This window comes from Streptococcus sp. HMSC066E07 (assembly GCF_001814695.1).
In the GTDB taxonomy this organism is placed as follows: domain Bacteria; phylum Bacillota; class Bacilli; order Lactobacillales; family Streptococcaceae; genus Streptococcus; species Streptococcus hominis.
The window spans coordinates 29,993-87,663 of the sequence record NZ_KV817463.1 but is presented as its reverse complement, the minus strand read 5'-3'; the positions used below and the strand labels follow the sequence as shown (position 1 = coordinate 87,663).

52 protein-coding genes, 1 other RNA gene, 1 pseudogene and 1 CRISPR repeat array (1 of these 55 cut by a window edge) are annotated in these 57,671 nt (G+C 39.7%); of the genes and pseudogenes, 10 read left to right on the top strand and 44 right to left on the bottom strand.

Going from position 1 to position 57,671, the window contains the following annotated elements:
• On the top strand, positions 1-215 hold the 3' end of the coding sequence (locus tag HMPREF2984_RS07445; protein ID WP_070670935.1) for a YigZ family protein. Its footprint begins 421 nt before the window's first position; 215 of the gene's 636 nt are visible here — the last part of the coding sequence; its start codon lies beyond the left edge, outside the window; its stop codon occupies positions 213-215.
• A 99-nt stretch (positions 216-314) separates the two neighbouring features.
• Entirely contained in the window at positions 315-1,244 is a 930-nt protein-coding gene (gene cysK, locus HMPREF2984_RS07440) for a cysteine synthase A (RefSeq protein WP_070670933.1), read from the top strand.
• Between the two features lie 291 nt (positions 1,245-1,535).
• Here cysK and HMPREF2984_RS07435 read toward each other — a convergent pair whose 3' ends face one another.
• The 7 genes from HMPREF2984_RS07435 to HMPREF2984_RS07405 all read right to left on the bottom strand — a co-directional run bounded on the left by HMPREF2984_RS07435 (position 1,536) and on the right by HMPREF2984_RS07405 (position 8,998).
• The gene (locus HMPREF2984_RS07435; protein WP_070670931.1) at positions 1,536-2,057 is read right to left on the bottom strand and encodes a hypothetical protein; all 522 of its coding nucleotides are present in this window, start codon (positions 2,055-2,057) and stop codon (positions 1,536-1,538) included.
• A gap of 214 nt (positions 2,058-2,271) precedes the next feature.
• Positions 2,272-4,920, bottom strand: a complete 2,649-nt coding sequence (locus HMPREF2984_RS07430) for a valine--tRNA ligase (protein ID WP_070670929.1) — start codon at positions 4,918-4,920, stop codon at positions 2,272-2,274.
• Positions 4,921-4,941: 21 nt separating this feature from the next.
• Complete coding sequence (locus tag HMPREF2984_RS07425; protein WP_070670927.1) at positions 4,942-6,240, bottom strand: ABC transporter permease; 1,299 nt, start codon at positions 6,238-6,240, stop codon at positions 4,942-4,944.
• Positions 6,237-6,797: a GNAT family N-acetyltransferase gene (locus HMPREF2984_RS07420; protein ID WP_180363944.1), complete on the bottom strand. Its 561-nt coding sequence runs from the start codon at positions 6,795-6,797 to the stop codon at positions 6,237-6,239. The genes HMPREF2984_RS07425 and HMPREF2984_RS07420 overlap by 4 nt, the downstream gene beginning before the upstream one ends.
• Positions 6,798-7,135: 338 nt before the next feature.
• Positions 7,136-7,390, bottom strand: a complete 255-nt coding sequence (locus tag HMPREF2984_RS07415; protein ID WP_022525301.1) for a DUF1912 family protein — start codon at positions 7,388-7,390, stop codon at positions 7,136-7,138.
• Between the two features lie 10 nt (positions 7,391-7,400).
• A complete protein-coding gene (locus HMPREF2984_RS07410) occupies positions 7,401-8,765 on the bottom strand; it encodes a DUF438 domain-containing protein (RefSeq protein WP_070670925.1) in 1,365 nt (454 codons plus the stop codon).
• On the bottom strand, positions 8,765-8,998 hold the full coding sequence (locus tag HMPREF2984_RS07405) for a DUF1858 domain-containing protein (protein WP_003025778.1): 234 nt from the start codon (positions 8,996-8,998) through the stop codon (positions 8,765-8,767). The genes HMPREF2984_RS07410 and HMPREF2984_RS07405 overlap by 1 nt, the downstream gene beginning before the upstream one ends.
• A 309-nt stretch (positions 8,999-9,307) precedes the next feature.
• Between HMPREF2984_RS07405 and HMPREF2984_RS07400 the strand changes: the two genes are divergently transcribed.
• On the top strand, positions 9,308-10,240 hold the full coding sequence (locus tag HMPREF2984_RS07400; protein ID WP_070670923.1) for a nitronate monooxygenase: 933 nt from the start codon (positions 9,308-9,310) through the stop codon (positions 10,238-10,240).
• A 290-nt stretch (positions 10,241-10,530) separates the two neighbouring features.
• Here HMPREF2984_RS07400 and HMPREF2984_RS09495 read toward each other — a convergent pair.
• Positions 10,531-11,014: pseudogene (locus tag HMPREF2984_RS09495) on the bottom strand (cytidine deaminase).
• A gap of 1 nt (position 11,015) precedes the next feature.
• On the bottom strand, positions 11,016-12,374 hold the full coding sequence (gene rlmD / locus HMPREF2984_RS07395) for a 23S rRNA (uracil(1939)-C(5))-methyltransferase RlmD (RefSeq protein ID WP_070670921.1): 1,359 nt from the start codon (positions 12,372-12,374) through the stop codon (positions 11,016-11,018).
• A gap of 37 nt (positions 12,375-12,411) precedes the next feature.
• On the opposite strand from rlmD, the gene recX reads away from it, so the two are divergent.
• The 3 genes from recX (at position 12,412) to HMPREF2984_RS07380 (ending at position 14,245) form a co-directional block, all read left to right on the top strand.
• The gene (gene recX / locus HMPREF2984_RS07390; protein WP_070670919.1) at positions 12,412-13,188 is read left to right on the top strand and encodes a recombination regulator RecX; all 777 of its coding nucleotides are present in this window, start codon (positions 12,412-12,414) and stop codon (positions 13,186-13,188) included.
• Between the two features lie 86 nt (positions 13,189-13,274).
• Positions 13,275-13,808: a nucleoside tri-diphosphate phosphatase gene (locus tag HMPREF2984_RS07385; protein ID WP_003028401.1), complete on the top strand. Its 534-nt coding sequence runs from the start codon at positions 13,275-13,277 to the stop codon at positions 13,806-13,808.
• Between the two features lie 119 nt (positions 13,809-13,927).
• Positions 13,928-14,245 (top strand): DUF960 domain-containing protein, encoded by a 318-nt coding sequence (locus HMPREF2984_RS07380; protein WP_003043378.1) that lies wholly within the window; start codon positions 13,928-13,930, stop codon positions 14,243-14,245.
• Between the two features lie 128 nt (positions 14,246-14,373).
• Here HMPREF2984_RS07380 and HMPREF2984_RS07375 read toward each other — a convergent pair whose 3' ends face one another.
• The 13 genes from HMPREF2984_RS07375 to HMPREF2984_RS07315 form a co-directional block, all read right to left on the bottom strand.
• Positions 14,374-14,745 (bottom strand): S1 RNA-binding domain-containing protein, encoded by a 372-nt coding sequence (locus HMPREF2984_RS07375; RefSeq protein WP_003028404.1) that lies wholly within the window; start codon positions 14,743-14,745, stop codon positions 14,374-14,376.
• Between the two features lies 1 nt (position 14,746).
• A complete protein-coding gene (locus HMPREF2984_RS07370; protein ID WP_070670917.1) occupies positions 14,747-16,147 on the bottom strand; it encodes a bifunctional Cof-type HAD-IIB family hydrolase/peptidylprolyl isomerase in 1,401 nt (466 codons plus the stop codon).
• 39 nt (positions 16,148-16,186) lie between these two features.
• Entirely contained in the window at positions 16,187-16,819 is a 633-nt protein-coding gene (locus tag HMPREF2984_RS07365) for a response regulator transcription factor (protein WP_003028406.1), read from the bottom strand.
• 1 nt (position 16,820) lies between these two features.
• Positions 16,821-17,816, bottom strand: coding sequence for an envelope stress sensor histidine kinase LiaS (locus HMPREF2984_RS07360; RefSeq protein WP_070670915.1), 996 nt, complete (start codon positions 17,814-17,816; stop codon positions 16,821-16,823).
• Positions 17,813-18,511, bottom strand: a complete 699-nt coding sequence (gene liaF, locus HMPREF2984_RS07355; RefSeq protein WP_003028409.1) for a cell wall-active antibiotics response protein LiaF — start codon at positions 18,509-18,511, stop codon at positions 17,813-17,815. Before liaF ends, HMPREF2984_RS07360 begins: the two co-directional genes overlap by 4 nt.
• 260 nt (positions 18,512-18,771) lie before the next feature.
• Positions 18,772-20,646: a Stk1 family PASTA domain-containing Ser/Thr kinase gene (gene pknB, locus HMPREF2984_RS07350; protein ID WP_049533517.1), complete on the bottom strand. Its 1,875-nt coding sequence runs from the start codon at positions 20,644-20,646 to the stop codon at positions 18,772-18,774.
• Positions 20,643-21,383, bottom strand: a complete 741-nt coding sequence (locus HMPREF2984_RS07345) for a Stp1/IreP family PP2C-type Ser/Thr phosphatase (RefSeq protein WP_049533518.1) — start codon at positions 21,381-21,383, stop codon at positions 20,643-20,645. The genes pknB and HMPREF2984_RS07345 overlap by 4 nt, the downstream gene beginning before the upstream one ends.
• 17 nt (positions 21,384-21,400) lie before the next feature.
• Positions 21,401-22,714: a 16S rRNA (cytosine(967)-C(5))-methyltransferase RsmB gene (gene rsmB, locus HMPREF2984_RS07340; RefSeq protein ID WP_070670913.1), complete on the bottom strand. Its 1,314-nt coding sequence runs from the start codon at positions 22,712-22,714 to the stop codon at positions 21,401-21,403.
• Positions 22,704-23,639 carry a methionyl-tRNA formyltransferase gene (gene fmt, locus HMPREF2984_RS07335; protein WP_003043285.1) on the bottom strand — a complete coding sequence of 312 codons (936 nt, stop codon included), beginning with the start codon at positions 23,637-23,639 and terminating at the stop codon, positions 22,704-22,706. The genes rsmB and fmt overlap by 11 nt, the downstream gene beginning before the upstream one ends.
• A gap of 74 nt (positions 23,640-23,713) precedes the next feature.
• Positions 23,714-26,095, bottom strand: coding sequence for a primosomal protein N' (locus tag HMPREF2984_RS07330; protein WP_049533521.1), 2,382 nt, complete (start codon positions 26,093-26,095; stop codon positions 23,714-23,716).
• Between the two features lie 58 nt (positions 26,096-26,153).
• Positions 26,154-26,468 carry a DNA-directed RNA polymerase subunit omega gene (gene rpoZ / locus HMPREF2984_RS07325; protein ID WP_003031464.1) on the bottom strand — a complete coding sequence of 105 codons (315 nt, stop codon included), beginning with the start codon at positions 26,466-26,468 and terminating at the stop codon, positions 26,154-26,156.
• Positions 26,469-26,493: 25 nt separating this feature from the next.
• Positions 26,494-27,120 (bottom strand): guanylate kinase, encoded by a 627-nt coding sequence (gene gmk / locus HMPREF2984_RS07320; protein WP_049516857.1) that lies wholly within the window; start codon positions 27,118-27,120, stop codon positions 26,494-26,496.
• A 164-nt stretch (positions 27,121-27,284) separates the two neighbouring features.
• Complete coding sequence (locus HMPREF2984_RS07315; protein WP_070670911.1) at positions 27,285-28,892, bottom strand: ribonuclease Y; 1,608 nt, start codon at positions 28,890-28,892, stop codon at positions 27,285-27,287.
• A gap of 216 nt (positions 28,893-29,108) precedes the next feature.
• Here HMPREF2984_RS07315 and HMPREF2984_RS07310 point away from each other — a divergent pair, with 216 nt between their 5' ends.
• The gene (locus HMPREF2984_RS07310) at positions 29,109-29,591 is read left to right on the top strand and encodes an S-ribosylhomocysteine lyase (protein WP_003043493.1); all 483 of its coding nucleotides are present in this window, start codon (positions 29,109-29,111) and stop codon (positions 29,589-29,591) included.
• A gap of 196 nt (positions 29,592-29,787) precedes the next feature.
• Here the strand turns inward: HMPREF2984_RS07310 and ahpF are convergent, their stop codons facing one another.
• The 7 genes from ahpF to HMPREF2984_RS07275 all read right to left on the bottom strand — a co-directional run bounded on the left by ahpF (position 29,788) and on the right by HMPREF2984_RS07275 (position 36,038).
• Entirely contained in the window at positions 29,788-31,320 is a 1,533-nt protein-coding gene (gene ahpF / locus HMPREF2984_RS07305) for an alkyl hydroperoxide reductase subunit F (protein WP_049533524.1), read from the bottom strand.
• Between the two features lie 11 nt (positions 31,321-31,331).
• Positions 31,332-31,898 (bottom strand): alkyl hydroperoxide reductase subunit C, encoded by a 567-nt coding sequence (gene ahpC, locus HMPREF2984_RS07300; protein WP_049533525.1) that lies wholly within the window; start codon positions 31,896-31,898, stop codon positions 31,332-31,334.
• Between the two features lie 104 nt (positions 31,899-32,002).
• Positions 32,003-33,499: a cell division site-positioning protein MapZ family protein gene (locus HMPREF2984_RS07295; RefSeq protein ID WP_070670909.1), complete on the bottom strand. Its 1,497-nt coding sequence runs from the start codon at positions 33,497-33,499 to the stop codon at positions 32,003-32,005.
• 12 nt (positions 33,500-33,511) lie between these two features.
• A complete protein-coding gene (locus HMPREF2984_RS07290) occupies positions 33,512-34,666 on the bottom strand; it encodes a THUMP domain-containing class I SAM-dependent RNA methyltransferase (protein WP_059221104.1) in 1,155 nt (384 codons plus the stop codon).
• A gap of 55 nt (positions 34,667-34,721) precedes the next feature.
• Positions 34,722-35,086, bottom strand: an RNA gene (gene rnpB, locus HMPREF2984_RS07285) — RNase P RNA component class B.
• Between the two features lie 13 nt (positions 35,087-35,099).
• The gene (gene gpsB, locus HMPREF2984_RS07280) at positions 35,100-35,441 is read right to left on the bottom strand and encodes a cell division regulator GpsB (protein WP_003036439.1); all 342 of its coding nucleotides are present in this window, start codon (positions 35,439-35,441) and stop codon (positions 35,100-35,102) included.
• 69 nt (positions 35,442-35,510) lie between these two features.
• Positions 35,511-36,038, bottom strand: a complete 528-nt coding sequence (locus HMPREF2984_RS07275) for an SLOG family protein (RefSeq protein ID WP_070670907.1) — start codon at positions 36,036-36,038, stop codon at positions 35,511-35,513.
• 69 nt (positions 36,039-36,107) lie between these two features.
• On the opposite strand from HMPREF2984_RS07275, the gene recU reads away from it, so the two are divergent.
• Positions 36,108-36,710: a Holliday junction resolvase RecU gene (recU, locus tag HMPREF2984_RS07270; protein WP_049533529.1), complete on the top strand. Its 603-nt coding sequence runs from the start codon at positions 36,108-36,110 to the stop codon at positions 36,708-36,710.
• Positions 36,703-38,883, top strand: coding sequence for a penicillin-binding protein PBP1A (gene pbp1a / locus HMPREF2984_RS07265; RefSeq protein ID WP_059221106.1), 2,181 nt, complete (start codon positions 36,703-36,705; stop codon positions 38,881-38,883). Before recU ends, pbp1a begins: the two co-directional genes overlap by 8 nt.
• Positions 38,884-39,079: 196 nt before the next feature.
• Here the strand turns inward: pbp1a and pepC are convergent, their stop codons facing one another.
• From pepC to HMPREF2984_RS07220, 9 genes are all read right to left on the bottom strand, one after another.
• A complete protein-coding gene (gene pepC, locus HMPREF2984_RS07260; protein ID WP_003028426.1) occupies positions 39,080-40,417 on the bottom strand; it encodes an aminopeptidase C in 1,338 nt (445 codons plus the stop codon).
• Between the two features lie 147 nt (positions 40,418-40,564).
• A complete protein-coding gene (gene nadE, locus HMPREF2984_RS07255; RefSeq protein WP_003043513.1) occupies positions 40,565-41,389 on the bottom strand; it encodes an ammonia-dependent NAD(+) synthetase in 825 nt (274 codons plus the stop codon).
• Positions 41,386-42,846 carry a nicotinate phosphoribosyltransferase gene (locus HMPREF2984_RS07250; RefSeq protein ID WP_070670905.1) on the bottom strand — a complete coding sequence of 487 codons (1,461 nt, stop codon included), beginning with the start codon at positions 42,844-42,846 and terminating at the stop codon, positions 41,386-41,388. Before HMPREF2984_RS07250 ends, nadE begins: the two co-directional genes overlap by 4 nt.
• A 214-nt stretch (positions 42,847-43,060) precedes the next feature.
• Positions 43,061-44,437: an amino acid permease gene (locus HMPREF2984_RS07245; protein WP_021001312.1), complete on the bottom strand. Its 1,377-nt coding sequence runs from the start codon at positions 44,435-44,437 to the stop codon at positions 43,061-43,063.
• Between the two features lie 396 nt (positions 44,438-44,833).
• Positions 44,834-45,745 carry a thioredoxin-disulfide reductase gene (trxB, locus tag HMPREF2984_RS07240; protein ID WP_059221112.1) on the bottom strand — a complete coding sequence of 304 codons (912 nt, stop codon included), beginning with the start codon at positions 45,743-45,745 and terminating at the stop codon, positions 44,834-44,836.
• Between the two features lie 63 nt (positions 45,746-45,808).
• The gene (locus tag HMPREF2984_RS07235; RefSeq protein WP_003028431.1) at positions 45,809-46,033 is read right to left on the bottom strand and encodes a DUF4059 family protein; all 225 of its coding nucleotides are present in this window, start codon (positions 46,031-46,033) and stop codon (positions 45,809-45,811) included.
• Between the two features lie 110 nt (positions 46,034-46,143).
• Positions 46,144-46,887: an amino acid ABC transporter ATP-binding protein gene (locus tag HMPREF2984_RS07230; RefSeq protein WP_049533534.1), complete on the bottom strand. Its 744-nt coding sequence runs from the start codon at positions 46,885-46,887 to the stop codon at positions 46,144-46,146.
• Positions 46,887-47,696 carry an amino acid ABC transporter permease gene (locus tag HMPREF2984_RS07225; RefSeq protein ID WP_059221113.1) on the bottom strand — a complete coding sequence of 270 codons (810 nt, stop codon included), beginning with the start codon at positions 47,694-47,696 and terminating at the stop codon, positions 46,887-46,889. Before HMPREF2984_RS07225 ends, HMPREF2984_RS07230 begins: the two co-directional genes overlap by 1 nt.
• Before the next feature lie 159 nt (positions 47,697-47,855).
• Complete coding sequence (locus tag HMPREF2984_RS07220) at positions 47,856-49,199, bottom strand: DEAD/DEAH box helicase (RefSeq protein WP_003028436.1); 1,344 nt, start codon at positions 49,197-49,199, stop codon at positions 47,856-47,858.
• Positions 49,200-49,356: 157 nt separating this feature from the next.
• Between HMPREF2984_RS07220 and pbp3 the strand changes: the two genes are divergently transcribed.
• The gene (gene pbp3 / locus HMPREF2984_RS07215) at positions 49,357-50,598 is read left to right on the top strand and encodes a D-alanyl-D-alanine carboxypeptidase PBP3 (RefSeq protein WP_070670903.1); all 1,242 of its coding nucleotides are present in this window, start codon (positions 49,357-49,359) and stop codon (positions 50,596-50,598) included.
• A gap of 453 nt (positions 50,599-51,051) precedes the next feature.
• Here pbp3 and sufU read toward each other — a convergent pair whose 3' ends face one another.
• The 6 genes from sufU to mecA all read right to left on the bottom strand — a co-directional run bounded on the left by sufU (position 51,052) and on the right by mecA (position 56,818).
• Positions 51,052-51,507 (bottom strand): Fe-S cluster assembly sulfur transfer protein SufU, encoded by a 456-nt coding sequence (gene sufU, locus HMPREF2984_RS07210; protein ID WP_003028438.1) that lies wholly within the window; start codon positions 51,505-51,507, stop codon positions 51,052-51,054.
• Positions 51,494-52,726, bottom strand: a complete 1,233-nt coding sequence (locus tag HMPREF2984_RS07205) for a cysteine desulfurase (RefSeq protein ID WP_059221119.1) — start codon at positions 52,724-52,726, stop codon at positions 51,494-51,496. Before HMPREF2984_RS07205 ends, sufU begins: the two co-directional genes overlap by 14 nt.
• Before the next feature lie 15 nt (positions 52,727-52,741).
• On the bottom strand, positions 52,742-54,004 hold the full coding sequence (gene sufD, locus HMPREF2984_RS07200; RefSeq protein WP_059221121.1) for a Fe-S cluster assembly protein SufD: 1,263 nt from the start codon (positions 54,002-54,004) through the stop codon (positions 52,742-52,744).
• Between the two features lie 39 nt (positions 54,005-54,043).
• Positions 54,044-54,814, bottom strand: coding sequence for a Fe-S cluster assembly ATPase SufC (sufC, locus tag HMPREF2984_RS07195; protein ID WP_037567398.1), 771 nt, complete (start codon positions 54,812-54,814; stop codon positions 54,044-54,046).
• Between the two features lie 91 nt (positions 54,815-54,905).
• On the bottom strand, positions 54,906-56,072 hold the full coding sequence (locus tag HMPREF2984_RS07190; protein WP_003028442.1) for a glycosyltransferase family 4 protein: 1,167 nt from the start codon (positions 56,070-56,072) through the stop codon (positions 54,906-54,908).
• Positions 56,063-56,818, bottom strand: coding sequence for an adaptor protein MecA (gene mecA / locus HMPREF2984_RS07185; protein ID WP_070670901.1), 756 nt, complete (start codon positions 56,816-56,818; stop codon positions 56,063-56,065). Before mecA ends, HMPREF2984_RS07190 begins: the two co-directional genes overlap by 10 nt.
• Positions 56,819-56,987: 169 nt before the next feature.
• A CRISPR array of direct repeats spans positions 56,988-57,671; the repeat unit is 32 nt; unit sequence GTTTCCGTCCCCTCTCGAGGTAATATAGGTTA.

Here is a 57,671-nt window from a genome sequence, read left to right as displayed (position 1 = left end):
CCTACAGTCAATATCAAGAATTGCCAAATTTTCTTAAAGCCAAACAGTTGCAAGAACAAGATACAGCTTTTACAGATCAAGTACAAACGACTATTTTCGTTGACAAAGACGATAAGGACAGCGTTATAGAAAGTTTGATTGAACTGTTCAATGGAAAAATTGACATTGTTGAGCAGGGATTGCGGAAAGTTGAAGTTCCCATTTCTTTATCCTAAATATTAAAAAAAGCTATCACCTTGATAGTTTTTTTATATTTTACAAAGACTTCTTTTCGTTTTATACTGATGGTATCAACAGAATTGAGGTATTATTTTATGGCAAAAATTTATCGTAACATTACAGAACTCATCGGAAATACTCCTATCGTGAAATTAAACAGACTTGTTCCAGAAGGCGCTGCTGATGTCTATGTCAAGCTAGAAGCTTTCAATCCGGGGTCGTCTGTCAAAGACCGCATTGCTCTCAGCATGATTGAGACCGCTGAGCAAGAGGGCTTGATTCAGCCGGGTGCAACCATTGTCGAAGCAACCAGCGGAAATACTGGAATCGGTTTGTCTTGGGTCGGTGCTGCTAAAGGTTATAAGGTCGTTATTGTTATGCCAGAAACCATGAGTGTGGAGCGCCGCAAAATTATCCAAGCTTATGGTGCCGAATTGGTGCTCACTCCCGGAAGTGAGGGAATGAAAGGTGCGATTGCCAAAGCTGAAGAAATCGCCAAAGAACGTAACGGATGGCTACCACTACAGTTCAACAATCCAGCTAATCCTGAAGTACACGAAAGAACAACAGGAGCAGAAATTATCTCTGCTTTCGGTGAAAAAGGATTGGACGCCTTTGTCGGAGGAGTTGGCACAGGCGGTACCATTTCTGGTGTTTCTCACGCTCTCAAAAAAGTCAATCCAGATATACAAGTTTATGCAATTGAAGCAGATGAGTCCGCTATCCTGTCCGGTGAAAATCCTGGACCACACAAGATTCAAGGAATTTCAGCTGGTTTTATCCCAGAAACACTGGACACTCAAGCTTATGACGGTATTGTCCGTGTTACCTCTGATCAAGCACTTGACCTTGGACGCCGTGTCGGTGGACAAGAAGGCTTTCTTGTAGGGATTTCTTCTGCCGCAGCTATCTATGCTGCACTTGAAGTCGCCAAAAAACTAGGAACAGGTAAAAAAGTTCTGGCTCTTGCTCCAGATAACGGCGAGCGCTACCTCTCAACCGCTCTCTATAATTTTGAGGTTTAGAAATCAAGGCATATACACAATACGAACTTTAAATTTGGATTTGCTAACAGTTTAAAAAGAACAGTTCTATTATTGAGCTGTTCTTTTTTGATGGGTGGGGATGGATTGTATGTTGGAAAATATCGGTAACTTTCTTATTTCAGGTACTCCACCTAAAATACATACACTAAGTAAGAACCTTTCTGACCTCGGATGTTGATGTATCAATTTAAGTTCATTATACCAAAAACAAACCCAATCGTATAGCTGAGTTTGGAAAATTTATAAAAAGAAACTTAATGGGAGAGATTTTTATAATGGCGGTCTGTAACCTAATTTTTTAACTAGTTTATCGTATTCTTGGGAATTTAATTGAGTTAATTTCCCTATTTGATTACGATACCAATGTCTCGTATTAGTATCAGTAAATAATATTGATACCATAGGACATTCACCAGAACCACTCCCATAAGTATTTATTGAATCTATTTTTTCCCCTGGTACTAAACATGAATAATAATTGATAAGATTATCATCCCAGTTTTTAATATCTTTAAAATGAAGATATTTCTTATTACTTAACGCTAAAACTACTACATTATATATAGGTAAATGAGAATTGTTATTAATAATTAAATCATATCTAATAAAACAATTTTTAGGTTGGTCATCTGAATTTGATACACTTGTTAACCAAGCTGCAATTTTTGAGGCTTGTTCAGCTTCCTTTTCTTTTTCTATTGATTTTAATTGAAGTCGTGCAACCCCAATAGAAAATAAACCACCTATAAATGCTCCTATGATTGTTGTCATTAAATTTGAAAAATTAATCACTTGCTAAAACTCCTTTATAAACTTTTGGTATCAATTCTCAATGTAACTGATTTTACAATTTAGATATATTTTCTCTCAAATAAATTGTCAGTTTAATTATATCATAGTACATACCTTACAGCTAAATATATATTCCTCTTATAAATTTACACTACATACTAATAACAAAAAACACGGTTTTTATACCGTGTTTTCTTGTATCTATCTAGTCTGACTAGCTCAACTTTCTCATCTCTTCAATCCGTGCTACAGTCGCATCATACTTAGCTTGGTAGTCGGCTTGTTTGTCGCGTTCTTTTTGGACGACTTCTGGTTTGGCGTTAGCGACGAATTTTTCGTTGCTGAGTTTCTTGGCAACTATATCTAATTCTTTTTGCCATTTAGCAAGTTCTTTGTCAAGACGTGCCAATTCTTCTTCAACGTTAAGAAGGTCAGCAAGTGGCAAGAAGATTTCAGCACCTGTTATGATGCTGGACATAGCTAATTCTGGCGCCTCAATGTCAGAAGCAATTTCCAAATGCTCTGGATTGGTAAAACGCTTGATGTAGTTGACATTGGCATTGAAGAAACTTTCCAATTCTTTATCGCTGGTTTTCACCAGGATGGTGATTGGTTTGCTTGGAGCAACATTCACTTCGCTACGTGCGTTACGAACAGCACGAATCAGGTCTTTCAGGCTTTCAACACCTTTATGCGCAGCTTCATTTTCAAAGGCTGAATTAACAGTTGGGTAGGCTGCTGTTACAATTGAATCTTCAGAAATTTGTTCAAAGATTTCTTCCGTCACAAATGGCATGATTGGGTGAAGCAAACGAAGAACCTTATCAAGCGTGTAAAGAAGAACTGAACGAGTGATACCTTTTTCATCCTCGTTATCGCTGTATAGGACTTCCTTGGTCAACTCAACATACCAGTCCGCAAACTCATCCCAGATGAAGTTGTAAAGGATGTGACCTGCCACACCGAATTCAAATTTATCAAAGTTTTCAGTAACTTTAGCAATCGTTTCATTGAGATTGTGAAGAATCCAATGGTCAGTTACGTTACCAGCCGTACCAGCAACAACTTTTTCAACATTTTCGCTCGCTTGGTCAAGCGTAAGGTCTTCATTGTTCATCAAAATGTAACGAGAGATATTCCAGATTTTGTTAATGAAGTTCCAGCTGGCGTCCATCTTTTCGTAAGAGAAACGAACGTCTTGACCTGGGGCAGAACCGTTTGACAAGAACCAACGAAGCGCATCAGCACCATATTTTTCAATAACATCCATTGGATCAATACCGTTACCAAGTGATTTAGACATTTTACGTCCTTGTTCGTCACGGATAAGACCGTGGATAAGCACGTTTTCAAATGGACGGCGTCCTGTGAATTCCAATGATTGGAAAATCATACGTGACACCCAGAAGAAGATGATATCATAACCAGTTACCAATGTAGATGTTGGGAAGTAACGTTTGAAGCCTTCTGCTTCTATGTCAGGCCAACCCATTGTGGAGAATGGCCATAATGCTGAACTAAACCAAGTGTCAAGCACATCTTCGTCTTGAGTCCAGCCGTCACCTTCTGGAGCTTCTTCACCAACGTATATGTCGCCTTCAGCATTGTACCATGCTGGGATTTGATGCCCCCACCAGAGCTGACGAGAGATAACCCAGTCGTGAACATTTTCCATCCATTGAAGGAAAGTATCGTTGAAACGTGGTGGGTAGAATTTCACTTCGTCATCTGTGTCTTGATTGGCAATAGCATTTTTAGCTAATTGATCCATTCTAACGAACCATTGTGTTGACAAACGTGGTTCAACCATAACACCCGTACGTTCTGAATGACCAACAGAGTGTGTCATTTTTTCAATATTAACAAGCGCACCAATTTCTTCCAATTTTTTAACAACGGCTTTGCGAGCTTCAAAGCGATCCATGCCAGCAAATTCACCAGCAAGGTCGTTCATCGTACCGTCATCATTCATGACATTAACTTGAGGAAGATTATGACGCTGACCAACAAGGAAGTCATTAGGGTCGTGAGCTGGAGTGATTTTAACCACACCAGTACCAAATTCTGGGTCAGCGTGTTCATCACCAACGATTGGGATAGCTTTGTTAACGATTGGAAGGATAACATTTTGACCAATCAAGTCTTTGTAGCGAGGATCTTCTGGATTGACAGCGACAGCCGTATCTCCAAACATAGTTTCAGGACGAGTTGTTGCCACCTCAAGAGCGCGTGATCCATCTTCCAACATGTAATTCATGTGGTAGAAAGCACCTTCGACATCTTTGTGGATAACTTCGATATCAGAAAGAGCTGTACGAGCTTTTGGATCCCAGTTGATGATAAATTCACCACGGTAAATCCAACCTTTTTTATAAAGTTCAACAAAGACTTTACGAACCGCTTTTGACAATCCTTCATCAAGGGTGAAACGTTCACGAGAGTAATCGACAGAAAGCCCCATTTTACCCCATTGCTCCTTGATAGTGGTAGCATACTCGTCTTTCCATTCCCAGACTTTATCTAAGAATTTTTCACGACCGAGGTCATAGCGTGAGATACCATCTTCAGCAAGGCGTGCCTCAACTTTTGCCTGTGTTGCAATCCCCGCATGGTCCATACCAGGAAGCCATAAAGTATCAAAACCTTGCATACGTTTTTGACGGATAATAATATCTTGCAAAGTAGTATCCCAAGCGTGACCAAGGTGCAATTTCCCCGTCACATTTGGTGGTGGAATAACGATAGAATACGGATGAGCTTTCTTATCGCCAGAAGGCTTGAAAACATCCTCATCTAACCATTTTTGATAACGCCCAGCCTCAACTTCGGCTGGATTGTATTTTGGTGAAAGTTCTTTTGACATGATGTGTCCTTTCTAAATAATCTAATTAAAATATCTATTTGAAGTCTCTATATATGTTCTTCGTATTAAATATATCATTACTTTACTGAGTACATAAGCAATAGCCATTGAACATAGCAACATAATAAATGAAACAAAAATACCTAATGTAAAATTTGAAGATGTCCCCCGATCTAATACAGAAATAAGAAAGAGTTTTAAAGAATTGATTTGTTCCATTTGATTTTTTTTTAATATTTGCTTTGTAAATATAGAAGACACTATATTAAACACAAGTAATGTATTAAAACTCATCATTTGAAGCCAATAAATATGTTTCTTCATAACAGGTGTAGGAGTTTTTAAATATCCTCTGGGGATTATGCTATTCACTTCCCCAATAAAAATTGGCAATAATATCGGTAAAAACCATGTTAAAATTCCAATTAAGTCACTTTCAATTTGATCTAAAAGAACTAAAAAGATTGATACCAAACCAATTAATACCCAATTCAATATCACCTCTTTTTTGTCATCTCCTCCTCTGTCAATACCTTCATATACATACATCCAAAAGTAAATATTTAATGACATATATATTAAAAAGACTAATATTGTACTAAATTGTAATGTATCTAGTTGAAAAAATAAGGTAGCATACAAACATATAGATATAAACGAAGCAAAATATGATTTTAGATACAAATTCCAAAATACTTTTCCAAATTGTTTACGAATTCCGTTTTGTTTTTTATAGAACCAAACAGATAGACATCCTCTAAAAGCAGGTATCAGTACGAACAATACTATTAAAGTTAAAATTATAATAATCAACTCAAGATCATCCTGAGGTATAGACAATTTGTTTAAAAAGCTATTTATAACATCTGTTTTACACTTTATAATAAATTTTAAAAGAAAATAAAAGCCAATAAAAAACGCATCAAATGAATTAAGAACTACAAATGCATCTCTACTTTTTTGAACATATTTTTTAAAACTTATAAATATATGTTCAAATACTATAGCATAAATTATGGGTAACAATGGCTGTAACAAAATAATTAATCTATATTTCAAAAGTAATAGCACTCCAGCTGATGCTCCTAAAATAATCCAATAGATAATTTGAAGTTTATTATCTATTTGCATCCTTCTTAATCTAAATCCATATAAACCCAGTAGTATTCCTAAAATAATCTCAACAATATATATAGGAGCAACTGGTAAAATACTATTTGGAAGTAAAGTTATCGGAAAAAGCAAAATAGCTAATAGTAACAAAGAAACTACAGATATAACAGGTAGTAACGCCAACAGATACAAAAATAATCTTTTCATTTTTCCTCCCACTCATTCCCCAGCAATCCATATCGCAATAAATCACAGCGTTTACCTTGTGCATCTTTGCGATCACGGACGCGAGATTCGAGGGTGAAGCCAAGTTTTTCAGCAATACGCTGGCTTGCTTTGTTGTATCCATAGCATTCAATTTCGATTTTGTAAAGATTGAGTAGGGTGAATCCAACTTCCAACAGCGCACGCGCAGCTTCTGTCACGATCCCTTGCCCCCAATAATCTGGGTGAAGCAAATAGCCCATTTCAAGAACATCATCAGCATGGCGATTATTAAAATCAATCGAGCCAATGACTTTATTTGTCCCTTTTAAGCAGATACCATAACCAGACGGTATTTTTTGCTCAATCCAGCGTTTGGGCATAATGTTTTCGAGATAATTTTCCTCTTCTTCCACGCTTTCCGCAGGTGGAAAACCAGCTGGCCAAGTCACTTCTGGTAAACTGGCGTAGTCAAAGATATCCTCAGCATCAGCTACTGTGCGGACTCGTAGGACGAGCCGTTCGGTTTCTAATCGTTCTGGTAATTGTACTTGCTCCATCTTCCTCCCTCGCTTTCCATAAAAAATCGCCCCTGCCATATCCATGACAGGGACGAATGTGTTTATCCGCGGTACCACCCAATTTCGGGCAGACGCCCGCAACTCTGGTCTTCTTGTTCATCTTTTATCACGTTGTTAGCTCGCTTAGGCGTACGCCAGTACAGCCCGTAACTCACTGCCTAGTCCTAAAAGTAAACAAAAAGACACCATTATTTCAATTTTAGCCTTAGCAACCAGTTTTGACATTTGTGCGGATTTCTCAGCAACACCGCTTTCTGTGACAAATGGGATTCAAAACACCTCTAATGCATTTAGTTTAACATGTTTTCTAGAGAAAATCAATAATTTCTCTGTCCAAAAAGTCCGTCTGGTAGGTCATGAAATCCCTTGCCCTCTTGATAATTGGCAAATTTCCCCAATAGAAACTGATAGGCATCTAGGCGGCTCTCATAACGAATCGCAGCTTCTTTAGCGCGTTCATCTTTATCTTCCTCATAAACTTTCTGACTTTCTTCAAGAGCCATTTCGTTGATAGTCACCTGAGTTTTGACCCAAGCTTCAAAATCCTTTAAAAATTCCTGTTCGTACGTCATCATATTCCTTCTAATCTACTCCTCGGTAGAAATCTTCTTCAATATCACGGAAAGGTTGAATATCTTGGACATATTCCAGCACCCCTTGAAACTCTCCTGCTTTATCTCGTACTGCTGCATACGTCACATGGACAAATTTGCCTCGCGACTCAGATTTGAACCACATAACAAACTTGTCTCGCTTGCCTTCGCGCAATTCCTTAAAAATAAAGCGAACTTTCTCCAAAAACTTAGGCGGGTGGCACAGCTCGACATTGCGCCCCACTTGACTCGGCGTCCGTTTAAAAATCATCTCATCAGCTGGCACACTGTCATTGTAGTACTGGAAAATATCCTCCTTATTGACAAAGGTAATCTCCATCGGCAGATGATTCAAGATTAGATTTGCCTCTTCCACTGACAAATAGCCATGTCCAAAAGACTGTTGGGTCTGTCGATCAAAATTGTTTTCTGCCTTTTTCTTTTTTGGCTTAAAAGAAATGGTGACCTGCCCATCAAGTGTCTCAATGACCTGCTGAATAGTACCGTCTGACACAAGCTCCTCACTAGCTGCCGCTTCGCTTTCAGTCTTCTCAGCAGCCTCTTTTTCTGCCTCCGTGAATGATTGACGAGCTGGCATCCATTTCTCAGCCGGCTTGATAATCGCATAGCCGTAAGCATCACTTTCTTCTGCAATTTTCAGCCAATCGTCCTGTGTGAAGGATTCCAGCAAAATCATAAGCAAGATGGATTCTTCCTTGAAAATCATCGCTTCAAACTCAGCCGCAAAATTTTCAAATGTTGCTCTAGCTTGCTCAATACCTAGGTTAGACAAATCTTCAGCAGCAGTCTTCGCTTCGCAAAAAAGCTCTCGAATCTGGTCGTCCACACCCCACATGACTTTGGGCGGTGAGTCATGACCGTATTTCTCCATAATCGGAAACATCAGCTCTTCCTTGCGCTGATAATGAATGTCAAATTGACCGACCAAGTCCAGCTGGCGCATCAGTCCCTTTTCCAACTCTGTCTTCATTTCTGCATCATCTGTTTGAGCATAGGTATCAAGGAGGCGCCGAATCCGCAACAGAGCAGCTCTAAGAGCTAGATTTTCCTGCTTAAAAATTTGAACTGGATGCCCTGGATGATCTGTATCTGCAACTTCTACATTTTTCACTGCTCCCTTAAAAAGATTCGCATGAACATTGCAAAGCGACATAACATCCTCAAAGGTTACACCCGTATCCGAGTTCATCAGTTCGTGCTCCATAAGACTGATCTCAATAGCCGAAACGCCTGTAAAATACTTGTTAAACTGCTCTTGAACCTCTTCTGGATTTGCACCATGATGCAAATCCAGCAAAATAGATTTCAAAATTTCAATTCGTTCATCTGCCATTAGTCTAGCCCCACCACTTCATAGCCATTTGCTTCCAATGTCATAACAATTTTATCCATAGGGGTTCCCTCTAACTTAGAACCTTGCTTTAACGACACCTTGCGACCAACCGTATTGCGCATGATTGGATTGGCAAGCGGTTTAAAACCAAGCTCCACCAAAATTTCTAGCACTTCCGGATGTTTATCCACTACTTCTGCTACAGGAATGGAGACATCAATGATATTGTCCATTTCTCACCTCATGAACATTTTTCTATTATTATAACACAAAATACAGTTGCTTTCTAAGCAAAATCAACACATTCCTTATCTTTGCCTCATTCCATTTTTCTGAATTAAGTATCTATAACTATTTTTAATATAGTATAAGTAATTATTATAATAAAATGATTCTGTATTTTTCACAAATAAAATAATTGATAGCCCCTCTTTTTAAAGCAAAATATTTCACAAACAAAAGAAAATTTATTAAATCACGGATTTGAAAACGTTTTTATAATCGTGATATAATAATTTCAAAAACAGGATGAAGGAGATAGTATGTCTATTACAACTTTATTAAACATCAAATATCCAATTTTTCAAGGTGCTATGGCGCAAATTTCTCACTATCAGTTGGCTGCTGCTGTTTCAGAAGCGGGTGGCTTGGGGATTATTGCTTCAGGTGGTATGACTGGCGACCAATTGCGCGAAGAAATTCGTGAATTGCGTAAACTCACAGACAAACCATTCGCTGTTAATGTGATGCTGATGCTGAAAAACATCGAAGAGCTTGTGAATGTTATCATCGAAGAAAAAGTTCCTGTTGTGACAACTGGTGCTGGCACCCCTAAATTTATTCTGCCTGCTCTCAAAGAAGCAGGTATCAAGGTTATTCCGGTCATTGCCAGCGTGAAACATGCTAAAAAAATGCAGGAATTAGGTGTTGACGCTGTTATCGCTGAAGGAGCTGAAGCGGGTGGTCATATCGGTAGCACCAATACCATGGCTTTGCTGCCACAAATCGCTGATGCGGTTGATATTCCCGTAATTGGTGCAGGAGGTATTGCAGACGGTCGTGGACTTGCCGCTGCTTTCGTTTTAGGTGCACAAGGAGCTCAACTCGGTACTGTGTTTCTCGCATCCAAAGAATGTCCAATCGCTGAAAGTTATAAAGAAGCCGTTCTCAAGGCAAATGATACAGATACAGCTGTCACAGGCAGGAGGGCGGGTGCCCCCGTTCGTTGTATCCGAAACGAAATGACAGACCATTATATAGAGCTTGAAAATAAAGGTACCAGCCGTGAGGAATTGGAAGAGATTACTATCGGAGCTCTCTCAAAAGCTGTATATGACGGAGATGCCAAAAACGGCTCCATGATGTGCGGTCAAATTGCTGGTATGATAAAAGAAATCCGACCATGCAAAGAAATCATTGAAACAATCGTCTCAGATGCACAAAAAGTATTGGAAAATACAGAGATTTCCTTGTAAAATAGAAAAAACTTGTAGAAAATAATCTCTACAAGTTTTTCTATTGCTGAAGCAGTTAAAATATTTGCGTTTCATTTTAGTTGCTCAACTTCTGTCGCCTATTTATCATCTGCTTCAAACTAGACTCACTCATGAACAAGTCATTCTATCCCATTTACCAAACGCTATAAAATATCAATAGTATTGCTACAGGATACCTTCTTTGCAATTTTTACATCCTGATCCTTTGAACTTTCGTTGTTAGGAGGTACCTTGTACATTATTCTAACATACAGTAAAAGTGTTTCATATCATTTTCCGTCATTTTCAGTACGTTCCTGTCCCCACCAGTAAGGCATGAGTTCTCCCAAAGTAATCGTTTCTCGTTTTTCAAAATCCAACATAAACTCTAAATGACGATTCTCAAGATTCAACTCCATTAAAAATTCTCTACATGCCCCACAAGGCATACCAGAACCTCCACCATAAGACGGTTTATCACGAAAAGCCAATACTCGTTTCATTTTTGTCTGCCCAGAATACTGATACATATTAAAAGCTGCTGCCCTTTCAGCACAGAGATGAAAGACACTACATTTATTATACCAACTTCGTTGATTTTATCTGCAACCTCCAACAGTCCTCAAGTTGTTGGAGCAAAGCAAAAGCCGATATAAATCTTTCCGTCCTCTGCTTCAATAGCTGCTACAACATGATTAGCGTACACAAAGGGCGATACCTCATGCAGATCATAGAACTCCTTGGCTTCTTCATGCATTTTTCCCAAATATCCATTCTAACCCTCTTTCCTTATCAACTTCACTACAGCCTCGGTCCTAGCTGTGTGTGGAAACATATCCACAGATTGAATATAATGAACATCGTAAACCTTGCTCAATTGCACCAAATCTCTAGCTAGAGTAGAGACATTACAGGAGACATAAACCATTTTCTTCGGTGCATAGCGAACAATCGTTTCAAGCAGTTTTTCATCCAAACCAGTCCGTGGCGGATCCACAATCAAGGCATCTGCTCGATAGCCTTCCTTATACCAGCGAGGAATAATACTTTCAGCAGTCCCAGCCTCATAATAAGCATTGTCAAACCCCATTTTCTTGGCATTTCGCTTAGCATCCTCAATAGCTTCTGGTATAATATCCATGCCACGAAGAGACTTTACTTTTTTAGCAAAAGCAAAGCCAATCGTTCCCACGCCACAATAAGCATCAATCAGACAATCCTCTGAATCGACATCCAGAGCCTTAACTGCTTCACTGTAAAGCACCTCTGTTTGCTCTGGATTGAGCTGGTAAAAAGCCCTAGGCGATAAGGAAAACTCGTAATCCAAAACACCTTCCTGAATGGTCTCTTTCCCCCAGATAATCTCCGTCCTGTCTCCATAGATTTCGCTTGATTTTGTCGTATGGTAATTGACCGCTACTGTTTCCAACTCTAGAAATTCTGCTGTCAAATCGCGAATGACCGGAGAAAAGTCCAACTTCTTTCCCGTGACAAAAATCATCTGCGCCTGACCTGTTTTCCGAGCTCGGCGAATCATAACTGTCCGAACGCCGGCATTTTTTCGCTCATCATAAATAGGAAGATTGTACTTTCCCAAAAGGAGAGCCACTTTATTGATGATTTTCTGCGTTACCTTATCCTGAACCAAACAGTTTTTCAAAGAAATCAGACAATGGGAATTCTGCGCATAAAGCCCTGCTTTGACTTCATCTCCTAATTTCCGTGTCTGAAATTGAAGCTTAGCCCGATAGTAAAGTGGTTCTTGCATGCCAATCGTTGGACGAATCTCGTAGTTTTCATAACCAGCTGGCGCAAATTTTTTCAAAGCCTGTCGCAGCAAATCAGCCTTAAATTCTAACTGTTTGTCATAATGCAAGTGCATAATCTGGCAGCCCCCGCATTTTTCATAAATCTCACAAGGAGACTCTACTCGATACTTGGAGCGTTTGTTAATCGTCAACAGTTTTGCTTCGACAAAATTACGCTTAACCGTCGTGATTTGACAAAAAATATCCTCACCTTTTAAAGCACCTGGCACAAAGACCAATGTCTTTTTATAAAATCCAATCCCTTCCCCGTTGATTCCCATTTTTTTGATTTTCAAGGGGATTTTTTGTTTTACTTTCAGATTCATAAGCCTATCTTACCATATTTTGAGGTATAATAGAATCATGAAAATTACAAAAATTGAAAAGAAAAAGCGGCTTTATCTCTTAGAGCTGGACGAAACGGAAAAACTGTATGTCACCGAAGATACCATTGTTCATTTTATGTTGTCAAAAGGTATGAACATTACTGAGCAAGAGCTGAAAGAAATCCAAGAATATGCTCAATTTTCTTATGGAAAAAATCTGGCACTGTATCATCTTTCTTTCAAGCAGCGTACTGTAAAGGAAGTCAATGATTATTTGCGCAAGCACGACATGGAAGAGGAAACGATTGTTCACGTTATTGACAACTTAAAAAAAGACAACTGGCTAGATGATGCCAAATATACTCATTCATTTATCCATTCCAATCTTCTCTCAGGAGACAAAGGTGCATATGCGCTCAAGCAAAAGTTAATGAAAAAAGGAATTGCTGTTTCTATAATTGATGATGAGTTGCATCAACACGATTTTACAAACCTAGCAGAAACAGTTGCTCAAAAATTACTCAAAAAATATCAAGGGAAGCTCCCAGAAAAAGCGCTTCACGATAAAATCTTACAACAGCTCATCAATAAAGGCTTTTCCTATGAAGAAGCAAAAATAGCTTATCAAAGCCTTACCATAGAAAACGATGACGAAAAACAACAAGAATTGCTTTACAAAGAATTAGACAAACAATACCGCAAGTATTCCAAAAAATACGACGGCTATGATTTAAAGCAACGCCTTACTCAAGCACTCGCACGCAAAGGCTTTGATTTTTCTGATATTGCGAGCGCTCTCAAAGAATATCTATAAAAAATGTAAGGTTTATTTATGTTTTTTCATGAAAATATGTTACAATAAAAGCGATAACCTGATAAATTGTAGAAAGTTGGTAGATTATGAAGCTTCCAAAAGAAGGCGACTTTATTACAATTCAAAGTTATAAGCATAATGGAAGTCTGCACCGCACTTGGCGCGACACCATGGTACTAAAAACAACTGAAAACGCCATTATTGGTGTCAACGACCATACCTTGGTCACAGAAAGTGACGGGCGGCGTTGGGTGACACGTGAGCCAGCTATTGTCTATTTCCATAAAAAATATTGGTTTAACATTATCGCTATGATCCGCGAAAATGGGATTTCCTACTATTGCAATCTAGCCAGCCCCTATTATCTTGATGCAGAAGCATTAAAATACATAGATTATGATTTAGACGTCAAAGTCTTCACCAATGGTGAAAAGCGATTGCTGGATGTAGATGAATACGAGCGCCACAAACGGCAGATGAGCTACTCCAATGATTTAGATTACATTCTCAAAGAAAATGTAAAAATCTTAGTAGACTGGATTAATAATGAGCGTGGACCTTTTTCACAGGCCTATGTCAATATTTGGTACAAACGTTATGTAGAGCTAAAGAATCGCTAAAGTTGTCAAGGGACCTCTGGTCCTTTTTGATTTTCAAAGAACAATTTCTTGCAATTCAAGCTTATTTTATGTATCATATAGAAAATACTTTGATGAATGAGCACAGAAAGGAAGAAACAATGGCTTTTACAAATACACGTGGACGTTATGCCAGCTTTGGCGTTGTAACAAGTTTGCCAGATGACATTATTGATTCTTTCTGGTACATCATTGATAATTTTTTAAAAGGTGTGTTTGAATTAGATGAACTTCTTCGATTCGAACTCATCAACCATCAAGGAAAATTAACATTTCGATTTTCCGAGGCAAGTCTGTCAACTACTGTCTCTTTTGATTTTAATGACGCTTTCGATCCATTTTTTCCACGAGAAATCTTTGTGACTGACAATAATGGCAAAGAAACCATCATGCTGCCAGATGAATATGCTTTAATGTGATAGTGGTTTGAACAAAGAATACAGAATTGATATCCACCTGAAAATGTATGAGAATAAATAACCCCCTCAATAAGATACAATGCTCTCTTATTGAGGGGGTCTTTTATATGAAAATATCACAATTCTTGTCATTTGGTTTCTTCTTTTGATTGATTCAGAAAATCCATTGCTTCCTTGGTCCAAGTCGGCAAATTTTTAGCGAGCGGTGCAAAACCAATCTTGTAACGGTCATTTGAAAAGCGATGGCGTTTAGGTAAATGATGCTTCTCTTCTTCCAGAGTTCTCATTGACAAACTAGCCTTGCCTGAAAATTCATCATAGTCCATCACTTGCACCAAGACCTGATCGTCAACATGCAGAATTTCATGGATATTTTCGATATAGCCTGTCCGAATTTCTGAGATATGAATCAATCCCATGGCACCCGTTTCTAGTTCCACAAAAGCACCATAAGGCTGAATACCAGTAATTCGGCCTTTTAGTTTTTCACCAATTTTCATCTCAATCCTCAATTTCAATGGTTTCAATCACGACATCCTCAAGCGGTTTATCCATTGCACCAGTTTCAACTGCCGCAATCTTATCTAACACTTGATAAGAAGCCTCGTCTAGCAATTGACCAAACACAGTATGCCGGCGATCCAAATGCGGCGTTCCACCATTGCTTGCATAGATCTCAGCAATTGGTGTCGGCCAACCACCACGTTCCAATTCCTTTTGTGCATAAGGAATCTTGCTATTTTGCACGATGAAAAATTGACTGCCATTTGTGTTCGGACCAGCATTGGCCATCGAAAGTGCACCACGGATATTGTACAGTTCCGGAGAAAATTCATCCTCAAACTTTTCTCCATAAATAGATTCGCCACCCATACCCGTACCAGTTGGATCACCACCTTGAATCATGAAATCCTTGATAATCCGGTGGAAAATCACGCCATCATAGTAGCCATCTTTTGATAAAGCGATAAAATTAGCCACTGTCTTCGGTGCCTGTTCTGGAAATAATTGAAATTTCAAATCACCGTGGTTGGTTTTAATAGTCGCTTTCGGTCCTTCTGCTGTTTCCATCGTTACTTGTGGAAAATGTAATTCTTTTTCTATCATTCCTAATTCCTCCAAAGCATAAAAAATACCATCTTCTTCTACTTTTTTTGTCACAAAGTCAGCCTTTGCTTTGATCTTTTCATGGGAAATGCCCATAGCAATACTGATACCTGCATAATCAAACAATTCTAAATCATTGAGTTCATCTCCAAAAACCATCACATTCTCAGGCTTCAACCCTAGATGCTCCACAACTGTCGCAACTCCAGATGCTTTTGAACCATTTGTTAGAACTACATCTGATGAATGCGGATGCCAGCGAACCAATCGTAGATGTTCTTCTAACTCTTTAGGCAATTGCAAGCTATCTCCAACATCTTCAAATGTCCACATTTGATAAATGTTGTGATCTTGATAAAAATCCGGCTGAATAGGTAAATTAGGATAAACAATATCAATGGCTTCATCAATAAGCGGTGTTCGCGTCGAAAGCGCTGCCTCATGACTACCAACGAGACCAAAGTCAATCCCAACTTCCTTCGTCCAAGCGATATAAGTTTTTACTAAATTTCGATCAATCGGGGTTTGCGCAATAACCTTTCCTGCTTTATCTTCAATATAGGACCCATTTAAGGTGACAAAGAAATCCGGCTGCAATGCTTTCAGCTCTGGCACTACACCAAAAATCCCTCTCCCTGAAGCAATTCCTGTCAAAATTCCTTTTTCTTTTAGCTGTTTAAACACCGTTTTGGTAGAGTCCGGAATGTAGCCAGTATCTTTCACCCGCAACGTATCATCAATATCGAAAAAGACGATTTTGATTTTCTTGGCTTTATACTTTAATTTTGCGTCCATAATCTCCCTCTAGCAATTATTCTGTTTTCTATTATACCACTAAATGTCATCTTGTGGGACAAGGTGATGTTGGAAAGCATAAACAACAGCTTGTGTACGGTCACTCACCTCTAGCTTTGATAAGATATTGGACACATGTGTTTTCACTGTCTTTAAAGAAATAAACAACTCATCTGCTATGCGTTGATTTTCATAACCTTTTGCCAGTAGTCCTAAAATATCTCGCTCACGCGCGGTCAAATCTTCGTGCAATTCAATATGATTTCGATGATATTCTACTTTTTGGCTGACCTCTGTTTCAATAGCAAGTTCACCCTTGGCTACTTTTCGGACCGCTCGTAAAATATCATCAGCACTAGAAGTTTTTAGCATATATCCTTTAGCACCCGCATCTAAAACTGGATAAATTTTTTCATTATCCAAATAAGAAGTCAAAATGAGAATTTTAGCTTCAGGCCATTCTTTTAAAATGGCAAGCGTCGCTTCAATCCCATTCATTTCAGGCATGACAATGTCCATCATAATCACATCTGGGTGCAACTCCAAAGCTTTTTCAACTCCTTCGCGACCATTTGAAGCTTCTGCCACTACATCCACATCGTCTTGTAAATCCAAATAACCTTTCAAGCCAAGTCTTACCATTTCATGGTCATCTACTAATAAAATCTGCATCCTAAGCTCCTTTCAATAATGGCACACGAATGTCAATTGCCACTCCCTGCTTCGGAGCGGTTAAAATCTGCATTGTTCCTGCCATGTCATTTACTCTTTCTTCCATATTTTTCAAACCATAGCTCAATTCATCAGATGAGGTATGCTCAAAGCCAATCCCATCATCTGTCATTTTCAACAGCAATTCATTCCGAGTTTGATACAAATAAACATCTAAATGATTCGCATTGGCGTGACGGAGCGTATTACTGATAATTTCCTGAGCAATTCTAAAAATATGCTCCTCAATCTGTTTCGGTAATTTTTGAACATCATGGTGAAAACTCACCTCAATATCGCTTTTATCTGATAGCTCTTTCAAGATGAGGTTCAGCCCTTCAACTAAGCTCTTCCCCTCCAACTCTGTCGGTCTCAAATGTAGAAGCAAGATACGCAAATCCCTTTGGGCAGTATTTAAAATTCCTGATACGCCTGTCAATTGTTTTGATAAGCTATCCGTATCTAAGTTCTCCACTTGACCTGTCACACCTGATAAAATCATATTGGCAGCAAAAAGCTCTTGACTGACCGTATCATGTAAGTCACGCGCAATTCGCTTGCGCTCTTTCTCAATAATCGTCTCCTCATTTTGCAGGGCACGGTTCTCTGACTTTTGCAGATTTTCTGTCAAATGAGTCAATTTCTCTGAAACCTGCCGAAAAGAGGCATCAATTTCAGGCTGATGAATTTCTTGCAATTCTCGACCTTCTAAAACATTTTTCAAGTTTGTCTGAATGGCCGACAAAGTGACCATTTGAATCACTTTAACACCTAAAATCATCAGCATCGTCAGAGATAAAGTCAGCACAATTACAAAGAAACTGAACTTTTCCAACCGCTCTACATTACTAAAAATCAGTTGCCAGTCAAAATTAAATAGACTAAAAATATAATGAATAATAATTCCTAAAATGAGTAGGGAATAAAAGCTAATCAAAAGATAGTAGACTTTTTTCATTTGCGAACCACCTCAACATTCCCTACAAACGTTGACAGGACAATTTTGACGCTTTTATGTGCTCGCTTGAAGTCCGGTGTCGTTAGGCTGATACTTTCATTTCGCAATTCATAGACAGGTTGATCTAAAAACTGCAATTCACCATATAGATTATTCACTTTCAGGCTGACTGCCACATCAACTGGCACAATGATTTTTGTATTTCCGAAAAATTTACGAAAAATAATCACATTGTCATGGTTTGTGATAATGACTTGTTCCAAATGAATCGTATCTTTCCCCATGAGACGGAAAAGATTGATGTCATCAAATCGGCAGGTATCCGATGAACCAAAATGATGAAGATTTCCCAACCATTGATTTTTTTCACGTTTTTGTTCTACTGCATCATCAAAGATGAGAGTTGTCACTCCATTTTCTTTATAAATATAAGGATAAGCTACAATCATGCCATAAATGACCGCAAAGAGCAAGGCAGCAATGACATAAGGATTGAGCATAATAATGAAAAAAAGCAGTATGGTAGAGGTTACTAGCAGAAAATTTCCTCTTTGTTTTCCAAAATAATAATAGAGCAATAGCAAGAAGAGCACCAAAAAAAGAATAACACGCGAAAAATGGCCAGACAAAATGGTCACTAATGCAAATGTCAGTAGAATAGATTCAACAAAGATAAAAAATTGGATCTTTCTCATAGCCTCGATACCTTTCTTACTCTATTGTATCAAAAACTTACAAAAATTCCTCCAGCTAAGGTATGAAAAGAAGGTAGTGAACTGAAAGAAAATATTTTCAAGTTCTAGTTTGTAGTCCTAGAAGTTAACATTTTTAATTACAATATACTGGATAAACTTGATTGAGCAGAAGCAATGTTTACCAATGATGTAAAACGAGTGCAAAAAAAGAGGGAGGGAAAATCGATTTAACAAAACTACGATTTTATCCTCTCTCTTTTTTAATTACTTGCACTAGCACTTGTGTCTGGTGTTTTTGAGCTGCTTCCATCATTACCACTAGTTGACGAACTACTAGAGGATGGGCTAGTTTTATCTGAGCTGCTATTAGATTGTGAACTACTTTCAGATGTTGAAGAATCTTCGGTTTTTGGCTCATATACATATAAGACAATGCGATCACTCTTCAAATTCAAAGACTGACCAGCTTCTGGGGTTTGTCTGATAATCGTATTTGCCTGTGTACCCGCTGGAGCTGTTGTAACCGTACGTTTTTCAATATTCGCACCTTGAATACCAATCACTTCCGTCAAATTATTATAAGCAAATTCATAGGTTGAGCCGATATAGCTTGGCATCGTGACACTTGAAACGGACTTCGCTACTTTTAACGTAATACGTGTCTTTGAAGTCAAATCATAAGTGCTGCCTGCTGCTGGTGTTTGATCAACAACTGTTCCTGCCGCATACTCACTACTTTCAACTTCTTCTATTTTAATCAAGCCTTTTGAAACCTTGTATTTTTGTACCAGATTGTTGATAGCATCTGCTCTTTTCTGACCTTTATAATCTTCCATAATAAAAGTTTTAGTCCCTTTTGAGACAATCAGATCCACCGTACTGCCCTCACGACGTTGCGTTCCCGCTTCTGGATTGGTGCGAATAACTGAATCTTTTTTAACAGAATCACTGTATTCGTCTTTTTCCTTGCCAACTTTCAAACCTGCAGTTTCGATTGCAGAACGTGCTTGGGCAATAGTTTTTCCAGTAACATCTGGGATTTTTACATTTGACGGACTCAAATAGACTAAAGCCACCAGAGCTACGATGACTAAAACCACCGCTGATAACAAAACTTTATAGCGCGTTCTTAAACGGCGCTTCTTTTTTGCTTTTGGCGTAGGCGTAGGCGTACTACTGACTACTTCTTTTGTAGGAGCAGGTGTTGACTTCGTCGCAGAAGTCAAGGTATTTTGTGATACTTTCGGCAGTGTCTTTGTGTCTGCTTTAGCAGTGTCATCAAAAACTAGCTTTTTCTCATTTCGACGGTCAGCAGATAAACAGCTTGATAAATCCACATACATTTCTGCAACTGACTGATAACGATCCGTCAATTTTTTTGCCGTTGCCTTGATGACTACATTTTCCAATGCTTGTGGAACATTTGGGTTTTCAGCAATAATGGACGGTAGGGGCTTTTGGAAATGCTGTAGGGCAATCGTCACAGCACTATCCCCATCATAAGGAATGTGACCTGTCAGCATTTCATAGAAAATAATCCCCATGGCATAAATATCGCTCTGAACGGTCGCTTTTGAACCACGCGCCTGTTCTGGTGACAAATAATGTACAGACCCCAACATAGAGTTGGTTTGCGTTAAGCTCGTTTCTGCAAAAGCTACTGCAATTCCAAAGTCAGTTACTTTTGCATCGCCATCTGGAGTTAAAAGGACATTTTGAGGTTTTAAATCACGGTGAACAATCCCATGCGTATGCGCCAAACGCATCGCCAAAAGGATTTGTCCCATGATTCGCACCGCTTCTTCATTGGACAAAGGAGCATGCTCTTTGATATAGCGTTTCAAGTCAAGTCCAGCCACATACTCCATTGCTAGATATTGCTGGCCTTCTTCTTCTCCAATGTCGGTAATCCGGACAATATGAGGATGATCCAAATCTGCCATGGCTCGCGCCTCTCTTTGAAAACGTGCTACAGCAATCGGATCTGTCTGGTAATTGGTTCTTAGAACCTTAACCGCAACTTCTTCCCCGTCTAAAATCAAGTCTTTCGCCAAGTAGACATCTGCCATGCCTCCTCGACCAATTTGTTTGATGATTCTATATCGTCCGGCAAATATCTTGCCGACTTGAATCATTCTGCATCCTCCTTATGATAATGAATCAGGGCAACTGTAATATTGTCCAAACCGCCTGCATTATTTGCAAAGCGAATCAAGGTTTCCGCTTTTTCTGAAAGAGCAATATCGCTTGTCATAATATCATAAATTTCACTTTCTGAAATCATATTGGACAAACCATCGCTATTCAAAATAATGTAATCATCATCTTCTAAGCTAATCATGCCAACATCAGGCTGCACTTCGCCTCTTTGACCGATTGATTGCGTGATGATGTTGCGTTGTGGGTGACGTTCTGCTTCCTCAGGCGTAATTTGTCCTGCTTTGAGCAATTCATTCACCAAAGAATGATCGCTCGTCAACTGTCTGTAGCTGTCACCACGCACCAAACCAATACGAGAATCCCCTACATGAGCATAAATTGCTTGATTGCCAATAATCGCTAAGGCTTCAAGCGTCGTTCCCATGCCTTTATATTCTTCATCTTGACCAAATTGGTGAACCTTTTGGTTTTCTGTTTCGAGATGTTCTGCGAACCACTCACGGACACCGTTAATGGAATCAATTTGAGTATCCACCCAAGCAGCACCGAGGTCTGTTACTGCCATTTCACTAGCAATATTACCGGCACGGTGACCTCCCATACCATCTGCTAAAAGAACCATTGTCATACCAGCACGATTAACAAATTGATTGGCATAATCTTGATTATTTGTACGCTTCTGACCAACATCTGTTAATAATGAAATTTCCATACTGTCAGTTTCCTCCTTTAGGATATTCGTTTGAATTGACTGATGAAAAATCCGTCACTTCCATATAATTCTGGCGTAATTAAAATACAGCCATCTTTTAGAATATCCTGTCTATTATGTTCTAGTTTTACCTGTTTAAAATTTGGATGAGCTGCCAAAAACTGCTCAACAACTTGAAAATTTTCTTGCGAAACAATCGTACAGGTACTGTAAGTTATTATACCACCTTTTCGCAAGCTTTGACAAACACTATCCAGTATCTCAAGCTGAATTTTTTGCAACGAGGCAAAATCTGCATTTTCTTTATTGTATTTAATATCTGGTTTCCGTCGGATCAGGCCAATTCCTGAACATGGTGCATCGACTAAAATTTTATCAAAGGCATCTGCCCCAAAAGTTTCAAAAACCTTTCTCGCATCTAGCTTTTTCGTAATCACTTTATCTGCCACACCTAAGCGCTGTGCATTTTCTTTTATCAGAGCTAACTTATGCTCATAGAGATCTAATGCCGTTACCTGCCCTGTCGTTAAGTAAGAAGCAATGTGCATGGTTTTGCCACCCGGCGCACTGCATGCATCTAGCACTTTTTCATCGCCGCGCAATTCAAGACTTGGCGCAACCAATTGGCTAGACTCGTCTTGAATAGTAATAGCTCCTTCTTCAAACAAGGCATGCCCTGCAAAATGACCGTGGTTTTTCACCAGCGCACTCGGAGCTAATAGCGAATCTTCTGCCTGCAACACTTGTTTCAACTCTTCTTTACGGCTTAAATCCCCCACTCGAACACTGGCTTTATTCCGAAGAAATAAACTCTCAAAAATGGCTAGAGCTCGTTTTTCACCGTACTCTTCAATCAGCATTTTAACCAGCCAAACTGGCAGAGAATACTGAATAGAATAGCGTTTGTTTTTACGTTTAATACTGCCTATATCTGCCACACCGTCCCGCAATAATCCTCGCAGTACTGCATTGGCGAACTTTTCGCTTCCCTTTTTTCGCACCTTTGCCAACTCTACCGCTTCATTGACGACCGCATGCGCCGGAATTTTATCAAGATACAGTATCTGATACAAGCTCATCAGTAAGAGAAAATAAAGCCAAGAATCTAACTTATCTCGATCTTCAATAACATGAGACAAATACCATTCTAAAGTGATTTTACGTGCAACGGTACCATATACGATTTCTGTTACAAGTCCTTTGTCTGCAGAACTTAAAGGCACTTCTAGCAAAGCCTGATTGAGAGCGATATTAGAATAAGCTCCTTCTGAAAAAACTTCTTCTAAAACTGCAAGAGCCGTTTGCCGCGCTGTTTTTATTTTATTGACCAAAGAAATCACCTACTGATAATTGCCGTCCCAGACCATTCAGAAAATCAACGATAGTCATTTTGGGCTTTCCAGCTGGCTGTACTGTTTTCAGAGAAAGTGCACCCTCACCAGCTGCTACAATCAATTCTTTTTTCCCGATAGCAAGAATTTCTCCTGGTTGACCAGCTCCTTCTACTGGAGTGGCTTCGTAAATTTTAAAACGGTCTCCATTTAAAAGCGTATGCGCGACTGGCCATGGATACATGCCTCGAATCTGATTAAAAATTTGTCGATTGGTCTTGGTCCAGTCAATTCTCTCCTCTTCTGGTGAAATATTTGGTGAAAAAGTAACTTGATTTTTGTCTTGCGGAACAGGCTTTATATCCCCAGACAAATAGCTCGGCAAAGTGTCCAGCAACAAATCGCGTCCTACAAGTGCTAACTTTTCAAACATCGTCCCAACATTGTCTGTTTCCTCAATAGGAATCGCTCGATGCGCAATCATATCCCCCGCATCCATCTCTTTAACCATTTCCATAATAGTCACACCGGCTTCTTTGTCACCGTTGATAATGGCGTAGTGAATGGGAGCTCCTCCGCGGTATTTGGGTAATAGAGAAGCATGCACATTAACGGCAAAACAAACTGAATCTAGCAATTTGCTTGGTAGAAATTGACCGAAAGCTGCTGTGACGATACCATCAGCGTTTAAATTCATCAAACTATCCAATTCAGCACTTTTAGACAATTTCTCTGGCTGATAGACGGGTAAGCCATAGTCTAAAGCCAGTTCTTTAACAGGCGTCATACGGATTTCTTTTTTGCGCCCTACTGCACGATCTGGCTGGGTTACAACTGCCAAAATCTCGTACTGCTTGCTTTCCAATAATCCTTTGAGCACTGTTGCAGAAAAATCTGGCGTTCCCATAAAAATAATGTTTGTCATGGTTTCCTCACATTCTTTTTTACTATTATATCAGAAGAAGTCGTGTATTTCTTTAAAAAAGGCTAAAAATAAGGCTACATAAAACTTTGTGGCTCATGATCAATACTCAAGCGTAAGTCTTTATTGATCTTTTCTTGCGTCCAATCCAAAATCTGATTCAACACATCTTGCAAGTGTTCTTCAAAACGGTATTTAATAATCAATTGATAGTGATAGAGGTTGTGAGTGCGGGCAATCGGCTTAGGAGTTGGTCCCAATATCTGAACCTTATCTGACAAGCCAGAACGTATCATATTCAAGACTTCGTATGACTTTTTGACGACCTCTGCTTCTATTTTATGAGACAAGGTAAGTCCCACCGTAAAATAATAAGGTGGATAGGCCAACTGCTTTCTGATACTCATTTCATAAGCATAAAAGCCCTCATAATCCTGATTTTTCGCAAAAGTAATCGCATAATGCTTCGGATTGTAACTTTGAATAATCACATGACCTTCCTTTTCAGCTCGTCCTGCACGCCCAGCAACCTGAGTTAAGAGTTGAAAGGTGCGCTCAGATGAACGAAAATCTGGCAAATTCAAAGCCGTGTCTGCATTGAGCACTCCAACAAGAGTGACATTCGGGAAATCCAGCCCCTTTGCAATCATCTGCGTTCCCAGTAAAATATCTGCACGCCCTTCACCAAATTCTTTTAAGATTTGTTCGTGACTGCCCTTTTTACGAGTGGTATCAACATCCATTCTCAAAATTCGAGCTTGCGGAAAGGCTTCTGCTAATTCACCGTAGGCTTTTTGTGTCCCAGTTCCATAGTATCGAATGCTCCGACTGGAGCAATTCGGACAAGTATGAGGAATCCCTTTTGAGAAACCACAATAGTGACAATTCATACTTTTCGTATCCATATGCAAGGTCAAGGAAATATCACAATTTGGACAGGTGTCAACCGTTCCGCATTCACGACACATGACAAAACTAGAATAGCCCCGTCGGTTCAACATCAAGACAACCTGCTCTTTTCTATCTAGCTTGTCTTGAATGGCTTCTAACAAAATAGGCGTGAAATTACTAGCTTCATTTTGCCCAATATAATCACGAAAATCCACAATTTCCACTTCAGGAATCTGAGCTTGCGGCTTGGCTCGCTTGGTCAGTTGCAAAAAGTGATACACACCTTTGCCAGCCCGCGCTCTGCTTTCTAAACTCGGCGTCGCCGACCCCAACACCAGAACGGCTTGATTGTACTTTGCACGTAGTAAAGCGACATCTCGTGCATGATAGCGTGGATTGGAGTCTTGCTTGTAACTCGCTTCATGCTCTTCATCAATGATAATTGCACCAATATTTTTTAACGGAGCAAAAATAGCAGAACGAGCACCAACAACAACTTGTGCTTCTCCTCGCTCAACCTTACGCCATTCATCATATTTCTCACCGTTAGAAAGTCCAGAATGAAGAATAGCAACTTTTTTACCAAAACGTGAAATAAAGCGATTAGTAACTTGCGGTGTCAAAGAGATTTCAGGCACTAACATAATGGCTGTCTTGCCACGGCTGAGCGCCTCTTGAATGACTTGCAAATAAACCTCTGTCTTACCGCTACCTGTCACTCCTTCTAGCAGAAACGGCTTACCTCCATGCTCGATTTGCTGCGTGATAGCTTGAACCGCAGCTCCTTGCTCTTCATTTAGCACCAGTGCAGAATCCGTTGCAACATTTTCAAAATAAGCCTCAGAACGACTAACTTCTTTTTCGATGATTTGTACAGCCTCTTGCTCCACAAAATAATGAATGACCTCTCTTGAAAAATGCTCTTTCAAATCCGCCAAACGGTACATGGCAGTCTGAGCTTGCAAAACGTCTCGCAAGGCTTGCTTTTTGTTCGCTCGTTGGGGAATGACTAGCTGCTCCAAAATTCCTTGATTAACTTGATACCATTTTTCTGTTTTAATATGCTTTTGATCTATCGCTTGGTATTCTACCTGAATCGCCCCTTGCCGTGTCAAACGCATTACCTTAGCTTGCAGCTCTTTATCAAGCGATAAGAAATGTTGCTGCTCTTCATTGCCAAAAATAAGCAGTCTATCTTGTTCATTCAAAGAAGGTTGCGCATGGAGAATCTTATCATAGCTAGAATTCAAAAATCCCGGCAACATAGCTTTTAAAATTGAAATTTTGTAAGAAAAGACAGATTTTCTCAATTCTTCTGCCAACCACAGTTGCTCCTCATTTAAAACTGGCGTAAAGTCCAAAACCTCTACAATCTCTTTCAATTCTGGTGTCGTTTCTTCTGTCAGCTCTACGACAATCCCTTGAATCAAGCGATTGGCTTTCCCAAAAGGCACATGCACACGCATACCAACTTCTAGCATAGTTGAAAATTCTTTCGGAACCGCATAACTGTAAGGTTTATCGGTCTGCATTAAAGGGACATCCACAATGACTTTTGCAAGTTGCACATTCTCACCACCTCTCATTTCTCAGTAAAAGAAAAAATAAGATTGAGCTGACCCAACCTTAAATCTTTTCACCCTCTTCTTTTTCCTTGGCAATTTGTTCTTTGATTTTACGTTCTTCTTCTTCTCTGCGCAAGCGTTCTTCCTCAGCACGTCGACGAACTGCTTCTCGCTTGCCTTCAGGATCTGGGTGAATCCCGACATTGCCAGATTCGATTTCTTCTAAAGCACGAAGTGTTGATTTGACGGACTTAAACTCTTGAGTCGGAGCTGCTCCTTCTTCCAATTCATGAGCACGTTTTGCTTCAAGAATTACCAAGGAGTATTTTGAAGGCACCTTATCAAGCAAGGTGTCAATTGAAGGTTTTAACATCATAATCTTGTACCTAATTTCTAAATTCTTATCTTACTGAAAGTTGTTCTGACAACATATCTTGATAGTGACCTATAACACGTTCCACGCGGAAATGCTCTGCTTCAATGACGCGCTTGACACGCTCAGCTGCTAAGGGAACTTCATCATTGACAATCGCATAGTCATATTCGCGCATGAGAGCAATTTCTTCTCTTGCTTTGGCAATGCGTTTGGCGATTACTTCGGCACTATCTGTTCCACGTCCCACTAAGCGATCTTGCAATTCTGCCAAATCAGGTGGTGTCAAAAAGATAAAGACAGCATCCGGCACTTTTTTCTTCACCTGAAGCGCCCCTTGAACTTCAATCTCAAGGAAAACATCAATCCCTTTATCTAAAGTTTCATTCACATAGGTCAAAGGAGTTCCATAGTAGTTGCCAACATACTCTGCGTACTCTAACATCTGACCTTGCCGAATCAACTCCTCAAACTCTTCTCGCGTACGGAAAAAATAGTCAATCCCGTCTACTTCACCAGGACGCTGAGCACGAGTTGTCATGGACACAGAGTATTGAAACTGATTGTCTGAGCTTTCAAAAATCTCACGTCGAACCGTTCCCTTCCCCACACCTGAGGGACCAGAAAAAACGATTAACAAGCCACGATCCGCCATCATATCTCCTTCATTGTCTTTCTATCTAGTGTAACAAAAAAGCAGTATTTTTTCAACTGCTTTTTAGCATAGGTAGATGCTTGTTTTTTGAGAAAACAATGCAAGTCACTCTTACTTGCCTAAAATTATACATTAGCTAGATAAACATTCATTCTTAGTAATGTCTATTTGGCATAATCCACAGCACGCATTTCCCGAATGACCGTCACTTTGATATTACCTGGATATTCGAGGTTGTTCTCAATCTTTTCACGCACATCATGAGCCAAAATAGTAATCTTATCGTCTTTGATTTGACCAGGATTGACCATAATCCGAATCTCACGACCCGCTTGTAAAGCAAAACTATTTTTCACACCTTCAAAACTATTGGCAATTTCTTCCAAATCTTGCAGGCGCTTGATATAGCTTTCAAGGGATTCGCTACGAGCACCTGGACGAGCTGCACTAAGTGCATCGGCAGCCGCCACGATAACTGCAATCACACTTTCCGGTTCTACATCACCATGATGACTGGCAATTGTATTGACCACAATTGGATGTTCCTTATACTTACGAGCCAATTCTGTTCCAATTTCCACATGGCTGCCTTCCACTTCACGGTCAATGGCTTTGCCAATATCGTGAAGAAAACCAGCGCGGCGAGCTAAATTAGCATTTTCACCGAGTTCACTTGCAATGACACCAGATAACTTAGCAACTTCAACAGAATGACGCAATACATTTTGTCCATAAGATGTACGGAACTGCAAGCGTCCCATAATCTTCATCAAATCCGGATGTAAGTTTGGTGCACCGATTTCATAAGCCGCTGCTTCACCATACTCACGAATCTTATGATCAATTTCCAGACGATTCTTCTCTACCAATTCTTCAATACGAGCTGGATGGATGCGACCATCTTTCAATAATCCTTCCATTGTCATACGAGCAATCTCACGACGAATTGGATCGAATCCAGATAGGGTCACCACTTCTGGTGTATCATCAATAATGACATCAATACCTGTCAAACTTTCAAAGGTCCGAATATTCCGACCTTCCCGTCCAATAATCCGCCCCTTCATCGTATCATCTGGCAGATGAACAGTTGAATTGGTTTGCTCAGCAACGTAGTCACCTGCAATTCGTTGCATGGCTTGGACTAAAATATCCTTCGCTATTTTATCAGAACGTTCTTTGACATCTTGCTCTGCTTCACGAATCCGTGTCGCAATTTCCTTCGATAACTTATCTTCAGTCTGGGTGAGAATAATATCTCGGGCTTCTGTTTGTGAGAGTGCGGCAACACGTTCTAATTCTGCTTCTTTGTGTTGCTCCAACTCTGTCAGTTTGTTTTCACGCGCCTCAAGGTTTTTTGTTCTGTCAGAAATACTTTGTTCTTTCTGATCGAGTGTTCTTTCTTTGTTGGTCAAATTGTCATCTTTACGATCAAGACTTGTCGCACGTTCTGTCAAACGACTTTCAAGTTGCTTCAATTCTTGACGATCAGATTTAAATTCTGCCTCAACTTCTTCTCGATATTTTCTGGCTTCTTCTTTTGCCTCTAACAGTGCTTCTTTTTTAAGGGATTTACTTTCGCGCTTGACTTCTTTTAATAACAAATCCGCTTCACGCTCAGCTTGTCCACGTAAATTAGTTGCTTCTTGTTCAGCATTTAAAAGAGTAAGTTCCGCAGCTTCTTTCGCTGATTTCATGCGAGCTGTAATACTTACATATCCAATGACTAAACCAATGATGACGGCAAAAACACCTGCAAAAATCATTTCCATGTTTTTACCTCAAATTATTGATATTGAATTGTAAAATTCTTAATTATTTTATCATAAAAATCCATTTTTCACAAACTAAATTCTTATAAATACGTGACGGTTTTCACATTCTTTTTTGCGAATCCTTTTTCCTGACAGGCTTTGTTAAGCAGAAAATTTTTTCTTTGCTAGAGCAAAATATGGTATAATTTATTAAAAATAAAAGGAGTTCTATTTATGGTCAAAGAAGTCATTGTTGAAAGTTTTGAGTTGGATCACACGATTGTCAAAGCCCCCTACGTACGCTTGATTGGCGAAGAGGTGGGACCTAAAGGGGACATCATTTCCAACTTTGATGTTCGTCTGGTACAGCCTAATGAAGATGCCATTCCGACCGCTGGACTTCATACGATTGAACATCTGTTAGCTAAGCTCATTCGTACTCGCATTGATGGTATGATTGATTGCTCACCTTTTGGTTGTCGGACAGGATTTCACATGATTATGTGGGGACGACATAGTACAACCGAAATTGCCAAAGTCATAAAAGCCTCTTTAGAGGAAATTGCTGAAATCACCACTTGGGATGATGTTCCTGGTACGACTATCGAATCTTGTGGCAATTACAAAGATCACAGCCTCTTTTCCGCTAAAGAATGGTGCAAACTAATCTTAGAAAAGGGCATTTCCGATGATGCCTTCGAGCGTCATCTTGTGTAAATTAAAAAATGAGGTCGGGACAAAAGTTCCCAGCCTCATGCATTTTATAGTTTAGCTTGCAAGACGCAGTGGTTGGTTGGATATCCTTATTCCTAATCATACCGGTGATAGCGGCTATCCTAACCAACTGTGCGGAAAGTGGGACGACGAAATCACATTCTTCGAATGATTGATTTCTGTCCCACTCTCGTTTTTTTTATTGACGAATCAAATAATCAAATGCTCCCAAAGCTGCCGTCGCTCCTGAACCCATTGAAATAATGATTTGTTTATAAGCGCTATCTGTACAATCACCTGCTGCAAAAATTCCTGGCACATTTGTTGCACCATGTTTGTCAACAATGATTTCACCACGCTCATTTAAAGCCACTGAGCTATTCTTAAGCCAGTCTGTATTTGGCAAAAGACCGATTTGAACAAAGACACCACTGAGCTCAATTTTATGTTCTTCATTATTCGCACGATCGAGATAAGTAATAGCTTCAACTTGATCGGAACCATGAATTTCTTTTGTTGCTACATTGGTTAGAACCGTCACGTTTTCAAGTTGATGCACGCGGTCTTGCAACACTTGATCAGCTTTCAAAGTTGGTAGAAATTCTAATACATAAACATGCTCTGCCAGACCAGCTAAGTCAATTGCTGCTTCAATTCCAGAATTACCTCCACCGATAACAGCCACTTTTTTACCTGTGAAAATAGGACCGTCACAATGTGGACAATTAGTTACACCTTTGGTTCGGAATTCTTCTTCACCAGGAACATTGACATTTCGCCAGCGAGCACCAACAGAAAGAACTGCCGTTTTCGCTTTCAGAACAGCTCCATTTTCAAGTTCCACTTCAATCAAATCCTTTTTCTCGATGTTTTTAACACGTTGGTTCTTCATGATATCAATTGGATATTTTTTTGCATGTTCTTCTACTTGCGCCATCAGCTTAGGTCCTTCTGTATAAGGAGTACCAATCATATTTTCAATACCAACGGTCTCCATCACCTGTCCACCAAAAGTTTCAACGACCATACCAGTACGAATGCCTTTACGAGCGGCATAAATCGCTGCACTGCTCCCTGCAGGTCCGCCTCCAACAACCAACACATCAAATGGTTCTTTATTGTCAAATTCCTCACTTGAAGCAGGTCCAGAAATCTTATCAAGCAGTTGCTCAATTGTCATACGACCATTCGCAAATTCTTCACCATTTAGGAAAACCGTTGGAACAGCCATGATCTTTTTATCTTCAACTTCTTGTCTAAACATGCCTCCTTCAACCATTGTGTGGCTGATATTAGGATTCAAAATAGCCATCACATTAAGAGCTTGCACAACGTCTGGACAATTATGACAGGTTAAGCTGACATAAGTTTCAAAATGAAGCGGGGATTGGATAGCCTGAATTCGGTTTATAACAGCATCTTCTACTTTGGGTGCGCGACCAGAGACTTGTAGCAAAGCAAGCACAAAAGATGTAAATTCATGTCCCAAGGGAAGTCCTGCAAACTGCACACGCCCTGCTTGACCAACTTGTGTAACAGTAAAACTTGGTTGGCGATTAGTTTCTGTATTTTCCAGTGATAAACGTGGAGACATCGCTACGATTTCCTCTAAAAAAGCTCGTACCTGCTCAGAACGCTCATCTTGACCTAAAGAAGCCTGAAACACAACATCAGATTCTAGAAGCTCCAAATACTGCTTAAGTTGCGCTTTAATTGTTTCATCTAAAGCCATAAGAAGCCTCCTTAAATTTTACCAACTAAATCAAGACTTGGTGTAAGTGTTTCAATTCCTTCTTTCCATTTAGCTGGGCAAACTTCACCTGGATGACTCCGAACATATTGTGCAGCATGGATTTTGTCAATCAAGACAGAAGCATCACGCCCAACACCGTCTGCATTGATTTCAAGCGCTTGTACAACTCCATCTGGGTCAATGATAAAAGTACCACGTTGAGACAATCCACTTTCATCTAACACATCAAAACCAAGTGAAATGGTATGAGATGGATCGCCAATCATAATGTATTCAAGTTTTCCGATGGCATCTGAATGATCATGCCAAGCTTTGTGTGTAAAATGGGTATCTGTTGAAACAGAATATACTTCTACACCTAACTTTTTAAGAGCTGCATACTGCTCTTGCAAATCTTCCAACTCAGTCGGGCAAACAAATGAAAAATCAGCAGGATAGAAGCAAACAACGCTCCAATGACCTTTTAAATCTTCGCTAGAAACTGTGATAAACTTCCCATTTCCAGCATGATAAGCATCTGCTGTAAACTCGACAATTTCTTTATCAATAAGTGACATAAGGATTACCTCCAAAAATAGTTTAATTATAAAATAAAAACCTTATACGTTTTATTATAGCGTATAAGGTTTTTAGAGTCTAATAATTTGCTTGAAAACGTTTCCTAATAATCCAAAGCATCTGCATAACCCGCGCCATTTCCTACAAAATAGCCAGTTTTGCAGTTGATACTAAAGAGATACGTGCCATCTGTTCTAAATAGATTGTAATAACCATTTCCATTGATAATATTCACACGTTCAAGAATATAATCATCTCCCGTGAAATATCCACGTTCCCGTGAAGTTGCTAAGATTTTCTCTAACACACCAGGATTGAAATTCCAAGCTGGATTATTACTGTCGTTAATTTTAGTTTGGTCGTATGGTACTCGGCTCAACTGACGCTGTAAATTCGTGCCTAACGCTGGTGCTGCTGGAGCAGTTGCTTGCGCTGGTACAGAAGCTGGTTGTTCTGCTACAGGTGCTTGAGCGAAGCTTTGTGACGGTGCAGCTGCAACCTCAGATTGAGGAGCAGAGGTTTGTTGACTCTTTCCTAAGCTAATAGCAGATTTCAACACCTTATCCAAGTCGGTATTTCCAGTTGTAACATCTGTAAATTTAGCATCAGCCTTAATCTTTGCTTTAGTATCTAAAACACCATCTGTAATAGCTGATGAAGTGAATTGTGCATTCACATTTTGAACAGCCTCAACTTGTTTGACCAAGCTATCGTATTTTGCTTTGGCAACATTGTACTCGTTAGTGTTTTTTAATTTTTCCAATGCTGCTTTTAGTTTGTTTAAGTTTCCGAAACTGCTGTTTTTCAAAACCAATTTATTGGCATCTGTAAAGAATGAATCATAAAGGCTATTGAAAGCTTTCAAATCCTTATTTTCAGAGCTAGAAGCGGTAGAAGATTTACTTGTTTGGCTCGTTGAAGTTGTAGTTGTTTTCGCTTGCTTTTTGTTCAAAGACAGATAAGCTGTTCCGCCGATTAAAGCCAGTACAATAACACTTACTGCTGAATACACGACTTTTTTATTTTTATAAAATGGAACTTTCTCCGTTTCCATTTCTTCATCCAACGCTGTAAAAGTCGGATAGCTTTCCATTGACTCAGTTGAACTCACAGGAATATCATCCATTTCAGGCTGAATTGGTTCCATTATTTTTGTCTCAGCCCCTAGCTCCTCTGAAGTTTGTGTACTGTTTTCTTCCGAAGTTTCTTGTGGTTCCGCTTCGCTGGCTGCAAGTGCAGCTACTGTTTCATCAAAGGCAGACTCCTCAGACGCCACCTCTGCAGATTCTAGAATTTTTTCCTCTTGAACCTCCTCGTGCATCTCTTGGATAAATTCTGCCAAGTCTAATTGGCTCAGTTGTTTTTGATCTTCTGCTTCAGGCATTTCTTCTGCGGATTGAGCCGAAAATTTTCCAGCTTCAATTTCTTGACGATGCTGTTTGATGTATTTATCCAGTACATTGTCCTCTTCCGTCACTCCTGCTTCAAGTTCTTCACTTTTTCGAGCAGCCTGACCAATCGTCATTTCTTTAGCTGTTTCAAAATCAAGAATTGATTCTTTTTCTTCTTGTTCTGGCAAATGTTTTTCGTCTTTACTCACGGCAAATCCTTTCTAATCTATTTGGCGTTTGACTCTCTGACCAAAATATTGGTACAAATCAACTTTTAAAGTCCCGTTATAGAGTTTGCGTTTTTTATCGGCTTGACTACCAAATTTTGCTTCAAATGCTTCATCACTCGTCAAGATAAACTTACTCCACGTCTTTAGTGGCGCAAAAGTCTGCCCCATTTCTTGATAAAGCTTGGTTACAGCATCATCATCCAGCAACCTCTCTCCATAAGGGGGATTGGAAACAATGACACCATTTATCTTGTCTGTATGCAAATCTTGCAAGCGCATTTGCTTGAAAACAATCTGCTCAGAAACACCTGCTTCTTCGGCATTTCGTTTAGCAATCTCCACCATCCGTGCATCAATATCAGTCCCTAAAATATCAAGCTGAATGTCTTGCTTAATCTGTCCTAAAGCTCTAGCGCGAACATGCCTAATCAAGTCTGAGTCAACCCAATTCCACTCTTCAAACGCAAAATGGCGATGAAGCCCCGGTGCTATATTCATGCCAATCATAGCTGCTTCAATACAGAAAGTTCCTGAACCACAGGTTGGATCAATCAAAGGCTTATCTGGATACCAATTGGACAAGAGCAAAATCGCAGCCGTCATATTTTCTTTAATCGGTGCGCCACCTTTTTCAGCCCGATAGCCACGTTTAAAGAGACTAGAGCCTGTCGTATCGATTAAAACAGTTGCCACGTCTTTCAAAATAGAAACTTCAATCTTGAACTCAGCTCCATTTTCCATTAGGGGAACACCCTCTGGTCGAGCATAGTGCTTTTGCAACTTTTTGACTACTGCTTTTTTAGAAATAGCTTGCACACTTGGTTCATTGTGAAGTTTTGATTTGACACATTTTGCCTTGGCAATTGGAAATTTTGCTCCAAGCGGTAAATAGTTTTCCCAATCCAAAGCAAAAACACTCTGGAATAATTCCTCAAAGGTCTTAGCCGGAAAACTGCCAACAACAATCTTAATGCGGTCTGCTGCACGCAACCAGAGATTAGTTTCAATAATGGTTTCAACAGTTCCGTCAAAACGCACGCGCCCATTTTCCACTTGACATTCTAAGCCAAGATTTCTGATTTCACGACCAACCACAGCCTCTAAACCAGCCGCAGCAGTCGCAATCAACTTAAATTTTGTTTTCATTCGTCCTCTCAAAATAAAAGCTAGCATAATACGCTAGCTAAACCTATATGCAACTTTCTATAAGCCATGTTTTGTTCCAGAAATAACTAGGTATCATTTCCTTCGATAATCATCTGTCTACTGTTTCCAGTCAGAATGCTGCGTTCGTTTCCACGCATTCCGTGCCCCGACCAAAGTTTGGGTTGCTAGCTTGAGGGGTTTACCGCGTTCCACTTCTTGTGTTTCCACAAAAACTACGTCACTGTGGCACTTTCAGGACTATTCCAGCATATCCAGAGACGTAGCTGTTTCGTCCGCCGTAACGATTTCTCGTCCCTAGGCTTATTGTTTCACCTAGCACAAACACTACGGGCATCACAGCCCGTGCTAGCATGGACTTTCCTCATGAAAAGACGACTCTTCACGCGATTATCCAAAAATTGCACATTACTTATTAAATTTCGTTATTTAAGATTTGCTTGCCGAATACTTCTTTTTCCAAACGATTTAAGCGTTTTAAAATATCAAAATTTGTCAGCGTAGCAGATGCCACTTGAGGGGTTTCCATGATAGATTGCGTCAAAGGTGAAGTTGCCGCCTCATTTGACTTTTTAGCGAGTTCTGCTTTCAAACGAGCATTTTCTTCACGCAGTTCCTTTACCAAAGCAGCATACGTTTCGTAATCTTTAATGACATCATCTAAAAATTCGTCCACTTCAACCTTACTATATCCACGGACGCCAACTTTAAAATCTTGATCAAAAATATCTTTCGGTGTGTAAATAATACTAGCCATTTCTCTCTCCATTCTCGTTCATTACTTTAATTATATAAAAAATGAACCGCAAAAATCAAGGTTAAACATCTAATTTTCGGAAAAATTTTCTGCGACCTCATTCAAGTCATCAAATGTTAATTGTTTGATAAAATATTGTTCTTGTTTCTTCATCATTTGGTAAAGATGTTTTAAATTTGTTTCATTTTCTTCATCGTAAAAAATATAAGCCCCGTCTGTATTACTGAGCAAAAAGTGATTGTAATCACGAAATTGGATGGGATTTTCATAATGAGGATAGGCGTATTTAACAAAATCCACCTGTTTAAAACGACTTAATTTTTCCTGATTGGCTTCATTCCAGTTTCCACCTTGATTCTCAAAAGTAAAAATCGTCGCAATTTGAAAATCGTAATCTTGCTGCAATTCTTTTGCAACCTCTAGTGCCCAAACTTCAAAACCTAAGTTCCCAGTAAAAATCAGCCACTCCGCACCTTCTTCCAATAAACGCGTCAAATCTCGCTGAATGGCTTTTTTAATAATCTTGATTCGAGGGTCTTTGTCATTAAAAATTCCCAAATCAAAATTCCGATAACCTACTATTAATACGCTAACCACTTAAATTATCCCTTTATTTCCTTTTTTATGTTATAATAGAGTGATGTTATTGTACCAATAAGGAGATATATGGTCAACTATCCACATAAAGTTTCCTCTCGAAATCCATTAAGACTTCCCAAAAAGAAGTCCGTTGACTTTGCGAATCGGGGAATGTCGTTTGAAAAAATGATCAATGAAACGAATGATTATTATCTTAGTCACGATTTAGCGGTCATTCACAAGAAACCAACCCCTATTCAGATTGTAAAAGTGGATTATCCCAGACGTAGTCGGGCAAAAATTGTTGAAGCCTACTTTCGACAAGCCTCTACAACAGACTATTCTGGTGTCTATCAAGGACATTATATAGATTTTGAAGCAAAAGAAACACATCAAAAGGCTTCCATGCCGATGAAAAATTTTCATGCTCATCAAATCAAGCACATGGAACAAGTCGTCAAACAAGGAGGAATTTGTTTCGTTTTATTGCACTTTTCAGCCTTAAAATCGACATATCTGCTTCCTGCTCCTTATTTAATTAACTTTTTCAAGATTGACAAAGGGAAAAAGTCCATGCCGCTTGACTACATTCAAAAGCATGGATATTCTATCTCACAGAATGGTCTTCCTAGCATTCCCTATCTTGAAATCATTCAACAAAATTTACTAGGTGGTAAAATAAATGAATAAGCAATCTTTACTGACAGCTGCAAAATATGTAGCTATCGGTCTCATTACATTATTTATGCTTGGAGTTGTAGCTGGTGGAGGAATTCTTCTCTATCAAGTTCACAAGGCACCTGCCTTGTCAGAAAAGAAACTAGTCGCCACAACTTCCAGTAAAATCTATGATAGTGAAAACAATCTTATTGCTGACTTAGGTTCTGAAAAAAGGGTCAATGCGGCAACAAGTGATATTCCAACTGACTTAGTACGAGCTATCGTTGCAATTGAAGACCACCGTTTCTTCAATCATCGCGGCGTGGACTCTGTTCGTATTTTTGGTGCTTTCTTGAATAATCTGCGCAGAGGAAATCGACAAGGAGGGTCAACGTTGACGCAACAGTTGATTAAACTGACCTACTTCTCCACTTCAAGTGCCGACCAAACACTATCACGGAAAATTCAAGAAGCCTGGTTAGCAGTTCAATTAGAGCGGAAAGCCACTAAGCAAGAAATTATCACGTATTATGTAAACAAGGTCTACATGTCAAATGGTAACTACGGTATGCAAACAGCTGCTAAAAGTTATTACGGCAAAGATTTGAAAGATTTGAGCTTAGCTCAAACTGCTTTATTGGCGGGGATGCCTCAGGCACCAAACCAATACGACCCTTATACAAAACCAGAAGCTGCTAAAAATCGTCGCAATCTTGTATTGTCAGAAATGTATAAACTCAAATACATCTCTGCTGAGCAATATGAAAAAGCAGTCAATACACCCGTCACAGATGGTCTGCAAAGCTTAAAAAATTCAGCTTCTTATCCTGCTTACATGGATAACTACTTAAAGCAAGTTATTGAGCAAGTCCAAGAAGAAACGGGTTATAACTTGCTGACGACAGGAATGGAAGTCTATACAAACGTAAACAGAGCAGCTCAAGAGCGCCTTTGGAATATTTATAATAGCAATGAATATGTTGCTTATCCAGATGATGAACTACAAGTAGCTTCTACCATTATAGATGCTACAACTGGTAAGGTAATTGCTCAACTAGGAGCCCGAAATCAAGCTTCAAATGTTTCTTTTGGTACTAACCAAGCAGTTGAAACCAATCGCGACTGGGGATCAACCATGAAACCGATCACGGATTACGCTCCAGCCATTGAAAATGGCATTTACACTTCTACGGCTGCTTATATTAGTGATGCTCCTTATAATTATCCTGGAACAACTACTCCAGTCTACAACTGGGATATGCGCTATTTTGGAAACATCACCATTCAGTATGCACTTCAAGAGTCTCGGAACGTTCCAGCTGTCAAGACGTTAGAAGCTGTCGGACTCAGCAAGTCTAAGAAATTCCTAAGCGGACTGGGCATTAATTATCCAGATATGGTATATGCAAATGCCATTTCAAGTAACACGACAAAATCCGATCGAAAATATGGTGCCAGCAGTGAAAAAATGGCTGCTGCCTATGCTGCTTTTGCAAATGGTGGAACTTATTACAAACCACAATATGTCAGCCGTGTTGTCTTTAGCGATGGAACCTCAAAAGATTTCTCTAATCAAGGTACAACCGCAATGAAAGAAACAACAGCTTACATGATGACAAATATGCTGAAAACAGTTCTTACATCTGGTACTGGGACCAATGCAGCTATATCTGGTGTCTATCAAGCTGGTAAAACAGGAACTTCCAACTATTCCGATGATGAATTGGCGAAACTAACGAAGCCTTATGGTGGCTCTAGTGTTGTGACTCCTGATGAACTCTTTGTTGGTTATACGCAGAAATATTCAATGGCGGTATGGACAGGTTACACTAATCGTCTTACTCCTGTTCTGGATGACGGTGTGAAAGTTGCAACAGATGTTTACCGTGCGATGATGTCTTACTTGTCTGAAAGTGGGACAGAAGACTGGGAAATGCCTAGCGGCCTTTATCGTAGCGGAAATTATGTCTTTTTAGCCAATGCAACTAATAGATATCAACAAAATTATTATAATTCTACTTCAAGTTCTATCTTAGAAGAATCGTCTACATCTTCAAATAGTCAAGAAAGCTCTACTCAAGAGTCATCAAGTAGTTCTTCATCAAGCAGTTCTTCATCAAGTACGGAACCCAGTGCTTCCACATCTACAAATTCTCCTAATAACAGTAGAAATTCGGAAACTCCTCCCGCACGAAATCGATAATGAAGAAGTTTCTGAAAGCCAAGCCGTTTAGAAGTTAACACCTTCAAATCAGAGTTTTGTAAAAATTAAAAAACACGAACAATCTTATAGCCAGTTATTTACTGGTCTTGATTGCTCGTGTTTTTAATATTTCATTCTCTTGCAGAGTCTTTTGAAGCAAGATTAAAAGTTTTATCTCGCTTCTTTTTAATTCTTATTATTTGCTAGCCAAAGCTCCCATTGGATCCCACGGAGCAAGTACTTTTGGTTCTGCTTCATAAGCAGCTAATTCTTCAGCCGTTAAAAATTCTTTGCGGACAACGATTTGATAAGTGTATTCGTCCATCCAGTCATCACTGGCAACAAAATAACCTTTGTCTCCAACTTTATCTCCCCAAGAATTTTCCACTTTCCATTTTGTTGATTTTCCATTTTCATCCAAATCAACACCCGTCAAGACCATAGCATGGGTCATGAGACTTTCGCTGTAATCCAAACGTCCCGCTTTATCTTGTGTCAATTCAATATCCATGCTTGATGTGAAATCGTACATATCGTTAACCATAACGCCTGCTTTGCGGTTGCTAGATTGACCGACATCAGAACCAAACCAAACAGTTTCTCCAGCCTGCATTTGAGCAATAGCCAGCTCTTTCAAACGCTCCATATTAACATTCAAATAACGGACATCGCGCGCTCCTACGACATTTCCTAACATCTCAACAGTGTAAGATTTACCGTACGGTTTGTCAGTTGTAGGAGCATTGATGATTGAAACGTAATCATCTAATTGAAGATCCACGTATTTTTTGTAAAATGCTTGTGGTGTTAAGCCATTTTCACTGTGGAAATTGTTGTCTTTATCACGATAAGCAAAATCAAAAGTACGAGGTGGAAGTCCAAGTGACATTGCTAAGAAATTAAAGATTTCTTGCAAAAGCTCTTCTTTCTTAGCTTGGACAGCTACTGTGTCTGCTCCACTAGTAACCAAGTCACGCAAGATTTGTGCATCTTGACGGAGTAATTTATTGAGATATTGGTTGAGCTCACGACTATTGCTAGATGAAATGGATTCTGGGTAAACTGATTTTGGAACAACTCCATATTTTTCAAAAAGTGCCACAACCATATCCCATTGTCCGCCGTCTTGTTGAGGCGTATCTAAGAGGAATTTCACTTTGCGGCTAGTTAAGTCTTGGTCAGCTGTTGCTAAGACTTGCTCTAAGAACCAGTTGGATTTTTCATATTTATCCCAAAAGAATGTATGTGCTTGCGACAATTCAAATTCTTCCAATTGAAAGCCTGCAATCATTTTATGACGGAAAGTATTGAGTGCTGCAAACATCCAGCAACGTCCAGATGCTTTTTGATTGCTGACTTTATCTTTGGTTAAGTCAATAGAAAACACAGGATTGTTTTCAATCGCACTGCTGCGCTTTTCAAGCGATGTTAATAAACCATTGTGGCTAACTGCATTTTCAATTGCAGCATACTTAGCAGTTGCTTCATAATTTGCATATAATTTATCTGTAAATTGTTGATCTATAGAATTCATAGATGCCTCCTTCTAATTCTAAACACTATTATAGCTTATTTTCAAAATTCTTCAAACAAAAAGTTAGGCGCACCTAACTTTTTGTTATACAACTAATTTTAGTAGTCTTCGTATTCTAAAAAACGTGAGTCAGAACAATTCTCCTGCTTATTTCCAAAAATCATCGAAGATTGTAATCGGCAAATGGCGTTTATGCTCCCCTTTATGCCACCAAGATTCAATCCTTGCTTTTGTTTGGTCAGAAATGGTCTTACCTTCCAAATAGTCATCAATTTCGTTATAAGTGACACCGAGAGCGACTTCATCTGCAATGCCTGGCTTTTCTTCTTCCAGATCCGCAGTCGGTACTTTCTCATAGAGGGCAGGATCAGCGCCCAAGGCAGCCAACAGTTGCTTACCTTGCCGTTTATTGAGACGATAAAGGGGCAGAATGTCTGCACCACCATCACCAAATTTCGTAAAGAATCCTGTGACGTTTTCTGCGGCATGATCCGTTCCAACCACTGCTCCTTTATAAGAGCCCGCTAAAGCGTATTGCGCAATCATGCGACTACGAGCTTTAATATTGCCTTTATTGAAGTCTGAGACAATTGCTCCTGTAGCCTCAACCGCTTTTGTCATAGCGTCTGCACTTTCTTTGATGTTAACTACAAGGCTGACATCTGGTTGGATAAAAGCGAGCGCTCTTTGGGCATCAGCTTCGTCAGCCTGCACTCCATATGGTAAACGTACTGCGATAAATTGATAGCTAGCATCGCCAGTCTCAGCTCGCATTTCCTCTATTGCTAATTGCGCCAAACGTCCTGCTAAAGTGGAATCTTGTCCGCCCGAAATTCCCAAAACATAGGTTTTCAAAAAGGAATGTTTTTTTAAATAATCCTTTAAAAAATCAATGGATTTACGGATTTCTTCTTGTGGATCAATGACAGGTTTCACACCTAATTGCTGAACAATCGTTTCCTGTAAGGTCATTTTGTTTCTCCCATTTGGCTTGCTTTTTTGCGCATTTGATCAATCAAATCCACCTTATCTTGCCATACATCACGTGCCAAATCCACAGGATAATCTTGTGGATTGAGGACACGTTTGTATTCGTCCCACAACTTGTCAAATTCCTTGCGAGCATATTGTTGGATTTCTGTTAAGGTTGGCAATTCATAGACAAGTTGGCCTTGTTTAAAGATATCAACCAAAAGAGGCACTGCATCAAAATTTGTCACTGTTTTATTGATATAAGTGTAAGTTGGGTGGAACATTTCTAACTCGGCAATAGCATTTACATCTACGCCGTCATAAGTAATATAGTCTCCTTCTGACTTGCCCTTTGCACGGCTAGTAATCCGCCAAACTTGTTTTTTACCCGGTGTTGATACTTTTTCCACATTATTAGAGAGCTTAATCGTATTACGCAAATTACCATGTTCATCTTCAATAGCCACAATCTTATAAACGGCTCCCAGTGCTGGTTGGTCATAAGCCGTGATGAGCTTAGTTCCAACGCCCCACACATCAATCTTTGCCTTTTGCATTTTTAAGTTGAGGATTGTATTTTCATCCAAGTCGTTAGAAGCGTAGATTTTGGCATTTGGAAAACCAGCTTCATCCAGTTGCTGCCGGACTTTTTTAGAAATATAAGCCAAGTCACCTGAATCAATCCGCACTCCAAGGAAATTGATTTTATCCCCCATTTCACGCGCTACTTGAATCGCTGCAGGAACACCGAGGCGGAATGTATCATAGGTATCCACCAAGAAAACACAGTCATGGTGCGTTTCAGCATACGCCTTAAAAGCTTCATAGTCATTTCCATAGACTTGGACGAGAGCATGAGCATGCGTTCCTAAGACTGGAATATCAAAGAGCTTTCCAGCACGAACATTACTGGTTCCATTTGCTCCACCAATCACTGCCGCACGAGTTCCCCAGATAGCCGCATCCATTTCCTGTGCTCGGCGTGTACCAAATTCCATTAAAGGCTCATCTTCGATGACTGAGCGAATCCGAGCTGCTTTTGTCGCTACCAAGGTTTGATAGTTGACAATGTTTAATAAGGCAGTTTCCACTAATTGACATTGAGCAAGAGGACCTTCTACTTGAACAATGGGTTCATTGGCAAAGACCAAATCTCCCTCTTGTGCAGACCGCACTGTTAATTCCAATTTCAAATTTGCCAAATAGTCTAAAAATTCTTCATCATAGCCAAGAGAACGAAGATAGGCAATATCACTATCTGAAAATGTCAAATGATTTAAATAATGAACCATCCGCTCCAAGCCAGCAAAAACAGCATAGCCACTATGAAAGGGCTCTTTCCGAAAATAAACTTCAAAAACAGCACGTTTATTATGAATATTTCTTCTAAAATAAACTTGCATCATGTTAATTTGATACAAATCCGTATGCAAGGTTAAACTATCATCTGGATACATAACGACTCCTTGTAAGATGTATTTTCACTTATTATACCACAAATCAAAAGAACAAGAGGAATTCTTGTCCAACTTTAGGTGTTTAAACAGCTATTCTAAGTTTTCTGTTGTATTGCGCTGTTTAAATTTTCAGTTTTAAAACATCTTAAAAACCAAGGTGCATTTGGAACAACTTTAAAAAAGTCGCAAATTTATCCTTGGTTTTATTATATTATTATTTATCTTTAAATTTCAATTGGCTATAAATACCAAATACAAGTATCCAAATAGCTGAACCGATTGCTCCTACAACGGTTGATTTTTGTAAAAAGAGGGTTATAAATACAAAGGCAAAGAAGAGCAAAGTAAGAGGATTGAGAAACTTATAGGCTGGCATTAGATAGCCATCTGCCATAAATTCTTTTGATTTTCTGTATTTCAGGTGAGCAATCATAGTGAGTGCATAGATAGCAATATAAACTCCTGATGAAGAAGCAGTAATCAAAGCAAAGGAGTCTGATACTCCTGGTAACACCTGAATAAAAGCAGCTAATGCAATCACTACCGCTGAGGTCAAAATAGCGTTTTGCGGAACATTTTGTCTGGATAATTTCCCAGCACCGATTCCATTCAAAAAGCGATTAGGTGAATCATGTGCAATTTGATACAAATGACGCCCAGTCGAATACAAGGTAGAGTTCAAAGCTGAAGCAGCTGAAGTCAATACGACAAAGTTAATCAAAGCTGCAGCCCATTTAAGGCCTGCCAACTTGAAAACAATCACAAAGGGGGAATCTGTGGTTGCTAAATCCCGCCAAGGGATAATCGCCATAATTGCAAGCAAAGAGCCACCGTAGAAAAGAACGATCCGCAAGGGGATTTCTTTAATAGCCTTTGGCAATACCTGCCGAGGATTTGCCGTTTCAGACGTTGTGATTCCAATAAATTCAATAGCTTGATAAGCAAAGAAGACCATTTGAAAGCCCATGACAAAACTCATAAAACCATTAGGAAATAATTGGAAATTTTGACTGATATTGCTGATGCTGGCTACACCATTGGGCGTTTTAAAGCCTGTCAACACCATAAAAATCGCTGTCACAATCAAAGCAATAATCGCTACAATCTTGACCATGGCAAACCAAAATTCAACTTCACCAAAAACTCGGACTGCAATCAGATTGACCATACTCAAAACAGCAAGGAAGACGATTTGAATCAGCCATGCCGGCCAAGTCGGAAACCAAAATTGGACATATTGTGCAACTGCCGTGATTTCTGCCATACCGATAAAAATGAGAGAAATCCAATAGGACCAACCGGAAAAATAGCCCCAGCCATTCCCAAGATACTTGGTAATGAAGTTGATAAATGTGTGCTGGTCTGGATCATAATACAACATCTCTCCAATCGCCCGCATCATCAAATACATAAAGACGCCGGTCAACATGTAAATGAGGATAATAGATGGCCCTGTCAAACTAATCGAACGTCCTGCTCCCAAAAAGAGCCCCGTTCCAATTGTCCCAGCAATAGCAATGATTTGGACATGACGATTTTTTAAGCCACGTTCCATTTTATTCTTATTATTTTCAGAATTCTTTTCACTCATACGAAGCCTCCTTTTCACATGAACTTTTCCATTGTACCACAATTCTGATAATTTCACTAGTCATTTATGAGGGCACGAGAATTGAACAAATCAAAAGAACCTTTTCCTTTCCTAATTCTCCAATGCATCACTGTATTTTTATTAAACAAAAAGAAGCTGGGATGAAAGTCTCCAGCTCCAATGTATATAGTACAATAAACCAGCGACGCAATAGCTGATTGCTCAAAGCACGTCTTTGAGGTGGCAAATAGGACTTGCGAAGCAAGTTCGAAAGAATGCCTTTGTCAAATACTTCGTTTTTTATCCACAACCTAAACAGTCTGAGAGACTACTGAGAAGCCTTGCGTGGCTGAGACTATGAATTAAAAATTTTCAAGACGATTTTGGTCTTTCGCTCTAAAAATTCTCTGTGATATACTTGTAGACTTCTTGCCCTGCGACTGCCCCGTCACCAACAGCTGTCGTTACTTGGCGAAGGTCTTTTTCGCGAGCATCTCCAATAGCATAGATGCCAGAAATAGCCGTTTCCATATGATTATCGGTTACAATCCAGCCTGCTTCATTGGTAATGCCCAAATATTTGGCAAACTCACTAACTGGGTCTAAACCAACATAAATAAAGACACCGCCAAATTTACGCTCCGACACTTCACCTGTTTTGACATTCTCTACCACAATGCTGCTAACGCGGTTGTCACCTTTGATTTCTTTTACCACTGAGTCCCAGATAAAATGAATCTTTTCATTGGCAAATGCACGTTCTTGCAGTAACTTTTGGGCTCGCAATTCATCACGCCGATGAACAATGGTCACCGTTTTTGCAAAACGAGTCAAAAAGATCGCTTCTTCTACCGCAGAGTCGCCTCCACCCACGACAAGTAGGTCTTCATCTCGGAAAAAGGCGCCGTCACAGACTGCACAATAAGAAACCCCACGGCTGTTTAATTCTTCTTCACCAGGTACTCCTAGATGACGGTGAAAGGCACCAGTCGCAATAATAAGTGTCTTCGTTTCAAAAACCTCATCTTCTGTAAAGACTTTTTTTATTGCTCCTTGATCTTCGATTTTTTCAACAGAGCCAAACAAATGCTCCACTCCCAAATTTTCGAGCGGTTCAAACATTTTTTCGGCTAGCTCTGGACCACTGATATTAGCATAACCGGGATAATTTTCAATATCTGAGGTATTGTTCATTTGGCCACCGGGGATGCCTCTTTCTAAAAGACCAACTTTGAGATTACTTCTAGCAGCATAAAGCGCAGCTGTCATGCCTGCTGGTCCAGCTCCAATAATAATTGTGTCGTACATAAAATTTACTTCCTTTATTGTAATCACTGTTATTCTAACGTTATTAAGCTCTTTTTTCAAACATTATGCTCTGAGGATAAGCAGAATCCCCATCATTGCAAAGGATAAAATCGGAATCGTCATCACTGCAATCAATAGCATATCATACAGATGAGCTTGTCGCTCTTTGATTGTTTTATCAACACGTCGAACAGCACGAAGCCCAATCCATAATCCGAGAAAACTCCCCACCAATAGCGCCGTAATCAGTAAACTCTCTAGATAGAGTAAAAAAACTTGAGACAGCATAGCCACTCCCCTATTTCATAACTTTATAATTGAAGGCATTCAAAACAAATGCCGCAAACTTGAAAATAAACCCAGCTAGCAAGGCCAACTGGGCTTCTTTTTCTATTATATCAAATATATGTCCGTTTGTAACTGGCAAAAAATTCTTTTGTGCGTTCTTCTTTAGGGCGGTTCATTATTTCATCAGGAGTGCCTGTTTCGATAATGTGTCCCTTATCCAAAAACAGCACTTTATCTGCCACTTGCGAAACAAAAGACATGTCATGGCTGACTAAAATCATGGTCTGACCAGCCTTGGCTGCATCTGCAATGGATTTTTCAACTTCCCCTACCAATTCAGGATCAAGTGCTGATGTTGGCTCGTCTAAAAGCAGAACATCTGGCTTCATCGCAAGCGCACGCGCCAAAGCAACACGCTGTTTTTGTCCACCTGACAAATGACGCGGATAGTGATTTTCACGGTCTGACAGACCAACTTTTGCCAATTCTTCTTTGGCAAGACTCGTTGCTTCTTGGTCTGAGAATTTTTTTACAATCAATAAACCTTCTTTGACATTGTCCAAAGCCGTTCGGCGCTCAAAGAGATTAAACTGCTGAAACACCATAGCTAACTTTCGTCGCAAGGTTAGGATTTCTTCCTTGCTAATCTTAGAAAAATCGACAGTAAAATCATCAATGGCAATCGTGCCGCTGTCCGGCTGTTCCAGATAATTCAAGCTGCGTAAGAAAGTAGATTTTCCCGCACCAGATGAGCCAATTAAAGCAACTACTTCTCCTTTTTGAATCTCTAAACTAAGATTGTTTAAAACCATTTGTCCAGAAAAGGATTTGCTGAGATTTGAAATACGAATCATTATCGAACATCTCCTTTCGCCTGTATTTGTGGATTGAGATTATCAGGCACTTCAATCGCCATTCTCTTTTCGATAAACCGCCCAAGTGCTTCAATCACAATATTCACGCCCCAATAGACAAGAGCAACTGAGATAAAGCGCTCAAAGTAACGGTAATCTGCACCACCCAAAATCTGCGCTTGAGCAAAAATCTCAACAACTCCTGCACTAAAAGCCAGAGAAGTTCCCTTGGTCAAGCCAATCAAAGAGTTAATCAAGGTCGGTGTGGCAACCACAGCTGCATTGGGGATAATAACACGGCGGTAAACCTGTCCGTTTGTCATTCCCAAACTACGAGCTGCTTCAATTTCTCCAGCATCAACAGACAAAATCGCCGCTCGAATGGTTTCACTAGCGTAAGCCGCTTCATTAAAAGCAAAAGCTACAATGGCAAATAGATAGGCTGGAATAGCATTGATATTCAGGCCCGTTCCAAATCGCAAGTTGATGGCCTTCAGAAGCAAAGGAATCCCATAATAAGTCAGCATGAGCTGAACAAGCACTGGTGTCCCTCGCAAGAAACTAACGAAAAAAGCCTGCAAAGGATACAAAACTTTCACACGGTTGATTTTGACAATAGCAAAAATAAGAGCCAAAATCAAGCCAAAAAAAGCTCCTCCCAAAGTCAATAGCAAAGTTGTCGGTAATTTTTCAATAATTCTGGGTAGTCCGTCAAACACAGATCGCCAGCTAAAAAGCTGTCCGTCTGGAATCTTCTGAACCAATTCTTGATACCAATTAGAGGCTAAAATCACTGTTGTAACAATCATAGTAACTTCCCTTTCTCGATAATGTCTAATTCTATCACAATTTTTTTATTTTACCAATTATTTGCTACGATAAAAATAGACTAGCAAGACTAGTCTATCACATTCATTCTCTAAAGAATAATTGTTTTTATTTATGGGAGTGATAAAGAAATTTTAAGACTAAAACTGTTGACGTTTGGCTTTTCTTTCTGCACGACCGCGTGCTCGATTTTCAGCTCGCTTCGTTTTTCGACGTTTTTCATTGACAGCCCACTGGATTTTCTTCTTATAGCCCGGTTTGATTTTCTTCTTTTTCTTTTTAACCAGACCAATCATTTCCGTATCCAATTTTTCCTGCGTTTTTTCACGATTGGCACGACGATCGCGGTCATAGGTATCTTGAAATTCTCCGTTTTTAATCATCTTGGGAATGAAGTGAATGCCCAATTTTTCTAGCTCACGAATATCTGAATCATCGCTCGGTTGATAAAGTGTAATGGCTGTTCCCGGTAGACCATTTCTGCCAGTTCGTCCCACTCGGTGAACGAAGAAGGACAAATCTTGCGGAATCGCATCATTGATGACATGACTAACGCCTTCAATATCAATTCCCCGCGCAGCTAAATCTGTCGCAACAATGTATTCAAAATCTAGGTTCTTCACCTGATTCATAATCCGTTTTCGCTCCCGCGGTGCAATATCCCCATGAATCTTTGCCACTTTGAGACCTTGCGCTGTCAGATAGCTATGCAATTCATCCGCTCGTGTCTTAGTATTGACAAAAATCATAGCTAGATAAGGCTGTAGGAGTTGTGTGATTTTATAAATTTGCGCATTCTTATCACGTCCTTTTGTTGAAATCAGCCAATTTTCAATAGTATCTGAAATAACCGTTTTGATTTTGATTTGCTCAATGACCGGGTTGGATAGATATTTTTTTAAAAATGGCTGCAATTTTTGCGGAATGGTCGCAGAAAAGACTAGAAATTGCAAATCCTTCGGCAAACTGGATGCAATCTTATCCACCGTCATTAAAAATCCCATATCAAGTGTCATATCAGCTTCGTCAACGACAAAAGTATGCGCCTTATGAATGACTAAGTCACCAGATTCAACCAAATCATAAATACGTCCCGGCGTACCAATGACAATGTGCGGCTGACTGGAACTCAATTTCCCAATCTGACGATTTTTATCAGTTCCACCAACGTAATGAGCCACTCGGATTTCTTTATCAGAAAAAGCAGCAATTTGACGCGCAGCCTGATAAATCTGCCTAGCCAGCTCACGACTAGGGGCGGTAATGACAACCTGAACACTATCTGCATCTTCATTCAGCTTTTGAAAAATCGGCAGTAAGAAAGTGTGGGTTTTCCCTGAACCTGTTTTGGACTCTCCCACCAAGTCACGACCAGCAAGCACAACCGGAATGAGTTTTTCCTGGACTTCTGTCGCCTCAACAAAGTTCAAATCCTTGAGTGCCTCTTGGATATAATCTTTAAACTTAAATTCTGTAAATTTCATGTTTTCCTCTATTCGTCTCTTATCCTATCTATTATACCAGAACTTGCTTTAAAAATAAAAATGAATCATGTTTTTCTCTTCTTATTTCCTCCCTTTTCTATGAAGCTCTCCTTATTTTATGATACAATAATAATAAGTTTACAAAAAAGGGATGACCATGAAAAAATTTATTATTACTCTTGTAACGACTCTCTTGATCTTCCTAGCTCCTACAGCTTTAGCGGACAACTTTGAAGTAGGTGCTAAGCATGCTATCGCAGTTGACGTTGCAACCGGAAAAATTTTGTATGAAAAAGATGCTAATCAGCCAGTTGAAATTGCTTCTATTACTAAACTACTAACAGCCTATTTAGTCTATGAAGCGATTCATCAAGGAAAATTCACTTTACAAACTTCAGTAGATATTTCTGACTACCCTTATCAACTAACCGTTAATCCAGATGCCAGTAACGTTCCTTTGGAAGCTAGAAAATATACTGTCGAAGAACTGTTAGAAACTTCTTTAATAGCAAGTGCCAATAGCCCCGCGATTGCCTTAGCTGAAAAAGTCGCTGGCAGTGAGAAAAAATTTGTTGACTTGATGAAAGCTAAATTGCAGCAATGGGGAATCAAAGATGCTACTATCGTTAATGCTTCTGGGCTGAATAATTCTGTTTTAGGAGAAGAACATATTTATCCTGGTTCGGGAAAAGAAGACGAAAATAAAATGAGCGCCCACGATGTTGCCATTATTGCTCGGCGTTTAATCCTTGATTACCCAGAAGTTCTAGAAATCACCCAAAAAGCTACGTCTAACTTTGCAGGCATGACGCTTACATCGTCCAACCACATGCTCAAAAACATGCCCGCCTTTCGAGCGGGAGTAGATGGCCTCAAGACTGGAACTTCTGATAAAGGAGGCTCTTCCTTTGTCGGAACAATCCAGCAAAGAGGGATGCGTTTGATTACGGTTCTCCTCAATGTTGATCATGCAGATGAGGATGAGAATGCCCGCTTTACGGCTACCTCTAGATTTATGACCTATATTTATCAACAATTCACAGTCCAAACTCTTGTGAAAAAAGGCGAAGCCTACAATAAAAGCTCTGCCCGCGTCATTAACGGGAAAAAAGATGAAGTCACTGCTGTTGCTAGTGAAAAACTCACCATTGTGCGGAGATACAATCATAAAAAACCGACTGTCCATTTTTCAACTGATAAAAACGGTTATCCCACTCCTTTAAAAAAGGGTGTCGTTGTTGGGAAATTGACCTATACTGATAATGATTTGATTGGAAAAGGCTATCTTGACAAGCAACCACCAACTATTTCCATGCTTTCAGCAGAGAAAATTGGTCGTCCTTTCTTCCTCAAATCATGGTGGAATGAATTCGTCCAATATGTCAATGAAAAATTATAAACGAGCGAAATAAAATCAGTATTCGTAGATGCTTGATTTCATCGTTCATCTCCGCATAGCTCGAAAGACTTGAGGAACCTTTTACAGTTGGAAAGCAAATGTAACTTGATGACAAAATGGGCTGTAAAAGTTGATATAGCAACATATTATAGCTCATTCAATAGTAATTGGGAATGTGACAAAACTCAAAATCAAAAATTTTTAGTTTGTAGTCTCATTCCCACAAGGTTGCTCAACAGCCTGAGAGACTGTCGAGGTGGCAGATAAAGAAAACAAAGTTTTCGTCAAAAGTACTCTTCCAAGCTTGAAAAGCGAATCGCCTTGAGACTTGCTTTTCAAGCTCTATCCGTAACCTCAATGCTGTGCTTTGAGCAATTAGCTACTGCATCTGTAATGCTAACGATATAAACAAAGAAAGCTGAGCACTTTTGTCTCAGCTTATTTATTTTAGCTTCATTTACTCAACTTTTCAGAATTTCCAGCTTCCTCAATCGCCTTTTTAAGAGCGTTCCAACCTAAGGTTGAGCATTTGATGCGTTGAGGGAACTTAGCAACACCAGCTAAAAAAGCTGCGTCTCCTAGCTCTTGTTGCTGCTTATCTTCCTTACCTTGAACCATTTGGGAGAAAATTTCTGCCAAAGCTAGCGCTTCTTCCTTCGTCCTCCCTAGGACTACATCCGTCATCATACTGGCTGAAGCTGTAGAAATACTGCAGCCAGAATTCACAAAGGCAATATCTTCAATCACGCCCTGCTCATCAAATTGAACCGACAAGCTGATGACATCACCGCACGTAGGATTGTTGAGACTAACTTGTTCTACGCCCTCCAATCGACCTTGATGATGAGGGTGAGCTGAATGGTCCGTCACAACTGCTTTATAAAGGCTATTTAGTTTAGAAAGTGCCATTGAAAAACTCCTTTGTTTTCTGCAAAGCTTCAACAAGCTTATCACAATCGGCTTTGGTATTATACAGATAAAAGCTAGCCCGAACAGTTGCTGCTACTCCTAGGTAACTCAACAAAGGTTGAGCACAGTGATGTCCAGCCCGTACAGCCACGCCTTCATAGTCCAGAGCTGTTGCTACATCATGAGGGTGAAGCCCAGCTAGATTAAAAGAAATAACACCCGACCGCTGAGTCAAGTCCTCCGAACCATAAATGGTAAGCCCCTCAACAGCTTGTAATTTTGGAAATGCGTAAGCTATCAATTCTTGCTCATACTGATGAACTGTTTCCATTCCAATCTTGTCCAGATAGTCAATGGCGGCAGCTAGACCTATAGCACCAGCTATATTGGGTGTGCCTGCTTCAGACTTCCAAGGCAACTCTTTCCATGTCGCTTCTTGTTCATAGACAAAATCAATCATTTCCCCACCAAATTCGACAGGCGACATTCGCTCAAGTAGCTCTTCTTTGCCATAGAGAACACCGATACCAGTCGGACCTAGCATCTTGTGACCTGAAAATGCAAAGAAATCAACGTCCAAGTCTTGTACATCAATCTTCATGTGAGGGACTGATTGAGCTCCGTCCACCACTAAAAGAGCATTTGCCTGATGCACTAAGTCTGCTATTTCTTTTATGGGATTCACCACACCTAGTACATTAGAAACATGCGCCAAAGCAACAAATCGCGTCTTTTCAGTCAATTTCGACCGAAAGTCAGCGAGATCTAACATGCCGTCTTTCAGATAAGCATAAATCAATCTAGCACCTGTCTTCTTACAGGCTTCCTGCCAAGGAATGATATTGGAATGATGTTCCATAACGGAAATCAGCACTTCGTCACCTGGCTGCAAGACATTTTCAGCATAGCGCGCCACCCAATTGAGACTAGTCGTCGTTCCTCTCGTAAAGAGAACTTCTTTCGTCGAAGCGGCATGGATAAAGGAGCGCACTCGTTCCCGCGCAGCTTCATAAGCTGCCGTTGCCCGTTCTGCTAGTGTGTGAACACCACGATGAACATTGGCATTGTCTTTTTCGTAATAAGCTGCAATCGCCTCTAATATCTGCGTAGGCTTTTGGGTTGTAGCCGCATTGTCCAAATAAACCAAAGGCTCATCATTGACGATTTGATCCAAAATTGGAAAATCCCTCCGAAGGATTTCTACATCAAGTTTAGACATTTCTTTTCCTATCTTTTATTTCTTAGCCAAAATTTCATCAATATTTTCAATCATCTCAGCACGGACTTCTTTAACTGGAATTTCAACAATAACAGATCCTAAGAATCCACGCACGACCAATCGTTCTGCAGTTGCCTTATCCAGTCCCCGACTCATGAGATAGTACATATCTTCTGGATCTACCTGACCGATAGAAGCCGCATGCCCTGCTGTGACATCATTTTCATCAATCAAAAGAATAGGATTGGCATCTGAACGTGCTTGATCAGATAGCATCAGTACTCGACTTTCCTGTTGAGCATCTGCTCCCTTAGCTCCCTTAATAATGTGTCCAATACCATTGAAGGTCAAAGTTCCCTTTTCCAAAATAACTCCATGTTGGAGGATATTGCCGATTGAATTGCAACCGTAGTTGGTGACGCGACTGTCAATCCCTTGTATCTGTCTACCACGAGAGAGAGCCACCACTTTCATATCCGCATGACTGCCACGACCAAACAAATCACTGTCAAAATCAGCAATCACATTGCCTTCATTCATGACTCCGATTGCCCAGTCAATCATTGAATCATCGTCCAACTTGCCCCGACGACTGATATAAGCTGTCACATTTTCCCCCAGACGGTCAATAGCTGAGAACTTAATCTGAGCACCAGCCTGTGCAATCACTTCCACCGTGATATTCGCAGTCACGGGAACAGTCCCAGAGCCATAAGTCTCCAGACGCTCCAAATAGGTAAACTTGGCATGCTTCCCTGCAATAATCAGAATATGCTTGTTAAATGGCACATCACTTTCACTGTCTTGGTAAAAAATGCCTTCAATAGGCTGATTAATTTCAACATTATCCGGAATATATAGCACCGCTCCACTATTGAAATAAGCTGTATGATAAGCTGCTAGCTTATCTTCGTCATATTTAACAGCAGACATAAAATGTTTCTCAATGATTTCTGGAATTTCCTCAAGAGCAGAATAAAAGTCTGTGAAGACAACGCCCTGCTCCGCTAAGTCAGCCGGCAATTGCTCTAAAACAGTCTGCGTCCCAACCTGAACCAATGTCAAATGGTCATTCAGTGCTGTAAAATCAGGCACATTTGCAAGAGCCTCACTTTCTGACAGCGTGCCGTCTCCCAAATTCCAACGATGAAATTTCACACGCTCAATAACAGGCAGTTCCAACTTATCTATTTTATCAAAAGCAGCTTGACGGAGATTTGCCAACCACTCAGGCTCCGCATGCATTTGTGAAAAATGTTTAATGGTTTCTTTTGTCATTTCATTCTCCTATCTTTTTCAAGCAAAAAGAAGGGGTCACTAAACTTCTTCTTGGTAATCAAAACCAAGTTCTTCAGCTAATTTGGCATAGCCTTCCTGCTCTAAACGAACAGCTAATTCCGGACCACCAGAAGCAACTACACGCCCATCCATCATGATATGGACCACATCAGGCGTAATATAATTCAACAGACGTTGATAGTGCGTAATAATCATAGCACCAAAATGTTCACCACGCATAGCATTGACGCCCTTAGACACCACTTTCAGTGCATCAATATCTAGTCCAGAGTCAATTTCGTCCAGTAACGCAAAGGTTGGTTCCAACATCAATAACTGCAAGATTTCATTACGTTTCTTCTCACCACCAGAAAAACCTTCATTCAGATAACGTTCTGCCATTTCTTCTTTCATATTGAGCAGTTCCATTTTTTCATCCAATTTCATGATAAAATCACGGATAGAGATTTTTTCATCATCTTCTTTACCTGCATTCATGGCTGCACGCAAAAATTCTGCATTGGTAATACCTGGAATTTCACTTGGGTACTGCATAGCAAGAAAAAGCCCCATGCGAGCTCGTTCGTCCACATCCAGTTCTAAAATATTGACACCGTCAAAGAGAACTTCTCCTTTGGTTACCTCGTAATTTGGATTTCCCATAATCGCTGCTGATAAGGTGGATTTCCCTGTCCCATTTGGACCCATAATGGCGGCAATTTCTCCTGTTTTAAGAGTCAGATTGACTCCCTTTAAGATTTTCTTTCCTTCAATTTCTACATGGAGGTCTTTGATTTCTAACACAGACATGGCAAACTTTCCTTTCTTTGTAACCATTCATTTACCTTATAAGTATAGCAAAAAAAAGCCAAAAAGGCTTTTATTTTGTTTAAGTGCGAGTTTACTTCTTTTTTCTATTTCTGAACTTTGTTCGGATTTCTTCCCGATAAGCAGAATTTCCGATAAAACGAAGGATATTGAGTAGCGGTGTTCGATTTGGCCCCAAAACACCAATTAGTTCTACCAAAAGTTCCACTCCAAAAAGTAGTCCAATAATTAACAGTGTCCCACCGATACGGCTCGAAACATTTAGCAAAAGAGAAATCATGGCAAAAATCATAGAAATGCCATAAATAACCAAGACTGTCCCACGATGTGTTAAGCCCAAGGATAACAGCCGATGATGAAGATGTCGCTTATCTGGTGTGTAAAACTTTTGCCCAGATAAAGTTCTACGGACAATCGCTAAAAAGGTATCTGTAATCGGCACACCCAGAATAATCATCGGAGTAATCACAGCAACAGCTGTTGCATTCTTCAAACCTTGAAGTGATAAAACCGCAATCATAAAACCGATAAACAGCGCTCCTGTATCTCCTAGATAAATAATAGCTGGATGATAATTATAAGGGAAAAAGCCTGCAATAGACATGACCAAGACGAAAATAGTTAAGGTTAGAAAAACATTGTGATCTGGCAAGAAAAAGTAGGAAACAATCCCCATTGTCACCAGCGAAATAATGGATACACCACTCACTAATCCGTCCAACCCGTCAATCAAATTAACAGCATTGGTAATCGAAATAATCCAGATAACGGTTAAGATGAAAGACAACCAAGGAGCAAAGTGCAGCAGCGGCCCACCAAAAGGAATTTTAAAATGATTCAAACGGAAATCCGTCAATAGCCAAATCAAACTGGCAGCTAACACAATTCCTGACATCTTGGCTAAGGGCTTCAACTCTTTTACATCGTCAATCAATCCTGTCAGAGCAATGATTCCGCCTCCTAAGACAACAGGCCAAATATAATCAAAATAACTTTTTCCATGAAAGGTCGCCTGTACAATCATCGGCATAAAAACAAGCGTAGCAACCGAAAAAGCAATGACAATGGCTAAACCGCCACTGCTTGGCATCGGTTTTTTATTGATTCTCCGAGCATTTGGATAATCAACTGCGCCTATCTTAAATGCTAATAGACGCACCAAAGGTGTGAGAATCACACCAATGAAAAAGGTTCCAAGCAACACCAAAATGAATTTTAAAGGGAAGGGAATCATAAGCATTTAACCTTTTTAAGACTGGCAACCGCCTCGTTGACAAGCAATAAGTAACCGTGCTCTTGCAAAACAGCTCTTGTCACATCCGTGTCTTCTGCATGCTCACGCATCAAAGCCAGAAGCCAAGCCGGATAACGCTTTGGATGCCCTTCAATATCAACCAAGATTGTCAAATAATAATGGTCGTCCATTTTGTACAACTCCGAAGTGTTAACAGTATAATCTACTGTCTTAGAAAAAACAATCGCTTCTTTCAGGCTGGAAAATTTCAAAATGTAATAGATATATTTTTGCGTTAGCTCGTCACTATTTTCATCTTGTTCTTCCGTATCAGAAGTGCTTGTGTTATCGTCTGCTTCCGCCGTTTCCAAAGAACGAACAGCCTCCATATCGTCTTTACTTTTCTCAAAAATATTTTTTTCTAATGTCTTTAAAAATTCATCAGGAGACATTTGAGACAGCTCTTCTACATCTGGCAAATCCGCCAAATCCTCGAAGTTCAGATTCTTATCAATCTTAGACTTGGTGACAAACACGTCCAGTCGGTCTGGTTTAGGAGTTACACGAAAACTGAGCATACCGCTATCCAAAAAACTCTCTGGCATTTCCAACTCATCTAAAATTGCATAGAAAAACTCTTCTGTCTTTTCTTGCGGAACAAGAAAATCTGCCATCTCCATTCCATGTTCTTCTAAATCTTCTAATTTTATTGTGATCTTAATCGTTGTATCACTAATTTGCTTCATTTCCATAGCATTACCTCATACTTCTAGTCTTTTTATTATACTAAAATTTCGGATTTTTTACAAAAAATAGATAGCCTTTGTCTTCTTTTGCAATTCAAACTTCTAAGAGACATTTTGCCTCAAGAACTTTTGAACTTCAAAATAACAAAAAGCGCCCACTAGAGCGATTTTTATCTATTTTGTCCCCTCTCGAGGTAATATAGGTTACCAACAAGCGGTGCGCAAACGTAATGTAGAAGGAAAAGCAGTTTCCGTCCCCTCTCGAGGTAATATAGGTTACTAACAAAATAGAGGTTCGATAAATGGCGACGAGATCTGAGTTTCCGTCCCCTCTCGAGGTAATATAGGTTACTAACCCGTTCGCGATATTACATCAAGTGTTGATTTTGCGAGTTTCCGTCCCCTCTCGAGGTAATATAGGTTACTAACAAGTCGTAACAGAAGATGACGTGCCGCCCGTTACAGGTTTCCGTCCCCTCTCGAGGTAATATAGGTTACTAACAAGCATATTGAGTGATTTCACATTGTACCCACGAAGAGTTTCCGTCCCCTCTCGAGGTAATATAGGTTACTAACGAAAGGTTTGATTCGAAGATGTGACCTTCAATGTGTTTCCGTCCCCTCTCGAGGTAATATAGGTTACTAACTTGTCTGGTGATCTAATCTATGCGGGCGTAACTTATGTTTCCGTCCCCTCTCGAGGTAATATAGGTTACTAACTTTCCGAATTCACAATACATTAGAGTAAATCTCTAGTTTCCGTCCCCTCTCGAGGTAATATAGGTTACTAACAAATCTAATTAACAATGATATGAACGTTCTATTTAGTTTCCGTCCCCTCTCGAGGTAATATAGGTTA

What these genes read in the sequence shown, in the direction of transcription:
- HMPREF2984_RS07375 (WP_003028404.1), bottom strand. Translation starts at nt 14,745, where the DNA reads ATGAAAATTGGTGAAAAACTAAAAGGCCGAATTACTGGTATTCAGCCT.
- sufC (WP_037567398.1), bottom strand. Translation starts at nt 54,814, where the DNA reads ATGTCTGTGTTAGAAATCAAAGACCTCCATGTAGAAATTGAAGGAAAG.
- sufU (WP_003028438.1), bottom strand. Translation starts at nt 51,507, where the DNA reads ATGGCACTTTCTAAACTAAATAGCCTTTATAAAGCAGTTGTGACGGAC.
- liaF (WP_003028409.1), bottom strand. Translation starts at nt 18,511, where the DNA reads ATGAGAAAGATCCAATTTTTTATCTTTGTTGAATCTATTCTACTGACA.
- HMPREF2984_RS07230 (WP_049533534.1), bottom strand. Translation starts at nt 46,887, where the DNA reads ATGATTCGTATTTCAAATCTCAGCAAATCCTTTTCTGGACAAATGGTT.
- rpoZ (WP_003031464.1), bottom strand. Translation starts at nt 26,468, where the DNA reads ATGATGTTAAAACCTTCAATTGACACCTTGCTTGATAAGGTGCCTTCA.
- ahpF (WP_049533524.1), bottom strand. Translation starts at nt 31,320, where the DNA reads ATGGCTTTAGATGAAACAATTAAAGCGCAACTTAAGCAGTATTTGGAG.
- HMPREF2984_RS07235 (WP_003028431.1), bottom strand. Translation starts at nt 46,033, where the DNA reads ATGCTGTCTCAAGTTTTTTTACTCTATCTAGAGAGTTTACTGATTACG.
- recU (WP_049533529.1), top strand. Translation starts at nt 36,108, where the DNA reads ATGGTCAACTATCCACATAAAGTTTCCTCTCGAAATCCATTAAGACTT.
- HMPREF2984_RS07380 (WP_003043378.1), top strand. Translation starts at nt 13,928, where the DNA reads ATGGCTTTTACAAATACACGTGGACGTTATGCCAGCTTTGGCGTTGTA.
- rlmD (WP_070670921.1), bottom strand. Translation starts at nt 12,374, where the DNA reads ATGAATCTGAAAGTAAAACAAAAAATCCCCTTGAAAATCAAAAAAATG.
- ahpC (WP_049533525.1), bottom strand. Translation starts at nt 31,898, where the DNA reads ATGTCACTTATTGATAAAGAAATTGTCGAGTTTACAGCAGATGCTTAT.
- HMPREF2984_RS07345 (WP_049533518.1), bottom strand. Translation starts at nt 21,383, where the DNA reads ATGGAAATTTCATTATTAACAGATGTTGGTCAGAAGCGTACAAATAAT.
- gmk (WP_049516857.1), bottom strand. Translation starts at nt 27,120, where the DNA reads ATGGCGGATCGTGGCTTGTTAATCGTTTTTTCTGGTCCCTCAGGTGTG.
- recX (WP_070670919.1), top strand. Translation starts at nt 12,412, where the DNA reads ATGAAAATTACAAAAATTGAAAAGAAAAAGCGGCTTTATCTCTTAGAG.
- pbp1a (WP_059221106.1), top strand. Translation starts at nt 36,703, where the DNA reads ATGAATAAGCAATCTTTACTGACAGCTGCAAAATATGTAGCTATCGGT.
- HMPREF2984_RS07315 (WP_070670911.1), bottom strand. Translation starts at nt 28,892, where the DNA reads ATGGAAATGATTTTTGCAGGTGTTTTTGCCGTCATCATTGGTTTAGTC.
- HMPREF2984_RS07245 (WP_021001312.1), bottom strand. Translation starts at nt 44,437, where the DNA reads ATGAGTGAAAAGAATTCTGAAAATAATAAGAATAAAATGGAACGTGGC.
- HMPREF2984_RS07370 (WP_070670917.1), bottom strand. Translation starts at nt 16,147, where the DNA reads ATGGACGCAAAATTAAAGTATAAAGCCAAGAAAATCAAAATCGTCTTT.
- HMPREF2984_RS07360 (WP_070670915.1), bottom strand. Translation starts at nt 17,816, where the DNA reads ATGAAAAAAGTCTACTATCTTTTGATTAGCTTTTATTCCCTACTCATT.
- pbp3 (WP_070670903.1), top strand. Translation starts at nt 49,357, where the DNA reads ATGAAAAAATTTATTATTACTCTTGTAACGACTCTCTTGATCTTCCTA.
- HMPREF2984_RS07410 (WP_070670925.1), bottom strand. Translation starts at nt 8,765, where the DNA reads ATGGCAGATGAACGAATTGAAATTTTGAAATCTATTTTGCTGGATTTG.
- HMPREF2984_RS07420 (WP_180363944.1), bottom strand. Translation starts at nt 6,797, where the DNA reads ATGGAGCAAGTACAATTACCAGAACGATTAGAAACCGAACGGCTCGTC.
- HMPREF2984_RS07365 (WP_003028406.1), bottom strand. Translation starts at nt 16,819, where the DNA reads ATGCAGATTTTATTAGTAGATGACCATGAAATGGTAAGACTTGGCTTG.
- pepC (WP_003028426.1), bottom strand. Translation starts at nt 40,417, where the DNA reads ATGAATTCTATAGATCAACAATTTACAGATAAATTATATGCAAATTAT.
- HMPREF2984_RS07400 (WP_070670923.1), top strand. Translation starts at nt 9,308, where the DNA reads ATGTCTATTACAACTTTATTAAACATCAAATATCCAATTTTTCAAGGT.
- HMPREF2984_RS07250 (WP_070670905.1), bottom strand. Translation starts at nt 42,846, where the DNA reads ATGTATCCAGATGATAGTTTAACCTTGCATACGGATTTGTATCAAATT.
- HMPREF2984_RS07225 (WP_059221113.1), bottom strand. Translation starts at nt 47,696, where the DNA reads ATGATTGTTACAACAGTGATTTTAGCCTCTAATTGGTATCAAGAATTG.
- HMPREF2984_RS07205 (WP_059221119.1), bottom strand. Translation starts at nt 52,726, where the DNA reads ATGTCTAAACTTGATGTAGAAATCCTTCGGAGGGATTTTCCAATTTTG.
- HMPREF2984_RS07310 (WP_003043493.1), top strand. Translation starts at nt 29,109, where the DNA reads ATGGTCAAAGAAGTCATTGTTGAAAGTTTTGAGTTGGATCACACGATT.
- sufD (WP_059221121.1), bottom strand. Translation starts at nt 54,004, where the DNA reads ATGACAAAAGAAACCATTAAACATTTTTCACAAATGCATGCGGAGCCT.
- HMPREF2984_RS07425 (WP_070670927.1), bottom strand. Translation starts at nt 6,240, where the DNA reads ATGAAAAGATTATTTTTGTATCTGTTGGCGTTACTACCTGTTATATCT.
- HMPREF2984_RS07220 (WP_003028436.1), bottom strand. Translation starts at nt 49,199, where the DNA reads ATGAAATTTACAGAATTTAAGTTTAAAGATTATATCCAAGAGGCACTC.
- pknB (WP_049533517.1), bottom strand. Translation starts at nt 20,646, where the DNA reads ATGATTCAAGTCGGCAAGATATTTGCCGGACGATATAGAATCATCAAA.
- mecA (WP_070670901.1), bottom strand. Translation starts at nt 56,818, where the DNA reads ATGGAAATGAAGCAAATTAGTGATACAACGATTAAGATCACAATAAAA.
- HMPREF2984_RS07190 (WP_003028442.1), bottom strand. Translation starts at nt 56,072, where the DNA reads ATGCTTATGATTCCCTTCCCTTTAAAATTCATTTTGGTGTTGCTTGGA.
- HMPREF2984_RS07405 (WP_003025778.1), bottom strand. Translation starts at nt 8,998, where the DNA reads ATGGACAATATCATTGATGTCTCCATTCCTGTAGCAGAAGTAGTGGAT.
- trxB (WP_059221112.1), bottom strand. Translation starts at nt 45,745, where the DNA reads ATGTACGACACAATTATTATTGGAGCTGGACCAGCAGGCATGACAGCT.
- HMPREF2984_RS07385 (WP_003028401.1), top strand. Translation starts at nt 13,275, where the DNA reads ATGAAGCTTCCAAAAGAAGGCGACTTTATTACAATTCAAAGTTATAAG.
- HMPREF2984_RS07430 (WP_070670929.1), bottom strand. Translation starts at nt 4,920, where the DNA reads ATGTCAAAAGAACTTTCACCAAAATACAATCCAGCCGAAGTTGAGGCT.
- fmt (WP_003043285.1), bottom strand. Translation starts at nt 23,639, where the DNA reads ATGACAAACATTATTTTTATGGGAACGCCAGATTTTTCTGCAACAGTG.
- cysK (WP_070670933.1), top strand. Translation starts at nt 315, where the DNA reads ATGGCAAAAATTTATCGTAACATTACAGAACTCATCGGAAATACTCCT.
- gpsB (WP_003036439.1), bottom strand. Translation starts at nt 35,441, where the DNA reads ATGGCTAGTATTATTTACACACCGAAAGATATTTTTGATCAAGATTTT.
- HMPREF2984_RS07415 (WP_022525301.1), bottom strand. Translation starts at nt 7,390, where the DNA reads ATGACGTACGAACAGGAATTTTTAAAGGATTTTGAAGCTTGGGTCAAA.
- HMPREF2984_RS07290 (WP_059221104.1), bottom strand. Translation starts at nt 34,666, where the DNA reads ATGAAAACAAAATTTAAGTTGATTGCGACTGCTGCGGCTGGTTTAGAG.
- nadE (WP_003043513.1), bottom strand. Translation starts at nt 41,389, where the DNA reads ATGACCTTACAGGAAACGATTGTTCAGCAATTAGGTGTGAAACCTGTC.